This is a genomic window from Enterobacter sp. BNK-16 (genome assembly GCF_048684955.1).
Lineage (GTDB): Bacteria > Pseudomonadota > Gammaproteobacteria > Enterobacterales > Enterobacteriaceae > Enterobacter > Enterobacter bugandensis.
On record NZ_JBLQTQ010000001.1, the window covers coordinates 1997745 to 2055415 of the forward strand.

A 57671-nucleotide genomic window follows, 5' to 3' on the forward strand; every position below is an offset into this window, starting at 1 on the left:
TGAGCCCGCCGGAACGCGACCGTAGTGCACTTCGCCGGTTTCGCGATCGTAAATGCGGGTGCTCTGGCCGATGTATACGCCCATGGAGATCACGGAGCCTTCTTCCACGATCACGCCTTCAACCACTTCTGAACGCGCGCCGATGAAGCAGTTGTCTTCGATGATGGTCGGGTTAGCCTGCAGTGGCTCCAGAACGCCACCGATGCCGACGCCGCCGGACAGGTGAACGTTTTTACCGATCTGCGCGCAGGAGCCGACGGTTGCCCAGGTATCGACCATGGTGCCTTCGTCAACGTACGCACCGATGTTCACATAGGATGGCATCAGCACGGTGTTGCGTGCGATGAATGCACCCTGACGTACTGCTGCCGGTGGTACCACGCGGAAGCCTTCTTTCTGAAAACGCGCTTCGTCGTAATCCGCGAATTTCATTGGCACTTTATCGAAGTAGCGGCTTTCTGCTCCGTCGATAACCTGGTTATCGTTGATGCGGAAAGAGAGCAGCACGGCCTTCTTCAGCCATTGATGAGTGACCCACTGACCGTCGATTTTTTCTGCCACGCGCAGCGCGCCGGAATCCAGCAGGGAAATAACCTGGTTTACCGCTTCACGGGTCACGGTATCCACATTTGCCGGAGTGATCTCGGCGCGACGCTCAAAAGCGGACTCAATAACGTTCTGTAACTGCTGCATTGTTTACTCTTTCCATTTCACTAAAAAACACGTCACCCTTTATCGTTTGGATTGAGGGCTGCTGTCAACCGTTGTTGCACTTCAAGCTGCAGGTCATTATTAAGGGCACGCCGGTCTGCGGTGGCGATTATAAATAAATCTTCTACTCGCTCGCCAATGGTTGTAATTCGGGCCCCATGAAGCGAAATTCCCAGATCGGCAAAAACCTGGCCGACGCGGGCAAGCAGCCCTGGCTGGTCGAGCGCGATCAGCTCCAGGAACGATTTACGGTCGGTGTGGGTCGGCAGGAAGTTGACCTCGGTATCGACAGTAAAATGACGCAGTTTCGCCGGCTGACGGCGCGGCTGCGGTGGCTGCCAGCTGCGCTGCGTGATCGCCTGCTCCAGACCGAAGCGAATCCCTTCATGCCTGTCCGAGGACAGCGGGCTGCCGTCCGGCTCCAGCACAATAAAGGTATCCATCGCCATGCCGTCGCGGGTGGTAAAAATCTGCGCGTCGTGAACGCTCAGGTTACGCCTGTCCAGCTCGGCGCAGACGGCAGCAAACAGATAAGGCCGGTCCGGGCTCCAGATGAATATCTCCGTTCCGCCGCGCGTGGCCTGCGGGCTCAGCAGGATCATCGGTTGAGACAGATCGTGCTTCAGCAGGTGCCGCGCGTGCCAGGCAAGCTGGTTTGGGCTGTGGCGCACAAAATAGTTGGCACGGCAGCGGGCCCAAATCTGATGCAGCGCTTCTTCATCAATGTTATCCATCCGCAGCAGCGCCAGCGCCTGCAGCTGGTGATGACGCACGCGCTCGCGCATGTCCGGGGTGTTTTGCATCCCGCGTCGCAGCTGTTTTTCGGTGGCGAAGTACAGCTCGCGCAGCAGGCTTTGCTTCCAGCTGTTCCACAGGGTCTCGTTGGTGGCGCAAATATCGGCCACCGTCAGGCAGACCAGATAGCGCAGACGGTTTTCCGTTTGAACTTCTTCGGCGAACTGCTTAATAACCTCAGGGTCCTGAATATCGCGACGCTGGGCGGTGACCGACATCAGCAGGTGATGACGCACCAGCCAGGCGACCAGCTGCGTTTCGCGCGAATTGAGACCGTGCAGTTCGGCAAATTTCAGCACGTCCTGTGCGCCCAGCACCGAGTGATCGCCACCGCGGCCCTTGGCGATGTCGTGGAACAGGGCGGCAATCAGGATCAGTTCCGGATGGGTCAGGCGCGGCCACAGCTCCACGCACAGCGGGTGGCGGGAGCGCGTCTCTTCTTTGGCAAAGCTTTCCAGCTTGAGCATCACGCGGATGGTGTGTTCATCCACCGTGTAGGCGTGGAACAGATCGAACTGCATCTGCCCAACGATGTGCGACCACTGCGGCATATAGGCCCACAGCACGCTGTGGCGGTGCATCGGCAGCAGCCCGCGGCTGACGGCACCCGGATGGCGGAGCATGCTCAGGAACAGCGAGCGCGCTTCCGGGATGTAACACAAAGGCTGCGTCAGATGGCGGCGCGCGTGGCGCAGATGGCGCAGGGTGGTGGAGTAGATCCCGGTGATGGTGCTGTTGCGCACCATGGTATAGAACATCCGCAGGATCGCTTCCGGCTCGCGGATAAACAGCGTTTCGTCGCGCAGATCGATAAGCGTGCCGCGCAGCTGGAATTCATCGTCAATCGGGCGCGGCTTTTCGTCGGCAGTCAGGGCCAGAATGGCCTCGTCGAACAGCTGCAACAGCATCTGGTTCAGCTCGGTGACCCGGCGGGTGACGCGGAAGAAATCCTTCATCATCTGCTCAACCGGCTCGTTGCCTTCGCCCTGATAGTTCAGCCGCTGCGCTACGCTGAGCTGACGGTCAAACAGCAGGCGGTTATCGTAGCGGGTAACTTCCAGATGCAGGGCAAAACGGATGCGCCACAGCAGGTGCAGACACTCGTTTAGCTCGTTACGCTCGGCCTCGGTCAGGAAGCCAAAGCCGACCATCTCGTCCATCGAGGTGGCGCCAAAGTGGCGACGGGCGACCCACTGTAACGTGTGGATGTCGCGCAGGCCGCCGGGGCTGCTTTTAATATCGGGTTCAAGATTATAGCTGGTGCCGTGGTAGCGCTGGTGGCGCTGGTTTTGCTCCTCGACCTTGGCGGCGAAGAATTTCTCAGATGGCCAGAAGCCGTCGCTGAAAATATGCTTTTGCAGTTCCAGGAACAGCGCGACGTCGCCAATCAGCAGGCGGGTTTCAATCAGGTTGGTGGCGACGGTCAGGTCCGAGAGCCCCTCCAGCAGACACTCTTCCAGGGTGCGCACGCTGTGGCCCACTTCAAGCTTGACGTCCCACAGCAGAGTCAGCAGCTCGCCTATTTTCTGCGCCTGTTCTTCCGGCAGCTTTTTGCGGCTCAGGATCAGCAGGTCGATATCGGAAAGCGGATGCAGCTCCCCGCGGCCATAGCCCCCGACGGCAACCAGCGCGACGTCGCTCACCTGCCCGAAACCGTAGTCGATCCACAGACGCTGCAGGAGCTGGTCGATAAATTCGGTGCGCGCTTCGATGAGCTGCTCGGCAGAGACGCCCGCGTCGAACGCGCTGCCCAGCCAGCGGTGGAAAACATCCATATGGGCTTTTATGTGCGCGCAGGTCAGCTCGTGCGGCGGCCAGACGCCCGGGTTATCGGGCTGGTCGGGGAGGGTGGGAAGTGCTGTGTTAGCATACTGTTCGGGTAATAGATTACTCATCGTGCGCCACCCATAAGAAAAAGCTATCGCCATTAAAAAAGCCGGCATTTGCCGGCTTCTTATCACTCAATGTTCGTCAGTATCGCCGGGATGGTGTCATCCTTGCGCAACGTCATAATTTCGCAGCCGTTGTCCGTTACCACAATAGTATGCTCGTACTGGGCAGACAAGCTTCTGTCTTTGGTTTTCACCGTCCAGCCGTCTTTCATAGTGCGGATGCGGTAGTCACCGGCGTTGACCATCGGTTCGATGGTGAAGGTCATCCCTTTTTGCAGCACCACGCCGCCGTCATCGGCATCATAGTGCAGAACCTGCGGCTCTTCATGGAAGACGCGACCGATGCCGTGACCGCAGTATTCGCGCACCACGGAGAAACCTTCCGCTTCCACGAATTTCTGAATTGCGGCACCGAGAGTGCGCAGGCGGATGCCCGGCTTAACCATTTTCAGCGCCAGGTACAGGCTCTCTTGCGTCACTTTGCACAGACGCTCGCCCAGAATCGTTGGTTTACCAACGATGAACATCTTCGAGGTGTCACCGTGGTACTCGTCTTTAATGACGGTCACGTCGATGTTGACAATGTCGCCATCTTTAAGCAGTTTTTCGTCGTCCGGAATACCGTGGCAAACCACTTCATTAATAGAGATGCAGACGGATTTCGGGAAGCCGTGGTAACCGAGACAGGCGGAAACCGCGTGCTGCTCGTTAACGATATAGTCATTACAGATGCGATCCAGTTCGCCGGTGCTGACGCCCGGCTTCACGAACGGCTCGATCATTTCCAGCACTTCCGCGGCCAGACGACCGGCGACGCGCATCTTTTCAATTTCTTCAGGTGTCTTAATAGAGATAGCCATGTAATCTGTCCATCGGTGTCGATTTTTTCGACAATACTAGTCTAAGTGTCGTCAATGGTATCAGTCAGGCACGCCCCGTGCCAAATTGAGAATCATTAACAGCACACTCCGCCAACAACTGTTGGTTTCTGGTCGTGTTTTGTGGTATAAAGCGCGCCGGACTTCCGATCCATCTCAGATACACAGGCTGGACGGAAGCGACAAATCTCACTTTGTGTAACAACACACACGTATCGGCACATATTCCGGGGTGCCCTTCGGGGTCGGTAATATGGGATACGTGGAGGCATAACCCCAACTTTCAATATAGAGGTTTTAAAACATGGCAACTGTTTCCATGCGCGACATGCTCAAGGCTGGTGTTCACTTTGGTCACCAGACCCGTTACTGGAACCCGAAAATGAAGCCTTTCATCTTCGGCGCGCGTAACAAAGTTCACATCATCAACCTTGAGAAAACTGTACCAATGTTCAACGAAGCCCTGGCTGAGCTGAACAAGATCTCTTCCCGTAAAGGTAAGATTCTGTTCGTTGGTACTAAGCGCGCTGCAAGCGAAGCTGTGAAAGATGCTGCTAACAGCTGCGACCAGTTCTTCGTGAACCATCGCTGGTTGGGCGGCATGCTGACCAACTGGAAAACTGTTCGTCAGTCCATCAAGCGCCTGAAAGATCTGGAAACCCAGTCTCAGGACGGTACTTTCGACAAGCTGACTAAGAAAGAAGCGCTGATGCGCACTCGTGAACTGGACAAGCTGGAAAACAGCCTGGGCGGTATCAAAGATATGGGCGGCCTGCCAGACGCGCTGTTCGTAATCGATGCAGACCACGAGCACATCGCTATCAAAGAAGCTAACAACCTGGGTATCCCGGTATTCGCTATCGTTGATACCAACTCCGATCCGGACGGTGTTGACTTCGTTATCCCGGGTAACGACGACGCAATCCGTGCTGTTAGCCTGTACCTGAGCGCTGTAGCTGCTACCGTTCGTGAAGGCCGTTCCCAGGATCTGGCTTCTCAGGCGGAAGAAAGCTTCGTAGAAGCTGAATAATAAGGTTTTACCCCTTATTAGTACCGTGTATGAATAGGGGCCCATTATCGGCCCCTTTTTTCAATTTACACTGTTTGGCCTCCGGCCGGGCAGTTCACATCTCCCGAGGATTTAAGAATGGCTGAAATTACCGCATCCCTGGTAAAAGAGCTGCGCGAGCGTACTGGCGCAGGCATGATGGATTGCAAAAAAGCGCTGACTGAAGCGAACGGCGACATCGAGCTGGCAATCGAAAACATGCGTAAATCCGGTGCGATCAAAGCAGCTAAGAAAGCAGGCAACGTTGCTGCTGACGGCGTGATCATCACTAAAATCGACGGCACCTACGGCATCATTCTGGAAGTTAACTGCCAGACTGACTTCGTTGCTAAAGATGGCGGTTTCCAGGCATTTGCGAACAAAGTTCTGGACGCAGCTGTTGCTGGCAAAATCACTGACGTTGAAGTTCTGAAAGCACAGTTCGAAGAAGAACGTGTTGCGCTGGTTGCTAAAATCGGTGAGAACATCAACATCCGTCGCGTATCTTCCCTGGAAGGCGAAGTACTGGGTTCTTACCAGCACGGCGCACGTATCGGTGTTCTGGTTGCGGCTAAAGGCGCTGACGAAGAGCTGGTTAAACAGCTGGCAATGCACATCGCTGCAAGCAAACCAGAATTCGTTAAGCCAGAAGACGTGTCTGCTGAAGTGGTAGAAAAAGAGTACCAGGTTCAGCTGGACATCGCGATGCAGTCTGGCAAGCCAAAAGAAATCGCAGAGAAAATGGTTGAAGGCCGCATGAAGAAATTCACCGGCGAAGTTTCTCTGACTGGCCAGCCTTTCGTTATGGATCCAAGCAAGTCTGTTGCTCAGCTGCTGAAAGAGCACAACGCTGACGTAACTGGCTTCATCCGCTTCGAAGTGGGCGAAGGCATCGAGAAAGTTGAGACTGACTTCGCAGCAGAAGTTGCTGCAATGTCCAAGCAGTCTTAATGATTGAAAAGGAGCCGCCTGAGGGCGGCTTCTTTTTGTCACCCGTCACAGGAAATCAGACAGGCTCCAGTATCGCCGTGCTGATTTGCGGCATATTATGTCGCCAGAATTAACTCCCATCTTAATCGTTGACAGTCTCAGGAAAGAAACATGGCTACCAATGCAAAACCCGTGTACAAACGCATTCTGCTTAAGCTAAGTGGCGAAGCGCTGCAGGGATCGGAAGGCTTCGGTATTGACGCAAGCATCCTTGATCGCATGGCACAGGAAATCAAAGAACTGGTCGAACTGGGTATCCAGGTTGGCGTGGTCATTGGCGGTGGCAACCTTTTCCGTGGTGCTGGTCTGGCGAAAGCGGGGATGAACCGCGTTGTGGGCGACCACATGGGTATGCTGGCAACCGTGATGAATGGCCTGGCAATGCGTGATGCGCTCCATCGCGCCTACGTGAATGCCCGCCTGATGTCCGCGATTCCCCTGAATGGCGTATGCGATAATTACAGCTGGGCAGAGGCCATCAGCCTGCTGCGCAACAACCGCGTGGTGATCCTCTCCGCCGGTACGGGTAACCCGTTCTTTACCACCGATTCCGCTGCCTGCCTGCGCGGTATCGAAATTGAAGCCGACGTGGTGCTGAAAGCGACCAAAGTAGACGGCGTGTTTACTGCCGACCCGGCAAAAGATCCTTCTGCGACCATGTACGATCAGCTGAGTTACAGCGAAGTGCTGGATAAAGAGCTGAAAGTGATGGATCTTGCCGCCTTCACGCTGGCTCGCGACCACAAACTGCCGATCCGAGTCTTCAACATGAACAAGCCTGGCGCACTGCGTCGCGTGGTCATGGGCGAAAAAGAAGGCACTTTGATCACGGAATAATTTCCGTCGACGATAAATACAGGTAAGATTCCGCTTTACTTTGTAGTGGTATCTTACCTGGACGCGCCTTTGGCGTTGTCATGAATTAAACGCGACTATACTTAGCACACCTGTAGCGCTGTGCTGGCGGATAGTCTGCCTGAGACAAGTTTTCAAGGATTCGTAACGTGATTAACGACATCAGAAAAGATGCTGAAGTACGCATGGACAAATGCGTAGAAGCGTTCAAAAACCAAATCAGCAAAATCCGTACTGGCCGTGCTTCCCCAAGCCTGCTGGATGGCATCATCGTAGAATACTACGGTACGCCAACCCCTCTGCGTCAGCTCGCGAGCGTGACGGTTGAAGATACCCGTACGCTGAAAATCAACGTCTTCGATCGCTCTATGAGCCCGGCCGTTGAGAAAGCGATCATGGCTTCTGACCTGGGGCTGAATCCAAGCTCAGCGGGTGCTGACATCCGCGTTCCGCTGCCTCCGCTGACGGAAGAGCGTCGTAAAGATCTCATCAAAGTGGTTCGCGGTGAAGCTGAGCAGGGTCGTGTTTCCGTGCGTAACGTGCGTCGCGATGCGAACGATAAAGTGAAAGCACTGCTGAAAGAAAAAGAGATCAGCGAAGATGACGATCGTCGTTCTCAGGACGACATTCAGAAAATGACCGACGCTGCCATCAAGAAAATTGATGCGGCGCTGGCAGAAAAAGAAGCGGAACTGATGCAGTTCTGATTTCTGTCGTACACTGATAAACGCCGTTCAGAGGGACTTCGGGTCTTGCTGGCGGCGTTTTGCTTTTATCTGGTCTAACTTTTTTCGGGCATCTCATGAAGCATTTAACACTCCTCGGCTCAACCGGTTCCATTGGTTGCAGTACTCTCGACGTCGTCCGCCATAATCCTGAACTTTACACCGTGACAGCGCTGGTGGCCGGTAAGAATGTGCAGCGTATGGTCGAGCAGTGCCTGGAGTTTATGCCCCGCTATGCGGTGATGGATGACGAAGAGGGCGCGCGCCTGCTAAAAGCCCAACTGCGTGAGAAGGGCAGCCGAACCGAGGTGCTGAGTGGCCAGCAGGCGGCCTGCGAGATGGCGGCGCTGGATGAGGTTGACCAGGTTATGGCGGCCATTGTCGGCGCAGCCGGGCTGCTGCCGACACTTGCTGCGATCGATGCCGGTAAAGATGTTTTGCTCGCCAATAAAGAGTCGCTGGTGACCTGCGGACGTCTGTTCATGGACGCGGTAAAACAGCGCGGGGCGCGTCTTTTACCGGTCGACAGCGAGCACAACGCCATTTTTCAGAGTTTACCGCAACCTTTTCAACAGAACCTGGGGTACGCTGACCTGGAGCAGAATGGCGTTGTGTCGATTCTGCTTACCGGGTCTGGTGGCCCGTTCCGTGAAACGCCACTGTCTGAACTGTGCGCAATGACGCCGGATCAGGCGTGCCGTCATCCGAACTGGTCAATGGGGCGTAAAATCTCCGTGGATTCTGCCACCATGATGAACAAAGGTCTGGAATACATTGAAGCGCGCTGGCTGTTTAATGCGTCGGCGAAACAGATGGAAGTACTGATCCACCCGCAGTCGGTGATTCACTCGATGGTGCGCTATCAGGATGGCAGCGTGCTGGCACAGCTCGGCGAGCCGGATATGCGTACGCCTATTGCCCATTCAATGGCATGGCCGAACCGGGTGAAATCCGGCGTGAAGCCGCTTGATTTCTGTAAGCTCAGTTCTCTGACGTTCAGTGAACCAGACTACGATCGTTATCCTTGTCTGAAGCTTGCAATGAACGCCTTTGACCAGGGGCAGGCGGCGACGACGGCACTGAATGCAGCCAATGAAATTACCGTTGACGCATTTCTGAATCAGCAGATCCGTTTTACCGATATCGCGACCTTAAATTTATCGGTACTGGAAATGATGGATTTGCGCGAGCCACAAAGCGTGGAAGAGGTGCTGGCGGTGGATACAGCTGCTCGTGATATTGCGCGTAAACAGGTGACACGTCTCGCAAGCTGGTGATAAAGCAAGCACTAGTGGTCGTGCTATTTGTTAGCGTTGGGCTTCAGTGATATAGTCTGCGCCACCTGATCGCAGGAATTTGACTTTATGTGGTCAGGTAAGCCGTGGTTTGACACGGCTTTTTTATGTACAGGCTTAAGTATTCCTGAGTACCGTTAAATCCTTTCAGGGACAAAAAACGCGTTATGTTGTCTGCGAATCAACCAATAAGCGAAAACTTGCCAGCTCATGGCTGCCGTCATGTAGCAATCATTATGGATGGCAACGGGCGCTGGGCGAAAAGACAAGGGAAAATACGAGCCTTTGGGCATAAAGCGGGAGCGAAATCTGTTCGCCGCGCCGTCTCTTTTGCCGCCAATAACGGCATTGATGCGTTAACGCTCTATGCTTTTAGCAGTGAAAACTGGAATCGACCTCCGCAGGAAGTGACTGCGTTGATGGAATTGTTCGTGTGGGCGCTAGACAGCGAAGTAAAAAGCCTGCACCGCCACAACGTTCGCCTGCGCATCATTGGCGATACCAGTCGTTTTAACTCACGTTTGCAGGAGCGGATTCGTAAAGCAGAAGCGCTGACGGAAAATAATACCGGTCTGACGCTCAACGTTGCGGCGAATTACGGTGGACGTTGGGATATTATCCAGGGCGTTCGGCATCTGGCCGAACAGGTTCAGGAAGGGCTGTTGAGACCCGACCAGATTGATGAAGAGGCGCTGAGCAAGCAAATCTGCATGAATGAACTGGCACCTGTGGATTTGGTAATTAGGACAGGGGGGAACATCGCATAAGTAACTTTCTGATATGGCAAATTGCCTATGCTGAACTTTACTTTACAGATGTTCTCTGGCCCGATTTTGATGAACAAGACTTTGAAGGTGCGCTGCATGCCTTTGCCAATCGAGAGCGTCGTTTCGGCGGCACCGAGCCAGGTGGCGACAAAGCCTGATGGGGGTAGCTTTTGCTGAAGTATCGCCTGATTTCCGCTTTTGTTTTAATACCCATTGTCATTGCGGCGCTGTTTTTACTGCCCCCGGTGGGATTCGCCATTGTCACGCTGGTAGTGTGCATGCTTGCCGCATGGGAATGGGGACAGTTTAGCGGCTTTACCTCGCGCAGCCAGCGAGTATGGCTTGCGGTACTCTGTGGCTTTATCCTGGCCATAATGCTGTTTACGTTGCCTGAATATCACCATGATATTCATCAACCGCTGGTTGCCGGCTCCTTGTGGATGTCGTTGGCCTGGTGGGTTGTTGCGCTGTTACTGGTGCTTTTTTATCCAGGTTCGGCCGCAATCTGGCGTCATTCAAAAGTGCTGCGACTGATTTTTGGTTTACTCACTATTGTTCCGTTTTTCTGGGGCATGGTTGCGCTGCGCGCCTGGCACTATGACGAAAATCACTACAGCGGTGCGATCTGGCTGCTTTATGTGATGATTCTCGTCTGGGGGGCTGACTCCGGGGCCTATATGTTTGGTAAACTGTTTGGCAAACATAAGCTGGCACCAAAAGTTTCGCCGGGAAAAACCTGGCAAGGCTTCATCGGCGGCTTGTTTACGGCAGCGATCATCTCCTGGGGCTATGGCGTCTGGGCAGATCTGGCCGTGGCACCATCAATACTGCTGGTGTGCTCGATTTTTGCTGCACTTGCCTCAGTGCTCGGTGATTTAACCGAAAGTATGTTTAAGCGTGAAGCAGGGATTAAGGACAGCGGACATCTTATTCCAGGGCATGGCGGTATACTGGATCGCATTGACAGCCTGACAGCGGCTGTTCCAGTATTTGCTTGCCTGCTTTTACTGGTATTCGGGACGATTTAACGGAAGGTTTTATGCTGAGCATTCTCTGGAATCTGGCGGCGTTCATTGTTGCACTGGGTGTACTGATTACCGTGCATGAATTTGGCCATTTCTGGGTTGCTCGCCGTTGTGGTGTGCGGGTAGAGCGATTCTCCATTGGTTTTGGCAAATCACTCTGGACGCGCACCGACCGTCACGGCACGGAATTTGTCATCGCCCTTATCCCGCTTGGCGGCTACGTCAAAATGCTCGACGAACGTGTTGAGCCTGTCGCTCCCGAACTGCGACACAGTGCGTTTAACAACAAAACCGTTGGACAACGCGCCGCCATCATCGCTGCCGGACCGGTAGCCAACTTCATCTTTGCGATTTTCGCTTACTGGCTGGTGTTTATCATCGGCGTCCCTGGCGTGCGTCCGGTAGTGGGGGATATTGCCCCTGACTCCATCGCGGCGAGTGCGCAAATTACCTCCGGGATGGAACTTAAAGCGATTGATGGCATCGAAACCCCTGATTGGGATGCCGTGCGACTGCAGCTGGTAGCCAAAATTGGCGATCCGCAGACAACTATCAGCGTATCGCCGTTTGGGTCAGACGCGCGTCAGGACAAAGTACTGGATTTACGCCACTGGCGTTTCGAGCCAGACAAAGAGGATCCCGTCGCTGCGCTGGGCATTCGTCCCCGCGGCGCGCAGATTGAGCCGGTATTAGCCGAAGTACAGGCAAATTCGGCGGCGAGCAAAGCGGGTTTGCAAGCTGGCGACAGGATCGTTAAAGTCGATGGTCAACCATTAACAGAGTGGATGACCTTTGTTACTCTGGTGCGCGATAATCCGGGGACGTCCCTCGCGCTGGAAGTTGAAAGGCAAGGCAGTCCGCTTTCGCTGACGCTGATCCCGGATACGAAGTCGGTCGGCAAAAAGGCAGAAGGGTTTGCAGGCGTTGTGCCAAAAGTGATCCCGCTGCCAGATGAGTACAAGACAATACGCCAGTATGGGCCGTTCAGCGCCATTCTTGAAGCCACGGATAAAACATGGCAACTGATGAAGCTGACGGTCAACATGTTGGGGAAATTGATAACCGGTGATGTGAAACTGAACAACCTCAGTGGGCCAATCTCGATTGCTCAGGGGGCTGGGATGTCAGCGGAGTTCGGGGTGATTTACTATCTCATGTTCCTCGCGCTTATTAGCGTGAACCTTGGGATTATCAACCTGTTCCCGCTTCCCGTTTTAGACGGGGGTCATCTGCTGTTTTTAGCGATTGAAAAGCTAAAAGGCGGGCCGGTATCCGAGCGAGTTCAAGACTTTAGTTATCGCATTGGCTCGATTTTGCTGGTGCTGTTAATGGGGCTTGCACTTTTCAATGATTTCTCTCGGTTGTAAGAGAGTTAGTTAGGAAGAACGCATAATAACGATGGCGATGAAAAAGTTGCTCATAGCGTCGCTGCTGTTTAGCAGCGCCACCGTATACGGTGCTGACGGGTTCGTAGTGAAAGATATTCATTTCGAAGGCCTTCAGCGTGTCGCCGTTGGTGCGGCCCTCCTCAGTATGCCTGTGCGCCCCGGCGATACGGTTAATGATGAAGATATCAGTAACACCATCCGTGCTCTGTTTGCCACCGGCAACTTCGAGGACGTCCGCGTCCTGCGCGATGGTGATACGCTGCTGGTACAGGTAAAAGAACGTCCAACGATCGCCAGTATCACTTTCTCCGGCAACAAGTCGGTGAAAGATGACATGCTCAAGCAAAACCTTGAAGCATCGGGTGTTCGTGTGGGTGAATCTCTGGACCGCACAACCCTTTCAGACATTGAAAAAGGTCTGGAAGACTTCTACTACAGCGTCGGTAAATACAGCGCCAGCGTGAAAGCGGTTGTCACTCCGCTCCCGCGTAACCGTGTTGACCTGAAGCTGGTCTTCCAGGAAGGTGTTTCTGCGAAGATCCAGCAGATCAACATCGTGGGTAACCACGCGTTCAGCACAGACGAACTGATCTCGACCTTCCAGCTGCGCGATGAAGTGCCGTGGTGGAACGTGGTTGGCGATCGTAAATACCAGAAACAGAAGCTGGCGGGCGACCTTGAAACCCTGCGCAGCTACTATCTGGATCGCGGTTATGCCCGCTTCAACATCGACTCGACTCAGGTCAGTCTGACTCCGGACAAGAAAGGTATCTACATTACGGTTAACATTACTGAAGGCGATCAGTACAAGCTTTCTGGTGTTGAAGTGAGTGGTAACCTGGCGGGGCATTCTGCTGAGATCGAATCGCTGACCAAAATTCAGCCGGGCGATCTGTACAGCGGATCCAAAGTCACCAAAATGGAAGACAGCATTAAGAAGCTGCTCGGCCGCTATGGTTATGCCTATCCGCGCGTACAAACTCAGCCGGAAATCAACGATGCGGATAAAACCGTTAAGCTGCACGTTAACGTTGATGCGGGTAACCGTTTCTACGTGCGTAAGATCCGCTTCGTCGGTAATGACACCTCTAAAGACTCCGTTCTGCGTCGTGAAATGCGTCAGATGGAAGGGGCGTGGCTGGGCAGCGACCTGGTCGACCAGGGTAAAGAGCGTCTGAACCGTCTGGGCTATTTTGAAACCGTAGATACTGAAACTCAGCGTGTACCGGGCAGCCCGGATCAGGTTGATGTCGTTTATAAAGTGAAAGAGCGTAACACCGGTAGCTTTAACTTCGGCGTGGGCTACGGCACGGAAAGCGGCGTGAGTTTCCAGGTAGGCGTCCAGCAGGATAACTGGCTGGGTACGGGTTACTCTGTTGGTATTAACGGTACCAAAAACGACTACCAGACCTACTCTGAGTTCTCCGTTACCAACCCATACTTCACCGTTGACGGTGTGAGCCTGGGCGGTCGTATCTTCTATAACGACTTTAAAGCGGATGATGCAGATCTGTCTTCCTACACCAACAAAAGTTACGGTGTGGACGGAACGCTTGGCTTCCCGGTTAACGAATACAACACCCTGCGAGCGGGCTTAGGTTACGTGCATAACGACCTGTCCAACATGCAGCCGCAGGTGGCGATGTGGCGTTATCTGGATTCCATCGGCCAGTCGGCGAGTACCTCCAGCGATGACAACGGTTTTGCTGCAGATGACTTCACCTTCAACTATGGCTGGACCTACAACCGTCTTGACCGCGGTTTCTTCCCAACGGAAGGCTCTCGCGTTAACCTGAACGGTAAGGTGACCATTCCTGGTTCCGATAACGAGTTCTACAAGGTGACGCTGGATACCGCGTCCTACTTCCCGATTGATGACGATCACAAGTGGGTGGTGCTGGGTCGTACCCGTTGGGGCTATGGTGACGGTATCGGCAGTAAAGAGTTGCCGTTCTATGAGAACTTCTACGCGGGTGGTTCAAGCACCGTGCGTGGCTTCCAGTCTAACAACATTGGTCCGAAAGCGGTTTATTACGGCGGTAATGATGAAGATAACTGCGCAAGCCGTGATCCAAAACAAGTATGTAGCTCTGATGATGCGGTAGGCGGTAACGCCATGGCCGTGGCCAGCCTGGAGTTCATCACCCCAACGCCATTTATCAGTGATAAATACGCGAACTCCGTACGTACGTCCTTCTTCTGGGATGCGGGTACGGTGTGGGATACCAACTGGGAGAATACTGCCCAGATGCGCGCGGCTGGCGTTCCAGACTATAGCGATCCGGGCAATATTCGCATGTCTGCCGGTATCGCATTACAATGGATGTCACCGCTGGGGCCGTTGGTCTTCTCCTACGCCCAGCCGTTTAAGAAATACGATGGAGACAAAGCGGAGCAATTCCAGTTTAACATTGGTAAAACCTGGTAATAATCCGCTGCAATGGAATGCGTTGGCAGTGTAGCGCTGACAACCGGCGATCGGTAAAACGGTCGCCTTGCCACGCAAAGAACGGTACCTTCTGGTGCCAATGGGATGGTAAGGAGTTAATTGTGAAAAAGTGGTTATTAGCTGCAGGTCTCGGTTTAGCGATGGCAACTTCTGCTCAGGCAGCAGACAAAATCGCAATCGTCAACATGGGTAATTTGTTCCAGCAAGTCGCTCAGAAAACAGGTGTTTCTGCGACTCTGGAAAACGAATTCAAAGGCCGTGCGAGCGAACTGCAGCGTATGGAAGGCGATCTTCAGTCCAAAATGCAGCGTCTGCAGCGTGATGGTTCTACCATGAAAGCAAGCGATCGCAGCAAACTGGAAAAAGACGTTATGGCTCAGCGCCAGACCTTCTCCCAGAAAGCGCAGGCTTTCGAGCAGGATCGTCAGCGTCGTTCTAACGAAGAGCGTGGCAAGCTGGTGACTCGCATTCAGACTGCTGTTAAAGCAGTTGCTGCCGATCAGAGCATCGATCTGGTTGTTGATGCGAACGCCGTTGCTTTCAACAGCAGCGATGTTAAAGACATCACCGCTGATGTTCTGAAACAGGTTAAATAAGTAATGCCTTCAATTCGACTGGCTGATTTAGCTCAGCAGTTGGATGCAGAATTACACGGTGATGGCGATATCGTCATCACCGCTGTTGCGTCCATGCAATCTGCTAAAGCTGGCACGATTACCTTCATGGTAAGCCCTAAGTACCGTGAACAACTGGCTCAATGCCAGGCGTCAGCTGTTGTTCTGACGCAGGACGATCTTCCTTTTGCCACTGGAAGCGCGCTGGTAGTGAAAAATCCCTACCTGACGTATGCACGCATGGCTCAAATTCTTGATACCACGCCGCAGCCGGCGCAGAACATTGCTGCCAGTGCAGCGATTGATCCGACGGCTAAGCTGGGTAACAACGTGGCCGTTGGCGCGAATGCGGTTATTGAATCTGGCGTTGAGCTGGGCGATAACGTCGTCATTGGCCCCGGATGCTTCGTTGGGAAAAATACGAAAATCGGCGCTGGCACCCGTTTATGGGCCAATGTGTCCGTTTATCATGAAGTTGAAATCGGCGAAAATTGCCTCGTCCAGTCCAGTACCGTGATTGGTTCTGATGGCTTTGGTTACGCGAACGATCGCGGTAACTGGGTTAAAATCCCGCAGCTTGGTCGCGTTATTATTGGCGATCGCGTGGAGATCGGGGCCTGTACCACGATCGATCGTGGTGCACTCGACGACACGATCATTGGCAATGGTGTTATCATCGATAACCAGTGCCAGATTGCGCATAACGTTGTGATTGGCGACAATACCGCGGTTGCGGGGGGCGTCATCATGGCGGGCAGCCTGAAAATTGGTCGTTACTGCATGATTGGCGGCGCGAGCGTGATTAATGGCCATATGGAAATATGCGACAAGGTGACGGTGACGGGTATGGGTATGGTAATGCGTCCTATCACTGAACCTGGCGTCTATTCCTCCGGTATTCCGCTGCAACCCAACAAGGTATGGCGTAAAACAGCAGCTCTGGTGATGAACATTGATGATATGAGCAAGCGACTCAAGTCTCTTGAGCGTAAGATCGATCAACAAGACTAAACGTCACCCGTTTAACGCTATCTTTCCCGGCCTGTCGGCTTTCTAATAAACCGGCAGGCCGTGTTATTATTGTTATCAGTACATTTTGACAGGAAGAGTATTTTGACTACTGACACTCATACTCTGCATATTGAAGAGATTTTAGAACTTCTGCCGCACCGCTACCCGTTTTTGCTGGTAGACCGTGTGCTGGATTTTGAAGAAGGTCGTTTTCTGCGCGCAGTGAAAAATGTTTCCGTGAACGAGCCGTTCTTCCAGGGACACTTCCCGGGTAAGCCTATCTTCCCGGGTGTGTTGATTCTGGAAGCGATGGCTCAGGCTACCGGTATTCTGGCGTTTAAAAGCGTCGGTAAGCTGGAGCCGGGTGAACTGTATTACTTCGCAGGTATTGATGAAGCGCGCTTTAAGCGCCCTGTCGTACCTGGTGATCAGATGATCATGGAAGTCACTTTTGAAAAAACGCGTCGTGGCCTGACTCGCTTCAAAGGCGTAGCGCTGGTTGACGGCAAAGTTGTTTGCGAAGCGACGATGATGTGTGCTCGTAGCCGGGAGTCCTGATACGTGATTGATAAATCCGCCTTTATTCATCCTACCGCTATTGTGGAAACCGGTGCCATTATTGGCGCAAACGTCCACATTGGCCCGTTCTGTATTGTTGGACCCCATGTCGAAATTGGTGAGGGTACAGTACTGAAATCTCACGTTGTCGTGAATGGTCACACGACCATTGGCTGCAATAACGAGATCTATCAGTTCGCTTCCATCGGCGAAGTTAACCAGGATCTGAAATATGCTGGTGAGTCGACCCGTCTGGAAATTGGCGATCGTAACCGTATTCGCGAAAGCGTCACCATTCATCGTGGAACAGTGCAGGGTGGTGGGTTGACGAAGGTGGGCAGCGACAACCTGTTCATGGTAAATGCGCACATTGCGCACGACTGTGCCGTGGGCGATCGCTGTATTCTTGCCAACAACGCAACGCTGGCAGGACACGTATCGGTTGATGACTTCGCAATTATTGGCGGCATGACCGCAGTCCATCAGTTCTGCATCATTGGTGCACACGTGATGGTCGGCGGATGCTCCGGTGTGGCGCAGGACGTCCCGCCGTATGTGATTGCGCAGGGCAACCATGCCACGCCGTTTGGCGTGAACATCGAAGGCCTCAAGCGTCGTGGCTTTAGCCGCGAAGCGATTACTGCGATCCGCAACGCGTACAAGCTGCTGTACCGTAGCGGTAAAACGCTGGAAGAGGCGAAGCCGGAAATTGCCGAGCTGGCGAATAAGCATCCTGAAGTGAACGCGTTCATGGAATTCTTTGACCGTTCCACGAGGGGTCTGATTCGTTAATGGTCGACAGTCGTCCGCTTACGATAGCCCTGGTCGCCGGAGAAACCTCCGGCGATATTCTTGGTGCAGGTCTCATCCGGGCGCTTAAGGCGCGCGTACCCAATGCTCGCTTTGTTGGCGTGGCAGGCCCGCTGATGCAGGCCGAAGGCTGTGAAGCCTGGTATGAAATGGAAGAGCTGGCCGTGATGGGCATCGTCGAGGTGCTGGGGCGCCTGCGACGCCTGCTGCATATTCGTGCCGATCTCACCCGCCGCTTTACCGAACTCAAACCCGATGTGTTTGTCGGTATTGATGCACCTGATTTCAACATTACCCTCGAAGGTAATCTGAAAAAGCAGGGCATCAAAACCATTCACTATGTCAGTCCGTCCGTCTGGGCGTGGCGACAGAAACGCGTTTTCAAAATCGGACGGTCCACCAACCTGGTGCTGGCTTTCCTGCCTTTCGAAAAAGCGTTTTATGACAGATTTAATGTTCCGTGCCGTTTTATCGGTCATACCATGGCGGATGCGATGCCGCTGGACCCGGATAAAAACGCGGCGCGCGACGCGCTGGGCATCCCGCATGATGTGCACTGTCTGGCGCTGCTGCCGGGCAGCCGTGGCGCAGAGGTCGAGATGCTGAGCGCTGATTTCCTGAAGACCGCGCAGATTCTTCGCCAGACCTGGCCCGATCTTGAAGTGGTCGTGCCGCTGGTGAATGCCAAACGCCGCGAGCAGTTTGAGCGTATCAAAGCCGACGTTGCCCCGGATCTTCACGTTCGTCTTCTCGACGGGAAAGGGCGGGAAGCCATGTATGCAAGCGATGCCGCACTGCTGGCTTCCGGCACGGCAGCGCTGGAGTGTATGCTGGCGAAGTGCCCGATGGTGGTCGGTTATCGCATGAAGCCGTTTACCTTCTGGCTGGCAAAACGTCTGGTGAAAACGGATTATGTCTCCCTGCCAAACCTGCTTGCCGGGCGCGAGCTGGTTAAAGAGCTATTGCAGGATGAGTGCCAGCCGCAGGCGCTTGCGGATGCCCTGCTGCCGCTGCTGGCCAACGGCAAGACCAGCCACCAGATGCACGATACTTTCCGTGAACTGCATCAGCAGATCCGCTGTAATGCTGATGAGCAGGCGGCTGATGCAGTGCTGGAGTTAGCAAAATGATGGAATTTATTTATCCCCACACGCACCTCGTTGCCGGAGTGGATGAAGTCGGGCGCGGCCCGTTGGTCGGTGCCGTGGTGACCGCGGCGGTGATCCTCGATCCAACGCGCCCGATTATGGGTCTGAACGACTCAAAAAAACTCAGTGAGAAGCGCCGTCTGGCGCTGTTCGATGAAATTAAAGAGAAGGCGCTGGCGTGGAGCGTAGGGCGCGCAGAGCCGAATGAAATCGACGATCTGAATATTCTGCACGCCACGATGCTGGCAATGCAGCGAGCCGTTGCTGGCCTGAAGGTTGTGCCTGAATATGTGCTGATCGACGGTAACCGTTGCCCTGCGCTGCCGATGCCTTCGATGGCCGTCGTTAAAGGCGATAGCCGCGTCGCAGAAATCAGCGCGGCGTCAATCATTGCCAAAGTGACGCGCGACGCCGAAATGGCCGCGCTGGACCTCACTTATCCCGCGTATGGTTTCGCCCAGCATAAGGGATATCCAACGGCTTTCCATCTGGAAAAGCTGGCTGAACATGGCGCAACTGAACATCATCGGCGCAGCTTTGGCCCGGTGAAGCGCGCGCTGGGACTGGTGTCCTGAATCAAGACGCAAGCAATTAAGTAACGCGGGATCTGAAGATGGCTGAACCACGTTTCGTACACCTGCGGGTGCATAGCGACTACTCCATGATCGATGGGCTGGCAAAGACCGGGCCGCTGGTAAAAAAGGCGGCCTCGCTTGGCATGCCTGCGCTGGCGATCACCGATTTTACCAACCTGTGCGGCCTGGTGAAGTTCTACGGGACGGCGCATGGCGCGGGGATGAAGCCTATCGTCGGTGCGGATTTCCATGTGCAGAGCGATCTCATCGGCGATGAACTGACGCAAATCTCCGTGTTGGCGATGAACAATACGGGTTACCAAAACCTCACTCTGCTTATCTCAAAAGCCTATCAGCGCGGTTATGGGGCTCTGGGTCCGTGGATTGACAGGGAATGGTTGGCTGAGCTGAACGATGGGCTGCTGCTGATCTCCGGCGGCCGCATGGGCGATGTCGGTAAATCACTGCTGCGCGGTAACAGCGCGCTGGTGGATCAGTGCGTCTCGTTCTATGAAGAGTACTTCCCGAATCGTTACTATCTGGAGCTGATTCGCACCGGCCGCCAGGATGAAGAGAACTATCTGCACGCTGCTGTCGCGCTGGCAGAAGAGCGCGGCTTGCCCGTGGTGGCAACGAATGACGTGCGTTTCCTGGAGTCCGGCGATTTTGACGCGCATGAAATTCGCGTCGCTATCCACGATGGCTTCACCCTCGACGATCCAAAGCGTCCGCGAAACTACTCATCGCAGCAGTATATGCGCAGCGAAGAGGAGATGTGCGAGCTCTTCTCCGACATTCCGGAAGCGCTGGAAAACAGCGTAGAGATTGCCAAGCGCTGTAACGTGACCGTGCGCCTCGGCGAATACTTCCTGCCGCAGTTCCCGACCGGGGACATGACCACGGAAGATTTCCTGGTCATGAAATCGAAAGAAGGTCTGGAAGAGCGTCTCGAATTCCTGTTCCCGGATGAAGAAGAGCGTAAAAAACGTCGTCCGGAGTATGACGAACGCCTGGATATTGAACTCCAGGTGATTAACCAGATGGGCTTCCCGGGCTACTTCCTGATCGTAATGGAGTTTATCCAGTGGTCGAAGGATAACGGCGTGCCGGTAGGTCCGGGCCGTGGCTCGGGTGCGGGCTCACTGGTGGCGTATGCGCTGAAAATTACCGACCTCGATCCGCTGGAATTTGATCTGCTGTTCGAACGTTTCCTTAACCCGGAACGTGTCTCCATGCCCGACTTCGACGTCGACTTCTGCATGGAAAAACGCGACCAGGTGATTGAGCACGTGGCCGATATGTACGGTCGTGATGCGGTTTCGCAGATCATTACCTTCGGTACCATGGCGGCGAAAGCGGTTATCCGCGACGTGGGCCGCGTGCTGGGTCATCCGTACGGTTTTGTCGATCGTATTTCAAAGCTGGTGCCGCCCGATCCGGGCATGACGCTGGCAAAAGCCTTTGAAGCTGAACCTCAACTGCCGGAAATCTACGAAGCTGATGAAGAGGTAAAAGCGCTGATCGACATGGCGCGTAAGCTTGAAGGCGTGACGCGTAACGCCGGTAAGCATGCGGGGGGCGTGGTTATCGCCCCGACCAAAATCACCGACTTTGCGCCGCTCTACTGCGACGAAGCGGGCCAGCACCCGGTCACCCAGTTCGATAAAAACGACGTGGAATACGCCGGGCTGGTGAAGTTCGACTTCCTCGGCCTGCGTACGTTGACCATCATCAACTGGGCGCTGGAGATGATCAACGCCCGCCGCGAGAAGAACGGCGAGCCGCCGCTGGATATCGCGGCCATCCCGCTGGATGACAAGAAAAGTTTCGACATGCTGCAGCGCTCGGAGACGACAGCCGTCTTCCAGCTTGAATCCCGCGGCATGAAAGATCTGATTAAACGCCTGCAGCCCGACTGCTTCGAAGATATGATCGCGCTGGTGGCCCTGTTCCGTCCGGGCCCGCTGCAGTCAGGGATGGTGGATAACTTTATCGACCGTAAACACGGGCGCGAAGAGATTTCCTACCCGGACGTGCAGTGGCAGCATGAAAGCTTGAAGCCTGTGCTGGAGCCGACCTACGGCATCATCCTGTATCAGGAACAGGTCATGCAGATCGCCCAGGTACTTTCCGGCTATACCCTTGGCGGCGCGGACATGCTGCGTCGTGCGATGGGTAAGAAAAAGCCGGAAGAGATGGCCAAGCAGCGCTCCATCTTTGAAGATGGGGCGAAGAAAAACGGCGTCGATGGCGAACTGGCGATGAAAATCTTCGACCTGGTGGAGAAATTCGCCGGGTACGGATTTAACAAATCTCACTCCGCCGCCTATGCTTTGGTTTCGTATCAAACGCTGTGGCTCAAGGCCCACTATCCCGCTGAGTTTATGGCGGCGGTAATGACCGCCGATATGGACAACACCGAGAAGGTGGTTGGCCTGGTGGACGAGTGCTGGCGCATGGGGCTGAAGATCCTGCCGCCGGATATTAACTCGGGTCTGTACCATTTCCACGTTAACGATGACGGGGAGATCGTCTACGGGATCGGCGCGATCAAAGGCGTGGGTGAGGGGCCGATCGAGGCGATCATCGAAGCGCGTAATAACGGCGGCTACTTCCGTGAGCTGTTCGATCTGTGCGCCCGTACCGATACCAAAAAACTGAACCGCCGCGTGCTGGAAAAACTGATCATGTCCGGTGCGTTTGACAGGCTGGGGCCGCACCGCGCCGCGCTGATGAACTCGCTCGGCGATGCGTTGAAGGCGGCCGATCAGCATGCAAAAGCGGAAGCTATTGGCCAGGCGGATATGTTCGGCGTGCTGGCGGAAGAGCCAGAGCAGATCGAGCAGTCCTATTCCAACTGCCAGCCGTGGCCAGAACAGGTGGTGCTGGATGGAGAGCGGGAAACGTTAGGTCTGTACCTGACGGGGCACCCGATCAACCAGTATCTTAAAGAAATTGAGCGCTATGTCGGCGGCCACAGGCTTAAAGACATGCATCCGACAGAACGTGGTAAAATCACCACGGCTGCGGGGCTCGTGATTGCTGCAAGGGTAATGGTCACCAAGCGCGGCAATCGTATCGGCATCTGTACCCTGGATGACCGTTCCGGGCGTCTGGAGGTGATGTTGTTCACCGACGCGCTGGATAAATACCAGCAATTGCTGGAAAAAGACCGCATACTTATCGTCAGCGGACAGGTCAGCTTTGATGACTTCAGCGGGGGGCTTAAAATGACCGCCCGCGAAGTGATGGACATTGACGAAGCCCGGGAAAAATATGCTCGCGGGCTTGCTATCTCGCTGACGGACAGGCAAATTGATGACCAGCTTTTAAACCGACTCCGTCAGTCTCTGGAACCCCACCGCTCGGGGACCATTCCAGTACATCTCTACTATCAGAGGGCGGATGCACGTGCGCGGTTGCGCTTTGGCGCAACGTGGCGTGTCTCTCCGAGCGATCGTTTACTGAACGATCTCCGTGGCCTCATTGGTTCGGAGCAGGTGGAACTGGAGTTTGACTAATACAGGAATACTATGAGTCTGAATTTCCTTGATTTCGAACAGCCGATTGCTGAGCTGGAAGCGAAAATCGATTCTCTGACAGCGGTAAGCCGTCAGGATGAAAAACTGGATATTAACATCGACGAAGAAGTGCATCGTCTGCGCGAAAAAAGCGTAGAGCTGACGCGCAAAATCTTTGCCGATCTCGGCGCATGGCAGATCGCGCAGCTGGCGCGTCATCCACAGCGTCCGTACACCCTGGATTATGTCCGCCTGGCGTTTGACGAATTTGACGAACTGGCAGGCGACCGCGCATACGCTGACGATAAAGCTATCGTTGGCGGTATCGCGCGTCTGGACGGACGCCCGGTGATGATCATTGGTCACCAGAAAGGCCGTGAAACCAAAGAGAAGATCCGTCGTAACTTCGGTATGCCAGCACCAGAAGGCTACCGTAAGGCCCTGCGTCTGATGGAGATGGCTGAGCGTTTCAATATGCCAATCATCACCTTCATCGACACGCCGGGTGCATACCCAGGCGTAGGCGCGGAAGAGCGCGGCCAGTCTGAAGCTATCGCACGCAACCTGCGCGAGATGTCTCGCCTGAAGGTTCCGGTCATCTGTACCGTTATCGGTGAGGGTGGTTCTGGCGGTGCGCTGGCGATTGGCGTGGGCGATAAAGTGAATATGCTGCAGTACAGCACCTATTCCGTTATCTCCCCGGAAGGCTGTGCGTCCATTCTGTGGAAAAGCGCCGACAAAGCGCCGCTGGCCGCTGAAGCGATGGGCATCATTGCGCCGCGTCTGAAAGAGCTGAAGTTGATCGACACCGTTATCCCGGAACCGCTGGGCGGCGCGCATCGTAAGCCGGAAGTGATGGCTGCTTCCCTGAAAGCACAGCTGCTGGCCGACCTGGCCGATCTGGACGTCCTGAGCAAAGAAGACCTGCTCAACCGTCGTTACCAGCGTCTGATGACCTACGGTTACGCGTAAGCTTCACAATTATCTGAAAAGCCGCACATTGTTGCGGCTTTTTTTATACCTGCCGTTTACCTTAACTATGCTTATCTGATGTTTTTCAAGGAGGTAAACCATGAACATCATCGCCATCATGGGGCCACACGGCGTCTTTTATAAAGACGAGCCCATCAAAGAGCTGGAGCAAGCTCTTAAAGCGCGCGGATATCAGCTAATCTGGCCGCAAAACAGCGCCGATCTGCTGAAATTCATCGAACATAATCCGCGCATCTGTGGCGTGATATTCGACTGGGACGAATACGACATGGAGCTGTGCAGCGAGATCAACAGGCTGAATGAATACCTTCCGCTCTACGCCTTTATCAACACTCACTCGACCATGGACGTCAGCGCGCACGATATGCGCATGGCGCTGTGGTTCTTCGAATACTCGCTCGGCGTGGCCGAGGACATTGCGACCCGCATTCAGCAGTACACCGGTGAATACCTGGATAACATCACGCCGCCGTTTACGCGCGCGCTGTTCACCTATGTGAAAGAGGGGAAATACACCTTCTGTACGCCGGGACACATGGCCGGAACGGCCTATCAAAAAAGCCCGGTGGGGTGCCTGTTCTATGATTTCTTCGGCGGCAACACCCTGAAAGCAGACGTGTCGATTTCAGTGACAGAACTGGGTTCTCTGCTGGATCACACCGGCCCGCATCTGGAAGCCGAAGAGTATATCGCCCGCACCTTTGGCGCCGAGCAGAGCTATATGGTGACCAACGGCACCTCGACCTCGAACAAAATCGTCGGGATGTACGCCGCGCCAACCGGAAGCACGTTGCTGATTGACCGTAACTGCCATAAATCGCTGGCGCACCTGCTGATGATGAGCGACGTCGTCCCGATCTGGCTGTCACCCACGCGTAACGCGCTCGGTATCCTCGGCGGCATTCCGCGCCGGGAGTTCACGCACCAGGCCATCGAAAGTAAGGTTGCGGCAATCCCCGACGCAAGCTGGCCTGTCCACGCGGTAATCACCAACTCCACTTATGACGGTCTGCTGTATAACACGAACTGGATCAAGCAGACGCTGGACGTACCGTCGATCCACTTCGATTCCGCGTGGGTGCCATATACCAACTTCCACCCGATTTACTCGGGCAAAAGCGGGATGAGCGGCGAGCGCGTGCCGGGCAAGGTCTTTTTCGAAACGCAGTCGACGCACAAAATGCTGGCCGCGTTTTCGCAGGCTTCGTTAATCCATATTAAAGGCGAGTACGACGAGGATACGTTTAATGAAGCCTTTATGATGCACACCACCACCTCACCGAGCTATCCGCTGGTGGCCTCTATCGAGACGGCGGCGGCGATGCTGCGCGGCAATCCGGGTAAACGCCTGATTAACCGCTCGGTGGAACGGGCGCTGCATTTCCGTAAAGAGGTCCAGCGGCTGAAGGATGAGGCCGACGGCTGGTTCTTCGATATCTGGCAGCCGGAAGAGATCGACGAGGCGGAGTGCTGGCCCGTCGCGCCGGGAGAGAGCTGGCACGGCTTCCGGGATGCCGATGCGGACCACATGTTTCTCGATCCTGTTAAGGTGACGATCCTGACGCCGGGCATGGACGAACAGGGCGTGATGGGCGAGGAGGGGATCCCTGCTGCACTGGTAGCGAAGTTCCTTGACGAGCGCGGCGTGGTGGTGGAAAAAACCGGTCCTTACAATCTGCTGTTCCTGTTCAGCATCGGGATCGATAAAACACGGGCGATGGGGTTGCTCCGCGGGCTGATGGAGTTCAAGCGCGCCTATGATCTCAACCTGCGGGTGAAGAACATGCTGCCGGATCTCTACGCGGAAGATCCTGACTTTTACCGCAACATGCGCATTCAGGATCTGGCCCAGGGGATCCACCGACTGATCCGCCAGCACGATCTGCCGCGCCTGATGCTCCAGGCGTTTGACGTCCTGCCTGATATGAAGCTGACGCCGCACAAGGCCTGGCAGCGGCAGGTGAAAGGCGAAGTCGAAACCGTTGAACTGGAAAATCTGGTCGGGCGGGTATCGGCCAACATGATCCTGCCGTATCCGCCGGGCGTGCCGCTGCTGATGCCGGGTGAGATGATCACCGAGGAGAGCCGGGCGGTGCTCGATTTTCTGCTGATGCTCTGTTCGGTAGGACGTCACTATCCAGGCTTTGAAACGGATATCCACGGCGCGAAACGCGATGAAAACGGCGTGTACTGGGTGCGAGTCCTAAAATAAAGGTGACCGCTTGCCAGGTGTGGGTTTTCGGTTGTAACGTTCAGGCATCATAAAAAGGAGAAGCTATGCTGGGTTTAAAAGCGGTTCACCATATTGCGATCATCGCCACCGATTACGCGAAAAGTAAGGCCTTCTACTGCGACATTCTTGGCTTTACGCTCATGAGCGAGGCCTACCGCGAGGAGCGTGACTCCTGGAAGGGCGATCTCGCGCTAAACGGGCAGTATGTGATTGAGCTGTTCTCTTTTCCTTTCCCGCCTTCGCGTCCGTCCCGCCCGGAAGCCTGCGGCCTGCGTCATCTGGCTTTCAGCGTTGATGACCTTGATAGCGCAGTAAAACACCTGGAAGCGCACGGCGTGACGTGCGAGGCGATTCGCGTCGATCCGTTTACCGATAAGCGTTTCACCTTTTTCAACGACCCGGACGGCCTGCCGCTGGAGCTTTACCAGCAGTAATGTTTGTCCTGTGTGATAATGCCCGCTCAGTTCGGGCATTTTTTATGTGTAATTTCCTATGACCTTACCTGCTATCGCACAAGCCGTTTCACCGTACCGCCAGCTGCTGGTGGGGTTTAGCGGTGGCCTGGATTCCACCGTGTTGCTACATCGCCTTAAGCTCTGGCGCGACCGGGACCCTGGCGTCCAGCTTCGGGCTATACATATCCATCACGGACTAAGCCGTCATGCAGAGGAGTGGGTGGCGCACTGTGAAGCCTTGTGTGAGGCGTGGGCTATCCCGCTCATCGTTGAGCGCGTCACGCTTGCTGATGAAGGATTGGGTATTGAGGCGCAGGCGCGTAAAGCCCGCTATACCGCTTTTGCCGGCGTATTGCTGCCCGGCGAAGCGTTGGTCACGGCGCAGCATCTGGACGATCAGTGCGAAACCTTTTTGCTGGCACTTAAGCGGGGCAGCGGACCCGCGGGGCTTTCCGCCATGCCGGCACGTTCTGATTTTGCCGGAACGCAATTATTGCGTCCGTTGCTTGGCGAGACCCGCGCGTCGCTGGAAGCCTGGGCGCGGGAACATCAGCTGAGCTGGATCGAAGATGAGAGCAACCAGGACGACAGCTACGATCGTAACTTCCTGCGTCTGCGCGTCCTCACGCTTTTAAGCGAGCGCTGGCCGCATTTCGCCGACGCGACGGCAAGAAGCGCCATGCTGTGTGCCGAACAGGAAAGCCTGCTGGATGAGTTACTCAGCGAGGATCTGTCTGACCTCATTTCAGAAGACGGAGCGCTGGCAATTGCGCCTCTGGAGGCGATAAGCCCGGCGCGTCGGGCCGCGCTGTTACGTCGCTGGCTCGCCACTCATCATGCTGCGATGCCGTCGCGGGCAATGCTGAGCCGTATCTGGGACGAAGTCGCGCAGGCGCGGGAAGATGCTTCCCCCTGCGTACACCTGAGTGGATATGAGGTCAGACGCTATAAAGGCAAACTCTGGTGGGTAAAATACTCCCCCTCGCTGACCGATGTGGTGCTTCACTGGACCTCACCAGAGGCACCGCTGATATTGCCCCGGGACGCGGGGAGTGTCTCTCTGATGCCGACTGGTCATGTGCGTCTGCCAAAGCCCGGAGAACCCGTCAGCGTGCGCTTTAAGGCTGGCGGCTTGCTGCATATCGTCGGACGCAACGGGGGACGGAAGCTGAAAAAGATATGGCAGGAGTACAACGTGCCGCCGTGGCTGCGCGACACCACGCCGCTGCTGTTCTACGGTGAAACGTTGATTGCTGCTGCAGGGGTGTTCATCACGGAAGAGGGGTGGACAGAAGAGGGTGCCAGCTTTGAGTGGCGGAAAGCGTAACGGGCAGCCCGGCTGCCCGTTAATGTCATCAGGATTCGCTCACCACGACGGTGCCGATTTGCGGATGGCTGAAGCTGGCTATTTTGTCCAGACGCAGCTCGCGCGTCGCACCGGCATCTTCCACGACCAGGTATTCCACATTCTTGCGAGAAAGCAGATCGCTGGCCTTCGCCTTCAACACTTCGCCATCTTTTAGCTCCAGCGTCAGTATTAAATGATGCTGGCAGGCGAGTTCGAGGTTGTCATAGTCATCACAATTGATGGGTTGATAAGTATCATTCATCGACATAATCGCTCACCAGTAAATTCGCCGCAGCATACGCTGCTTTTTCCCTGACCGACTCTGAAAGGCTCTCATCAGAGGCCACTTCATTAAGCACCTTCAATACACAGCCCAACGCGTCCGGGACATACCCCAGATCTCCGCTGGCGATTTCCGCATACCGTTTGCGAATTAACTCACAATAATTATTCACATCCCCTCCCGCCAGCGCACTGACTTACTGTGAGATATCATTAAGCCTACGAAGATAAACTCGGTTTAGCAAGGTGACTATACCATACTCATTTAAGCAATATCAGCGCCTTGATAGCGGTGTATTTATTACTCCGTAACAGCCTTTTGCCTCCGTTTTCGCTACAATGTGCGGCTGATTCGAATGGAGTTCTCTCATGGCGCTGAAAGCGACAATTTATAAAGCAGTGGTCAACGTGGCCGATCTTGATCGCAACCAGTTTCTGGACGCGTCGCTTACGCTGGCACGCCACCCCTCCGAAACACAGGAGCGTATGATGCTGCGCCTGCTGGCGTGGATTAAGTATGCTGATGAACGTCTGCAGTTTACCCGTGGGTTGAGCGCGGAAGACGAGCCTGAAGCCTGGCTGCGCAACGACCATCTGGGGATCGATTTATGGATTGAACTCGGTCTGCCGGACGAGCGCAGGATTAAAAAGGCGTGTACTCAGTCTGCGGAAGTGGCGTTATTCGCCTATAACCAGCGCGCGGCGGAGATTTGGTGGCAGCAAAATAAGAATAAATGCGCGCAGTTTAAAAACCTCACCGTCTGGTATCTGGATGACGAGCAGCTGGCGCAGCTGAGCGAGTTCGCCAGCCGGACGATGACGCTGCAGGCAACGATTCAGGACGGAGCCATCTGGCTTTCTGATTCTCAGAATAATCTGGAAATTCATCTGACAGCCTGGCAGCCTGCGCCATGATCGTCTTGTCCCGAAGCGTCAGTATCCCTGATAGCGAGCTGGAGATCGCCGCCATCCGTGCTCAGGGCGCGGGCGGGCAGCACGTCAACAAGGCGTCGACGGCTATCCATTTGCGTTTTGACATTCGGGCCTCAAGCCTGCCAGAGTATTATAAAGAAAGTCTGCTTGCCGCCAGCCATCACTTGATCACCAGCGATGGCGTGATTGTGATCAAAGCCCAGGAGTACCGCAGCCAGGAATTAAACCGGGAAGCGGCGCTAGCCAGGCTGGTGGCGGTCATCAAAGAGTTAACGGCAGTACAAAAAAGCCGCCGGGCAACGCGTCCAACCCGCGCATCGAAAGAGCGTCGGCTGTCCTCGAAAGCCCAAAAATCCACAGTGAAAGCATTACGCGGTAAAGTTCGTCGCCCGATGGAGTGACGAAAGGGAACACAATTTTCATAAGGAATTCATTGTGAAAAAAGCATTATTTTCAGCGCTGGCAGTGAGTACATTGTTTGCGCTTTTCGGGTGTAACAACCGTTCAGAAACGCAGGTTTTGCAGCCAGCGCAGAATGAAGAGTTAAAGCCAATGCAGCAGAGCTGGCGCGGCGTATTGCCTTGCGCGGACTGCGAAGGCATTGAAACGTCACTGTTCCTGCAAAAAGACGGTACCTGGGTGATGAACCAGCGCTACCAGGGCGCGAAAGAACCCTCTTCATTTGCCACCTACGGGACATGGGCGCGTACGGCGGAGAAGCTGGTCCTGACGGATACCTCCGGTGACAAAACCTGGTTCCGCCCTAAAGGTGAGAACATGGAAATGCTCGACCGGGAAGGCAATCCGATTGAATCCCAGCTCAACTACACGCTGACGCCGGTGAAAGCGGCGCTGCCAGCCACGCCAATGGCGATGCGGGGGATGTATTTCTATATGGCGGATGCGGCGATCTTTACCGACTGCGCTACCGGTAAGAAAGTCAGCGTGGCAAACAATGCGCAGCTTGAACGTGATTACGCCGTGGCGCGCGGCAATGACAGCAAGCCGGTATTGCTGACGGTTGATGGCCACTTTACGCTGGAGCCAAACCCGGATAGCGGGGAGATGGTGAAAACGCTGGTGGCAGATAAAGACGCGAAGTTTGTCGCAGGTAAAGACTGTAACAGTAAATAAATTGACGTTGAGCCATTAAAAAACCCCGCCAGAGCGGGGTTTTTTGTTTAGCCTTTGATGGCTTTCACCAGGTAATCAAGAATATCGCTGGTCTTGATCATCTGTTTTTCGCCGCTGCGACGGTATTTGTATTCAATCTCATCGCTGTCGAGGTTACGGTCGCCGATGACGACGGTGTGCGGGATACCGATCAGTTCCATATCGGCAAACATCACGCCCGGACGCTCTTTACGGTCATCCATCAGCACTTCGATACCCTGAGCGCGCAGCTCGGCGTACAGCTTCTCGGCCAGCTCCTGCACGCGGTAAGACTTGTGCATGTTCATTGGCAGAATGGCCACCTGGAACGGCGCGATGTTGTCCGGCCAGACGATGCCGCGCTCGTCGTAGTTCTGCTCGATGGCCGCAGCCACCACGCGCGTTACCCCGATACCGTAGCAGCCCATGGTCAGGATCTGGTTACGGCCATCTTCACCCTGAACGGCGGCGTTCAGCGCGCGCGAGTATTTATCACCCAGCTGGAAGATGTGGCCCACTTCGATACCGCGCTTGATCATCAGCGTACCCTGGCCGTCCGGGCTTGGGTCGCCTGCAACCACGTTACGGATGTCTGCCACTTCTGGCGTCGCTACGTCGCGATCCCAGTTGATGCCGAAGTAATGTTTACCGTCGATGTTAGCACCCGCGGAGAAGTCGCTCATTGCAGCAACCGTGCGGTCAATAACGACAGGAACCGGCATATTCACCGGACCGAGAGAGCCTGGGCCAGCATTCACGACGGCGCGGATTTCCGCTTCCGTGGCGAACGTCAGCGGGCTGGCGACCTGCGGCAGCTTTTCGGCTTTCACTTCGTTCAGTTCATGATCGCCACGCACCAGCAGGGCAACCAGCGGGTAAGCGCTGCCTTCGGTGGATTTCACCAGCAGCGTTTTCACGGTTTTTTCGACTGGCAGACTGAACTGCTCAACCAGCTCGGCGATGGTTTTCGCATTTGGCGTATCAAACAGCGTCATCTCTTGCGTTGCCGCGCCGCGAGGTTCTTTTGGCGCCAGCGCTTCTGCAAATTCGATGTTCGCCGCGTAGTCTGAAGAGTCAGAGAAGATCACATCGTCTTCACCGCTCTGCGCCAGAACCTGGAACTCATGGGACGCGCTACCGCCGATGGAGCCGGTATCAGCCTGCACAGCGCGGAAATCCAGACCCATGCGGGAGAAGATTTTGCTGTAAGCCTCGTACATTTTGTCGTAGGTCTCTTGCAGCGATTCCTGTGACGTATGGAAAGAGTAGGCATCTTTCATCAGGAATTCGCGAGAGCGCATCACGCCGAAACGTGGGCGCACTTCGTCACGGAACTTGGTCTGGATCTGGAAGAAGTTCAGCGGCAGCTGTTTGTAAGAGCTCAGCTCATTACGAATCAGATCGGTAATGACTTCTTCATGCGTTGGACCGAGAACGAATGGACGCTCGCCGCGATCGACGAAGCGCAGCAGTTCTGGGCCATATTGCTCCCAACGACCGCTCTCCTGCCACAGGTCAGCGGGCTGAACCACGGGCATGGACACCTCGATAGCACCGGCGTTGTTCATCTCTTCACGCACGATGTTTTCGACTTTTTTCAGGACGCGCACGCCGGTCGGCAGCCAGGTGTATAACCCGGAGGCCAGCTTGCGGATCATCCCGGCGCGCAGCATCAGCTGATGGCTGATTACTTCGGCGTCGGCAGGTGTCTCCTTCAGAGTGGAGAGCAGATATTGGCTAGTACGCATGTTGTTACGGTTCCATTTCGACGATTGGAACAGGCTGAAACGCCAGCCTGACACAAAAAAAGTGGTTTAGTTTACCAGTGTGGCAAAGATGCCAAAAGAGAGGAGAACAAAATTACCTGGGTTCAAGGGCAAACACTTCGAAACCTGCCCCAGTGACGCGCCAGCGCACGTTAAAATCCAGCAGCCAGACGGCGTACGTCTTTCCTGCTTCCTCTTCTTTACGGTAGGCCGGACGGGGGTCCTGTGCCAGAACTTCAGTGATGAAATGCCGTAAGCGAGGATAGCGTTTCTCCAGCTGACTCAGCTGTAAGGCTATCTCAGGCGTAAACGAGACTGGCATATCCGCCTGCGGTGCGTCCTGAGCGTAGCTTGCGCGCGCATCCGGGAGGGATTCGGCGAAAGGCAAATAGGGTTTAATGTCGATAACCGGCGTGCCGTCAACCAGGTCCAGGCTGCCCAGCTCAAGGATGACCTGATCCTTCTGGCAACGTATGCCTTTCAGTTCAACCAGCGACATCCCGATCGGATTGGGGCGGAAGGTCGAACGAGTCGCAAACACGCCCATTCTCGCATTTCCGCCCAGGCGCGGGGGACGCACGGTGGGACGCCAGCCGCCTTCCATTGTCTGGTGAAAAACAAATACCACCCATAAGTGACTGAAAGACTCAAGCCCGCGTACCGCATCGGCCTGGTTATAAGGTGCCTGAAGATGAAGCTCGCCGCTGCCGCTGGTGACCAGACCGGGCTGGCGGGGCACGGCGAACTTCTCTTTATACGGAGAGCGGATAACGCCTATTTGCTCAAACTGAAATGCACTCATTTCGCCGTAATGTTCAGCGCAGAACCGATGCAAACCGCCTGACGGTAGCAGCCCGGCGTGCCGCTGGTGACTTCGCAGCTGTGCAGCAGGACCGCGTTAGCTTTCATTTTTGCGGCGTTAATCTGCATGCGTTTACGCGCAGTCGGGATATTCGGTGGAGAGTCCTGATTGGTTGCCTGACAGGATTCACCGCTCACTTCACCCAGTTCACGGAACGGTTTGCCGACCAGTTCGTCAGCCTTGGTGATAATGCGAACCGGCGCAGGGCGAACCACTTTCGGTTTTGCAGGCTCTGTTTTTGGCGGGGTTGCCGTGCTTTGAACGGGTTCAACAGGAGATCTGCTTAGCATAGAACAGCCGCTCAGCATGAGTGCTAAAAGACAGATCGGTAAAGCACGCATAATAATTCCTCAATGGATAATCAAAACGTCAGATATTGAATCAGGTGACTGCACAAATGACAAGACGGGCATAAGCCCGTCCTGATGATATTACACTGAGGTGAGATTACCAGCCTTTAACAGCGCCGCCGTTAAACACTTTGTTGGCTTCCTGGTAAACTTCGTCTGACTGATAGGCCTGGACGAACTTCTTCACGTTTTCCGCGTCTTTGTTATCTTCGCGAGTCACGATCAGGTTAACGTACGGAGAGTCTTTATCTTCAACGAAGATACCGTCTTTCGCTGGCGTCAGGCCAATCTGGCTGGCGTAAGTGGTGTTGATAACGGCCAGGGCAATCTGCGCATCGTCCAGAGAACGCGGCAGCTGCGGTGCTTCCAGTTCAACAATTTTCAGATTTTTCGGGTTGTCGGTGACATCCAGAACGGTTGGCAGCAGGCCAACGCCGTCTTTCAGTTTGATCAGGCCCACTTTCTGCAGCAGCAGCAGGGAGCGTCCGAGGTTGGTTGGATCGTTAGGCACGGCTACCTGAGAACCCGGCTGCAGTTCGTCCAGCGATTTAATTTTCTTGGAGTAGCCTGCAATCGGGTAGACGAAGGTGTTACCGACACCTACCAGCTTATAGCCGCGATCTTTGATCTGCTGATCCAGGTATGGCTTATGCTGGAAGGCGTTGGCGTCGATATCGCCTTTGCTCAGCGCTTCGTTCGGCAGAACGTAATCGTTGAAGGTTACGAGCTCAACGTCCAGACCGTATTTTTCTTTCGCCACTTTCTGAGCAACTTCAGCAACCTGCTGTTCTGCACCTACGATAACGCCCACTTTAATATGGTTTGGATCTTTTTCGTCCTGACCGCAACCCACCAGTGCCAGAGATCCAATCAGCGCGCCTACTGCTGCAAAGGTCTTTAATTTAAACGCCATGTTTTATCCTTAACTCATCGAGTTTGTGTTGTGTGTAACGTTATTTGTGAGTAACAGCCCGGACGATGCGATCGCCAGAGAACTGGATTAAGTAAACCAGAACAACCAGCAATACCAGAACGGTATTCATCACGGTAGCGTTATATCCAATATAGCCGTACTGATAACCAATCTGTCCTAAACCGCCAGCGCCAACTGCACCGCCCATCGCGGAATACCCTACCAGAGTAATAAGCGTAATCGTTGCCGCGTTCACCAGGCCCGGCAGTGCTTCAGGCAGCAGAACCTTGCGGACGATCTGCATAGGTGTTGCCCCCATTGCACGAGAAGCTTCAATCAAACCGGTTGGGATCTCCAGCAGGGCGTTCTCCACCATACGGGCGATAAACGGCGCAGCGCCTACGGTCAGCGGAACGATAGCCGCCTGCAGACCAATCGATGTGCCGACGATCACGCGGGTAAACGGAATCATCCACACCAGCAGAATAATAAACGGGATGGAACGGAAGATATTCACCAGCGCGGAGAGCGTACGGTAGAGCTTCGCGTTCTCAATGATTTGACCCGGACGCGTCACGTACAGCAGTACGCCTACCGGCAGGCCAATCACAAAACCAAAGAAACCCGATACAAAGGTCATTGCCAGCGTTTCCCAAACGCCGCGAACCAGTAGCCACATCATCGGCTCAGACATAACCCAGTACCTCTACTTTTACATGATGTTCTTGCAGCCAGGCAATTGCGGCCTGGGTTTCTTCTTGAGTGCCGTGCATTTCCGTCAGCATGATGCCGAATTTCACGCCACCGGCGTAATCCATCTGCGCGCTAATAATGTTGTTGTTCACGTTAAAGCGACGCGCGGTTTCGGAAAGCAGAGGGGCATCAACGGACTGACCGGTGAATTCCATACGCAACATCGGGACGCTGTCCGCCGTTGCCTCGGTTTTCAAACGCTCCAGATAATCTTCTGGAATATCCAGATGCAGCGTGGACTGAATAAACTGCTGCGCCAGCGGCGTTTTCGGATGGGAAAACACTTCGCTTACCGTGTCCTGCTCGATCAGTTCACCGTTGCTAATGACCGCCACGCAGTCGCAGATGCGTTTCACCACGTCCATCTCGTGCGTAATAAGGAGGATCGTCAGGCCCAGGCGACGGTTAATGTCCTTCAGCAGTTCCAGAATAGAACGTGTGGTGGCTGGATCCAGTGCGCTGGTAGCTTCGTCGCACAGCAGTACTTTTGGGTTGCTGGCCAGCGCGCGGGCAATAGCAACACGCTGCTTCTGCCCACCGGACAGATTTGCCGGGTAGCTATCATGCTTATCACCCAGACCCACGAGGTCGAGCAGTTCGGTAACGCGACGCTTCACTTCTTCTTTCGGCGTGTTATCCAGCTCCAGCGGTAAGGCGACGTTGCCGAACACCGTGCGGGAAGACAGCAGGTTAAAGTGCTGGAAGATCATGCCAATTTGACGGCGCGCTTTGGTGAGTTCTTTTTCTGAAAGGGCGGTAAGTTCCTGGCCGCCAACTTCTACGCTGCCCTGAGTTGGGCGCTCAAGCAGGTTAACACAACGGATCAGCGTGCTTTTACCCGCACCCGATGCGCCAATGACGCCATAAATTTGACCAGCAGGAACATGCAGGCTGACGTTGTTCAGCGCCTGAATGGTTCGGTTCCCCTGCTGGAACACTTTGGTGATATTGGAAAGTTTAATCATTAGATTATTTTTATCGTATGTAAGTTAGCCGTGGCATTTTCTTCTGCCAGATACGGGTGATGACCGTAAACAAAACGGATGTTAAGGCATCCAGACGTCTAAATCAATCCAACTCTGTACGATGAGCACTTTATTGCGCTGCGATTCATGAGATACTAGCTCAACAGGCCTTTTTCAGGAGCAAACCGGTGGCAAAATCAGTACCCGCAATTTTTCTCGACCGTGATGGCACTATTAATGTGGATCACGGTTATGTGCATGAGATCGATGAATTCGAATTTATCGACGGCGTTATAGAGGCAATGCGCCAGCTAAAAGAGATGGGCTATGCGCTGGTGGTCGTAACGAACCAGTCCGGCATCGCGCGTGGTAAGTTCACCGAAGCGCAGTTTGAGACGCTGACGGAGTGGATGGACTGGTCGCTGGCCGATCGCGGGGTCGATCTTGATGGCATTTACTACTGCCCGCACCACCCGCAGGGAACGGTAGAAGAGTATCGTCAGACCTGCGACTGTCGTAAACCGCATCCGGGCATGTTTAACTCAGCGCAGGAGTTCTTGCACATTGATATGGCTGCTTCTTATATGGTGGGCGATAAGCTGGAAGATATGCAGGCGGCCTCAGCGGCGGGAGTGGGTACCAAAATATTAGTGCGTACCGGTAAGCCCGTAACACCAGAAGCAGAAAGTGCAGCGGATTGGGTGATTAATAGTCTGGCAGAGCTGCCAAAAGAGATAAAAAAGCATCAGAAATAGCCTTTTTGGCGAAAAGGTGAGCGGTCGAAATAAAAATGCATATTTCCGCTTGTCATTCCTCGGCAGCTCCCTATAATGCGCCTCCATCGACACGGCGGATGTGAATCACTTCACAGTTAACCCGGTCGGTTGAAGAGAAAAAATCCTGAAATAACGGGTTGACTCTGAAAGAGGAAAGCGTAATATACGCCACCTCGCAACGGTGAGCTGAAAGCCGCGTTGCAACTGCTCTTTAACAATTTATCAGACAATCTGTGTGGGCACTCAAAGTGACATGGATTCTTAACGTCCTCGGACGAAAAATGAATACCAAGTCTCTGAGTGAACATACGTAATTCATTACGAAGTTTAATTCACGAGCATCAAACTTAAATTGAAGAGTTTGATCATGGCTCAGATTGAACGCTGGCGGCAGGCCTAACACATGCAAGTCGAACGGTAGCACAGAGAGCTTGCTCTCGGGTGACGAGTGGCGGACGGGTGAGTAATGTCTGGGAAACTGCCTGATGGAGGGGGATAACTACTGGAAACGGTAGCTAATACCGCATAACGTCGCAAGACCAAAGAGGGGGACCTTCGGGCCTCTTGCCATCAGATGTGCCCAGATGGGATTAGCTAGTAGGTGGGGTAACGGCTCACCTAGGCGACGATCCCTAGCTGGTCTGAGAGGATGACCAGCCACACTGGAACTGAGACACGGTCCAGACTCCTACGGGAGGCAGCAGTGGGGAATATTGCACAATGGGCGCAAGCCTGATGCAGCCATGCCGCGTGTATGAAGAAGGCCTTCGGGTTGTAAAGTACTTTCAGCGGGGAGGAAGGTGTTGAGGTTAATAACCTCAGCAATTGACGTTACCCGCAGAAGAAGCACCGGCTAACTCCGTGCCAGCAGCCGCGGTAATACGGAGGGTGCAAGCGTTAATCGGAATTACTGGGCGTAAAGCGCACGCAGGCGGTCTGTCAAGTCGGATGTGAAATCCCCGGGCTCAACCTGGGAACTGCATTCGAAACTGGCAGGCTAGAGTCTTGTAGAGGGGGGTAGAATTCCAGGTGTAGCGGTGAAATGCGTAGAGATCTGGAGGAATACCGGTGGCGAAGGCGGCCCCCTGGACAAAGACTGACGCTCAGGTGCGAAAGCGTGGGGAGCAAACAGGATTAGATACCCTGGTAGTCCACGCCGTAAACGATGTCGACTTGGAGGTTGTGCCCTTGAGGCGTGGCTTCCGGAGCTAACGCGTTAAGTCGACCGCCTGGGGAGTACGGCCGCAAGGTTAAAACTCAAATGAATTGACGGGGGCCCGCACAAGCGGTGGAGCATGTGGTTTAATTCGATGCAACGCGAAGAACCTTACCTACTCTTGACATCCAGAGAACTTAGCAGAGATGCTTTGGTGCCTTCGGGAACTCTGAGACAGGTGCTGCATGGCTGTCGTCAGCTCGTGTTGTGAAATGTTGGGTTAAGTCCCGCAACGAGCGCAACCCTTATCCTTTGTTGCCAGCGGTTAGGCCGGGAACTCAAAGGAGACTGCCAGTGATAAACTGGAGGAAGGTGGGGATGACGTCAAGTCATCATGGCCCTTACGAGTAGGGCTACACACGTGCTACAATGGCGCATACAAAGAGAAGCGACCTCGCGAGAGCAAGCGGACCTCATAAAGTGCGTCGTAGTCCGGATTGGAGTCTGCAACTCGACTCCATGAAGTCGGAATCGCTAGTAATCGTGGATCAGAATGCCACGGTGAATACGTTCCCGGGCCTTGTACACACCGCCCGTCACACCATGGGAGTGGGTTGCAAAAGAAGTAGGTAGCTTAACCTTCGGGAGGGCGCTTACCACTTTGTGATTCATGACTGGGGTGAAGTCGTAACAAGGTAACCGTAGGGGAACCTGCGGTTGGATCACCTCCTTACCTTAAAGAACCTGCCTTTGTAGTGCTCACACAGATTGTCTGATGAAAAACAGCAGTAAAAATCTCTGCAGGCTTGTAGCTCAGGTGGTTAGAGCGCACCCCTGATAAGGGTGAGGTCGGTGGTTCAAGTCCACTCAGGCCTACCAAACTCCTTTTAAAGGATGAGCGGTACAGAGATTGCAAAACGATGGGGCTATAGCTCAGCTGGGAGAGCGCCTGCTTTGCACGCAGGAGGTCTGCGGTTCGATCCCGCATAGCTCCACCATCTTTTACTGCGAACACAAGAAAACTTCAGAGTGAACCTGAAAAGGTGCACTGCGAAGTTTTGCTCTTTAAAAATCTGGATCAAGCTGAAAATTGAAACGACACATCTTTAAGATGTGTTCGAGTCTCTCAAATTTTCGCAATCAGAAGTGAAACATCTTCGGGTTGTGAGGTTAAGCGACTAAGCGTACACGGTGGATGCCCTGGCAGTCAGAGGCGATGAAGGACGTGCTAATCTGCGAAAAGCGACGGCGAGGTGATATGAACCTTTGACCCGTCGATGTCCGAATGGGGAAACCCAGTGTGATTCGTCACACTATCGTTAACTGAATACATAGGTTAACGAGGCGAACCGGGGGAACTGAAACATCTAAGTACCCCGAGGAAAAGAAATCAACCGAGATTCCCCCAGTAGCGGCGAGCGAACGGGGAGCAGCCCGGAGTCTGAATCAGCTTGTGTGTTAGTGGAAGCGTCTGGAAAGTCGCACGGTACAGGGTGACAGTCCCGTACACGAAAATGCACAGGTTGTGAACTCGAAGAGTAGGGCGGGACACGTGGTATCCTGTCTGAATATGGGGGGACCATCCTCCAAGGCTAAATACTCCTGACTGACCGATAGTGAACCAGTACCGTGAGGGAAAGGCGAAAAGAACCCCGGCGAGGGGAGTGAAAAAGAACCTGAAACCGTGTACGTACAAGCAGTGGGAGCACCTTCGGGTGTGACTGCGTACCTTTTGTATAATGGGTCAGCGACTTATATTCTGTAGCAAGGTTAACCGTATAGGGGAGCCGCAGGGAAACCGAGTCTTAACTGGGCGTTAAGTTGCAGGGTATAGACCCGAAACCCGGTGATCTAGCCATGGGCAGGTTGAAGGTTGGGTAACACTAACTGGAGGACCGAACCGACTAATGTTGAAAAATTAGCGGATGACCTGTGGCTGGGGGTGAAAGGCCAATCAAACCGGGAGATAGCTGGTTCTCCCCGAAAGCTATTTAGGTAGCGCCTCGTGAACTCATCTTCGGGGGTAGAGCACTGTTTCGGCTAGGGGGCCATCCCGGCTTACCAACCCGATGCAAACTACGAATACCGAAGAATGTTATCACGGGAGACACACGGCGGGTGCTAACGTCCGTCGTGAAGAGGGAAACAACCCAGACCGCCAGCTAAGGTCCCAAAGTCATGGTTAAGTGGGAAACGATGTGGGAAGGCACAGACAGCCAGGATGTTGGCTTAGAAGCAGCCATCATTTAAAGAAAGCGTAATAGCTCACTGGTCGAGTCGGCCTGCGCGGAAGATGTAACGGGGCTAAACCATGCACCGAAGCTGCGGCAGCGACACTATGTGTTGTTGGGTAGGGGAGCGTTCTGTAAGCCGTTGAAGGTGTGCTGTGAGGCATGCTGGAGGTATCAGAAGTGCGAATGCTGACATAAGTAACGATAAAGCGGGTGAAAAGCCCGCTCGCCGGAAGACCAAGGGTTCCTGTCCAACGTTAATCGGGGCAGGGTGAGTCGACCCCTAAGGCGAGGCCGAAAGGCGTAGTCGATGGGAAACAGGTTAATATTCCTGTACTTGGTGTTACTGCGAAGGGGGGACGGAGAAGGCTATGTCAGCCGGGCGACGGTTGTCCCGGTTTAAGCGTGTAGGTGTGTGTTCCAGGCAAATCCGGTTCACTTTAACACTGAGGCGTGATGACGAGGCACTACGGTGCTGAAGTGATAAATGCCCTGCTTCCAGGAAAAGCCTCTAAGCATCAGGTAACACGAAATCGTACCCCAAACCGACACAGGTGGTCAGGTAGAGAATACCAAGGCGCTTGAGAGAACTCGGGTGAAGGAACTAGGCAAAATGGTGCCGTAACTTCGGGAGAAGGCACGCTGATATGTAGGTGAAGTCCCTGCGGACGGAGCTGAAATCAGTCGAAGATACCAGCTGGCTGCAACTGTTTATTAAAAACACAGCACTGTGCAAACACGAAAGTGGACGTATACGGTGTGACGCCTGCCCGGTGCCGGAAGGTTAATTGATGGGGTTAGCGGCAACGCGAAGCTCTTGATCGAAGCCCCGGTAAACGGCGGCCGTAACTATAACGGTCCTAAGGTAGCGAAATTCCTTGTCGGGTAAGTTCCGACCTGCACGAATGGCGTAATGATGGCCAGGCTGTCTCCACCCGAGACTCAGTGAAATTGAACTCGCTGTGAAGATGCAGTGTACCCGCGGCAAGACGGAAAGACCCCGTGAACCTTTACTATAGCTTGACACTGAACACTGGTCCTTGATGTGTAGGATAGGTGGGAGGCTTTGAAGCGTGGACGCCAGTCTGCGTGGAGCCGTCCTTGAAATACCACCCTTTAATGGCTGGTGTTCTAACGTGGACCCGTGATCCGGGTTGCGGACAGTGTCTGGTGGGTAGTTTGACTGGGGCGGTCTCCTCCCAAAGAGTAACGGAGGAGCACGAAGGTTAGCTAATCCTGGTCGGACATCAGGAGGTTAGTGCAATGGCATAAGCTAGCTTGACTGCGAGAGTGACGGCTCGAGCAGGTGCGAAAGCAGGTCATAGTGATCCGGTGGTTCTGAATGGAAGGGCCATCGCTCAACGGATAAAAGGTACTCCGGGGATAACAGGCTGATACCGCCCAAGAGTTCATATCGACGGCGGTGTTTGGCACCTCGATGTCGGCTCATCACATCCTGGGGCTGAAGTAGGTCCCAAGGGTATGGCTGTTCGCCATTTAAAGTGGTACGCGAGCTGGGTTTAGAACGTCGTGAGACAGTTCGGTCCCTATCTGCCGTGGGCGCTGGAGAATTGAGGGGGGCTGCTCCTAGTACGAGAGGACCGGAGTGGACGCATCACTGGTGTTCGGGTTGTCATGCCAATGGCACTGCCCGGTAGCTAAATGCGGAAGAGATAAGTGCTGAAAGCATCTAAGCACGAAACTTGCCCCGAGATGAGTTCTCCCTGACTCCTTGAGAGTCCTGAAGGAACGTTGAAGACGACGACGTTGATAGGCCGGGTGTGTAAGCGCAGCGATGCGTTGAGCTAACCGGTACTAATGAACCGTGAGGCTTAACCTTACAACGCCGAAGATGTTTTGGCGGTGAGAGACAGATTTTCAGCCTGATACAGATTAACAGAATTTGCCTGGCGGCTTTAGCGCGGTGGTCCCACCTGACCCCATGCCGAACTCAGAAGTGAAACGCCGTAGCGCCGATGGTAGTGTGGGGTCTCCCCATGTGAGAGTAGGGAACTGCCAGGCATCAAATTAAGTAGTAAGCCGGTGCATAAATCCGGTGGTTACAAGCAGTCTTCGGTGGAGCGGTAGTTCAGTCGGTTAGAATACCTGCCTGTCACGCAGGGGGTCGCGGGTTCGAGTCCCGTCCGTTCCGCCACTTATTAAAAGCCCTGAGTTAACGCTCAGGGCTTTTTTCATATCTGACGATTAATTATTGCGAAATTAGCAAAAATCCTCTGCGTTTTACGATCTTTTTCTCTATAACAGCGCAAGCGATAATCCTCCTCAGTTTACGAACATAACGATTGAGGAATATTATGACTCTCCCTGCATTTGGTCTGGGCACTTTCCGCCTGAAAGACGACGTTGTTATCGCATCAGTTAAAACCGCTCTTGAACTTGGCTATCGTGCAATTGATACGGCACAGATCTATGAAAACGAAGCTGCCGTTGGACAGGCTCTTGAAGAGAGCGGTGTACCGCGTAATGAACTGTTCATCACCACCAAAATCTGGATCGAAAACCTCAGCAAAGACAAGCTGATCCCAAGCCTGAAAGAGAGCCTGAAGAAACTGCGTACCGACTATGTCGATCTGACGCTGATCCACTGGCCGTCACCGAACGATGCCGTTTCTGTGGAAGAGTTCATGCAGGCGCTGTTGGAAGCGAAAAAGCAGGGCCTGACCCGCGAAATTGGTATTTCCAACTTCACCATCGCGCTGATGGAAAAGGCGATTGCCGCTGTTGGCGCTGAGAATATTGCGACCAACCAGATTGAGCTGTCTCCATACCTGCAAAACCGCAAAGTCGTAGATTGGGCAAAACAGCACGGTATCCATATTACCTCTTACATGACGCTGGCCTACGGTAAGGCTCTGAAAGACGAGGTAATTATCCGTATCGCTGAGAAGCATAACGCCACTGCTGCGCAGGTTATTCTGGCATGGGCAATGGGTGAAGGCTATGCCGTGATCCCATCATCAACCAAGCGTGAAAACCTGGCCAGCAACCTGCTAGCGCTGGATCTTCATCTGGATGATGATGATAAAAAAGCGATCGCAGCACTGGAGTGCAACGACCGCCTGGTGAGCCCGGAAGGTTTAGCCCCTGACTGGGATTAATAAGACCCTCCCTCTGTAACCCGAACCCTCACACAGCTCCTCCGGGAGCTGTTTTTATATGCTCGCTCAGGAAGTCGATAAAGGCGCGTATGCGCGTGCTTACCGCTCTATCGCTGTAATACACCGCGCTGAAAGGCATCTCTACCGGCAAACGTTTATCGGCCATTAGCTCTACCAGTTCACCCCGCGCTATCTCTTTATCAATCATATAGTCTGACAAGCAGGCGATCCCATTCCCTTCCAGGCAAAGCTGCTTCAGCGTTTCTCCGCTGTTAGACGATAACCCGCAGGTAATTTCATGAAGCTGGCCATCATGACAGGCAACAGGCCAGGTGTTCAGCGACACCGGCTCCGTAAAGCCCAGGCACAGATGCTGCTTCAGTTCTTCAACCGTCTCCGGTTTACCATGTTCAGCAATATACTGTGGCGACGCGATAATTTTACGGTAGCTGGCAAACAGCGGGCGGGCCCGCAGGCTGGAATCCGTCAGGGTTCCCGCCCGAATAGCCACATCCACTTTCCGCTCGATGAGGTTAATAAACGTCTCGGACGAGACCAGAGAGAGCGTCATCTCCGGATAGCGTTCACGGAAAGGTTTGATTAACGGCATCAGAAAATGAAGCACAACCGGCGTGGCAGCATCAATGCGCAGCAACCCGCGCGGCGTGCTGCGGGTTTCCATAATCTCCGTCTCCGCTGCGGCCATCTCCTGCAGCACCGACTGCACGCGACGGAAATAACGTTCCCCTTCTTCCGTCAGGCTGAGCTGCCGCGTCGTTCGGTTGAGCAGACTCACCCCAAGCTTCATCTCCAGCTTTTTCACCGAACGGCTAATGGCCGAGTTAGCCTGTCCCAGCTGCTCGGCTGCGCGGCTAAAGCTGCCGCTTTCGACGACGGCGACAAAGATTGTCAGCTCTTCAGACGTTGCTTTCATTGTTGCACCACCTGCAAAATTCTATTGATATTTTGACCATTTTTGTTATTTAAGCACTGGCGCATACTGCCTGTCATCTTAATCCTGATGATACGGAGTATTTTATGCCACTGGCGCTACTTGCCCTGACGATCAGTGCCTTTGCAATTGGCACGACCGAATTTGTTATCGTGGGACTGGTTCCCACCATCGCTAACCAGCTTGCCATCTCGCTGCCCTCAGCCGGGTTGCTGGTGTCCATCTACGCCCTGGGCGTTGCCGTCGGCGCGCCGGTGCTGACGGCCCTGACCGGACGTTTTCCGCGTAAGCAGCTGTTAGTCGCGCTGATGGTGCTGTTTACCGCCGGGAACGTTCTGGCCTGGCAGGCACCGGACTACACCACGCTGGTGATTGCCCGCCTGCTGACCGGTCTGGCACACGGCGTGTTCTTCTCGATTGGTTCCACCATTGCAACCAGCCTGGTCCCCAAAGAGAAAGCGGCTTCAGCGATCGCGATCATGTTCGGTGGGTTGACCGTCGCACTGGTCACAGGCGTACCGTTGGGAACGTTTATCGGACAGCATTTCGGCTGGCGTGAAACGTTCCTGGCCGTCTCCTTACTGGGCGTTATCGCTCTGGTGACTAGCCTGCTGCTGGTACCGTCGAATATTCCAGGCCGGGCGAGCGCCAGCCTGCGCGATCAGCTGAAAGTGCTTACCCATCCGCGTTTGCTTATCATCTATGCGGTTACGGCTCTGGGCTATGGCGGCGTATTCACTGCCTTCACCTTCCTGGCACCGATGATGCAGGACCTGGCGGGCTTCTCCCCGAATGCCGTGAGCTGGATTTTGCTGGGATACGGTATTTCTGTGGCCATTGGCAATATCTGGGGCGGCAAGCTCGCGGATAAGCATGGTGCGGTACCGGCGCTGAAATTTATCTTCGCCGCCCTGGTGGTTCTGCTGATGATTTTCCAGTTCACGGCTTCAATGCAATACGCCGCGCTGGTCACGGTACTGGTGATGGGGATCTTCGCCTTCGGTAATGTACCAGGGCTTCAGGTTTACGTTGTCCAGAAAGCCGAGCTCTATACGCCGAATGCGGTGGATGTGGCATCCGGTCTGAATATTGCCGCTTTTAATATTGGTATCGCACTGGGCTCCATTATTGGCGGACAAACCGTCGAACACTTCGGATTAACCCAGACCCCATGGATTGGTGCGGTGATTGTCCTGGTCGCCTTCCTGCTGATTGGCCTGAGTGGACGCCTCGATAAGCCAGCCCGCGTAGCGCTGGGATAACATCAGTAAGTGCTTGCTTACAAAACTGGAAAGCGGTTTCTCAGAAATTGCGTTGAAAGTGTGACCTAAAGTCCCTATAACATTAGAACCAGTCCGTTTTCAGGGCTGGTTCATGTTACAGGGGCTGTTTCCAAAAGTGCGAAAAAATACCTATGCCATGCGTTATGTTGCCGGAATGCCCGCGGAGAGGATCTTACCTCCGGGGTCGTTTGCGAGCATAAGCCAGGCATTACCCGCCGGCACACCGTTAAGCAGCGATGATAAAATCCGGGTTCTGGTCTGGAATATCTTCAAGCAGCAGCGCGCGGAGTGGTTATCGGTACTCAAAAATTTTGGAAAAGATGCCCACCTGGTTCTGCTCCAGGAGGCGCAAACTACCCCTGAACTGGTACGGTTTGCCACCACGAATTACCTTGCCGCCGACCAGGTGCCGGCATTTGTTCTGCCGCAGCATCCCTCTGGCGTAATGACGCTTTCTGCTGCCCATCCGGTCTACTGTTGCCCGCTCCGCGAGCGCGAACCTATCCTGCGTCTGGCGAAATCAGCGCTAGTGACGGTCTATCCGCTGCCGGATACCCGTATGCTGATGGTCGTCAATATCCACGCGGTAAACTTTAGCCTCGGCGTGGATGTGTATAGTAAGCAGTTACTTCCTATTGGCGATCAGATTGCGCATCACAGCGGGCCCATCATCATGGCAGGCGATTTTAATGCCTGGAGCCGTCCGCGCATGAATGCGCTGTATCGCTTTGCGCGCGAAATGTCGCTGCGTGAAGTTCGCTTCAGTGATGACCAGCGTAAAAAAGCTTTTGGTCGTCCTCTCGACTTTGTCTTCTATCGCGGTTTGAGCGTGCACGACGCCTCCGTTCTGGTGACGCGCGCTTCGGATCACAACCCTCTACTCGTTGAATTCAGTCCCGGCAAACCTGATAAATAATGGTGTGTCAGGTCTGCCGTGGGGCAGGCCGCGCGGGTGCTGCCCTTTTATTTTTAACCAACAAAGGACAGTACGATGACAACAACACACTCCCATCATGACAACGTAGAAAAACAGTTTGGTTCTCAGGCAAGTGCTTATCTGAGCAGCGCCGTGCATGCTTCAGGTCGCGATCTGGTGCGTCTCGGTGAACGTCTGGCGGCATTCCCGCAGGCGCATGTGCTGGACCTGGGATGTGGGGCAGGGCACGCCAGCTTTACGGCTTCGCAGCAGGTAGCCCACGTTACCGCATATGATTTATCGAGCCAGATGCTGGACGTCGTTGCTGAGGCGGCGAAAGCGAAAGGGCTGAACAATATTGATACGCGGCAGGGCTATGCGGAGTCTTTACCGTTTGATGACGCGTCGTTTGATGTCGCGATCAGCCGGTATTCCGCACACCACTGGCATGACGTCGGCCAGGCATTGCGCGAAGTCAGACGTGTTCTGAAGCCGGGTGGCACCTTCATCATTATGGACGTGATGTCTCCCGGACATCCGGTGCGTAATATCTGGCTGCAGACGGTCGAAGCGCTGCGCGACACCTCGCACGTGCAAAATTACTCCAGTGGCGAGTGGCTTACGATGATCACCGAAGCTGGCTTGATTTCACGCTCATTGATAACCGATCGTTTGCCGCTGGAATACAGCTCGTGGATCGCGCGTATGCGCACCCCGGAAGCATTAAGCCAGGCAATTAGGCTTTACCAGGAGAGTGCGTCCGCAGAGGTGAAGGCGTACTTTGAATTGCAGGCGGATGGCTCATTTACGAGCGATACCATCATGGCTGAAGCGCAAAAAGCGGGATAAACAAAAAAGGCACCGAGGGGAATCGGTGCCTTTTTATCTTTCGATCGTGTTATCAGGAGTCTGGCGTGGCGCTGTTCTTCACAAACAGCGTCAGCTGGTCGCCCGGTTTCAGATTGTCAGTATCATTATTCCAGCGCATCACATCTTTGATGTTCACGCCGTGTCGTTTTGCGATACTGGACAGTGAATCGCCTTTGCGCACGCGATAGGTGATGCTATCGCTGTTGCTGGCGAGACGCTGTGCGCTGCTACCTGCACCCACGGTCAAAGTCTGACCCACCTTCAGCCCAGAGCTGCGCAGATTATTCCACTGCTGCAGATCTTTCGCCGTCACGCCAAGACGTGAGGCAATGCCTGAAAGGGTATCCCCTGAACGCACCTTATAGCTGCGGCTGCTAACGGATGAAGCATCGGCAATCAGCGTTGACTGAACGGCGGCAATTTCACCCGATGCTAAAGACTCACGTAACTGCGCCGCATGTTTCTGCGGAACCATCACATACTGCGGGCCGCTTGCCCCCAGCGTCGAGCCTTTAACGCCTGCATTAAAGGTTTTCAATTTACTTACCGACATACCCGTCATATCAGCAACTTGTTGAATATCAACCGGATTGCTGAGGCGAACGCGCGCCAGTGCACGACTTTCGTCTGGTGTTGGCAGTTGTACACCGTAACGCTTGCTGTTCTTGAGAATATCGCTCAAGGCCAGCATCTTCGGTACGTAAATCTTCGTTTCCTGTGGCAGTGAGAGCGACCAAAAATCGGTGGATTTACCCCGTGCTTTATTCGCTTTCATTGCCTTCAGTACACGACCTTCGCCACTATTATACGCTGCGACCGTTAACAGCCAGTCGCCGTCAAACATCTTGTTCAGACGTTGCATCATGTCGAGAGCGGCTGTCGTTGAAGCGACAACATCGCGACGCGCATCATAGTTGCGGGTCTGTTTCAGACCATAGTTTCGCCCGGTGCTCGGAATGATCTGCCAAATGCCTGCGGCATTGGCGCCAGACGTCGCGTGTGGGTCAAAAGCGCTCTCCACTATGGGTAGGAGTACCAGCTCCATAGGCATGTTACGTTTTTTAACTTGCCCGGCTATCCAGTACATATACGGCTCTGCCCGTAACGTTACATCGTGGAGATAGCTCTTATTTCTTAAATACTTCTGTTTCTGTTCGCGAATCCGGCTGTTTTCCGGAATTCCCATCTTTAGCTCGTCGCCAATAGAGGTCCACAAGTCTTGCTCCTGCGCGAAAGATGTCCCATCGTCCATCCAGCGCGCCGAACTTGTAAACTTCCCTGCTTCCCCTTGACCAGCTGCAGAAAGGCTCTGTGCGTGCTGTTGTACGTTGCTGCCGTTCTGCGACTGGCAACCTACAAGCAGGACAGAGGCGAGTAATATCGCTTTTGCCTTCATGTGTGTGTCAATAGTTGCTTAAAAGACGAGCGATGATAACGGCGAAATTTTGAAAAGGCAACCCGCATTTATCTGAAGTTATCTTTCTTTGACCTTAACCAAGCAAATCGCTGTTCAGGTTGTTGCAAATTTGTTTCTTGGTTAATTTTATTAATTAAATCAATATCATCTGTTCGTAAAAATAAATTAATCTGACGCTCATTTTTCAGAATTACGGGCAGTGTATTTTGGTTTTTTGCACGTAACTCCTTCACTTTGTGATAATAATCCTGAATCGCCCGATCCTCAGGTAAGAGGCTTGCAGCAAACTTCATATTTCCTAATGTATACTCATGGGCGCAACAAATAAGGGTGTCATCCGGTAACGCATTAATCTTTTGTAAAGACTGATACATCTGTTCCGGCGTGCCTTCAAACAGTCTTCCGCAGCCGCCAGAGAACAAGGTGTCGCCACAAAAAAGATAAGGTTTGCTGTAGAAACACAGATGTCCCAAAGTGTGACCCGGTGTAGCAAATACGGAAAACTCCCACTCGTGGATGAGGATATTTTCGCCTTCTTCGACTACTTGCGTCGTTCCCTTATTTTGTGTCTCAGCCGGTCCGTACACCACAAGATGCGGAAATTGGGCCCGCAGTTCCTGCACGCCGCCAGTATGATCGTTATGATGATGCGTCAACAGAATGGCGTCAGGCTGCCAGCCGTTATCATTTATGGCGCGCAGTACAGGGGCGGATTCGCCGGGATCGACAATGACGCATCGACGATCGTCATCGACCAAAACCCAGATGTAATTGTCCTCAAAAGCGGGAATACTGATAAGATTCATACATTACCTCTTATAGCGTGGCGGGTGTTTTGATGAAACCGGCAAGGATACCTCAGACTGTCGCAGCACCGGAACGTTGGGCGGAATTGCCCTGGGGTGAATACTATCGCGAGGCACTGGAGCAGCAGCTGAAGCCCTGGCTCGCGAAAATGTATGGCTTTCACCTGCTTAAGATTGGCAATCTCAGCGCGGAAATCAATACCGAAAGCTGCGCTATCTCACATCAGGTTAACGTCTCTCTCGGCGGATCGCCGGTTCAGGTGAAGGCAGACCCGTTGCATCTGCCGTTTGCAGAGAAATCCGTTGATGCATGCCTTCTTGCACACGCGTTGCCCTGGTGCAGCGATCCTCACCGTATGCTGCGTGAAGCCGATCGCGTTCTGATTGATGACGGCTGGCTGATCCTCAGCGGATTCAATCCGCTGAGCCTGATGGGGCTGCGCAAGCTGGTACCCGTGCTGCGCCGAACGCCACCCTATAACAGCCGAATGTTCACCATGATGCGCCAGCTCGACTGGCTTTCACTGCTGAACTTTGAAGTGCTCTGCTACGGCGGTTTTCAGGTACTGCCGTGGGCGCGGAAGGGGGGAGTGTTGTTAAGCACGCATTTGCCCGCCTTAGGCTGCATGCAGTTTATCGTCGCGCGTAAGCGAACCATCCCCCTTACGCTTAACCCGATGAAGCAGAGCAAATCGAAAACGCCTATCCGGCAGACCGTTGGCGCAACGCGGCAGTACAGAAAGCCCTGATCAGGATTCAGGCTGGTAGCCTGCATCCTCATGGGCCGGGTTTAAAGCCGCCGCGCGCGCCAGTTCGTCGCAGCGTTCGTTCTCAGGGTGACCAGCATGCCCTTTTACCCATTCCCATTTTATTTGGTGCTGACCTAATGCCGCATCCAGCCGCTTCCAGAGATCGACATTTTTAACCGGCTTTTTATCCGCAGTTTTCCAGCCGCGTTTTTTCCAGTTGTGGATCCACTGGGTGATACCCTGGCGCACGTACTGGCTATCGGTACTGAGCACCACGTCGCAGTGTTCTTTTAAGGCTTCCAGCGCCACAATGGCCGCCATCAACTCCATACGGTTGTTGGTGGTCAGGAAATAGCCTTCGCTAAAAGTTTTTTCATGCTGGCGATAGCGCATAATCGCGCCGTAGCCGCCGGGCCCTGGGTTGCCGAGACAAGATCCATCGGTGAAAATTTCTACCTGTTTACGCATCTCTGGTAGACTTCCTGTATTTGAAACGTTCAGTTAAACGATAAGTCTGACATAAATGACCGCTATGAGCACTGCAATTACTCGCCAGATTGTCCTCGATACCGAAACCACCGGTATGAACCAGATCGGCGCGCACTACGAAGGGCATAAGATCATTGAGATCGGTGCCGTTGAAGTGGTGAACCGTCGTCTCACGGGGAACAACTTCCACGTGTATCTCAAACCCGATCGGCTGGTGGATCCAGAGGCGTTCGGCGTTCACGGTATTGCCGATGAGTTCTTGCTGGATAAACCGACCTTTGGAGAGGTGGCAGACGAGTTTCTGGAGTACATCAAAGGCGCCGAACTCATCATCCATAACGCCTCGTTCGATATCGGCTTTATGGACTATGAGTTTAGTAAGCTCCATCGCGATATTCCGAAAACAAACACCTTTTGCAAAGTGACCGATAGCCTGGCGCTGGCGAGGAAGATGTTTCCCGGCAAGCGTAACAGCCTCGATGCGCTCTGTTCACGTTACGAAATAGACAACACCAAGCGAACGCTGCACGGGGCATTGCTCGATGCCCAGATCCTGGCCGACGTCTATCTGGCAATGACCGGCGGACAGACGTCGATGAAGTTCAGCATGGAAAATGAGTCACAGCAGACGCAGGGCGAAGCGGGCATTCAGCGCGTTGTCCGTCAGGCAAGCCGCTTGCGGGTTGTTTTAGCCAGTGATGAAGAGCTACTTAACCATGAATCCCGTCTCGACCTGGTGCAGAAGAAGGGCGGAAGCTGTATGTGGCGCGCCTGAAAAAACGCCACAATGCCTGTAAAATCATCGGTTGGGTGAATTTTGCAGCAAACGATTCAAAACGTGAGAAAAAGCGTTGACGAGATCGGAGGCACACCGTAATATGCGCCTCGTTCCCCAAGCGGGAACAGTGGAGCGGTAGTTCAGTCGGTTAGAATACCTGCCTGTCACGCAGGGGGTCGCGGGTTCGAGTCCCGTCCGTTCCGCCACTATTCAGGCCCACGTTATTTATAACGTGGGCCTTTTTCATATCTGTACTTTTTCGTCTGCGCGTTCGATCTTCGCGACTTTCCTTTGCGAGGCGCGAGAGCAGAGGGCAATGCCAAACAGAATCAGTACCGTGCTGACCAGATGATACGAATGCAACGTAACGTGCAGGAACATCACGCTGAACAGACCGCCGCTCAGCGGAATAAGGTGGGAATAAATCTCCCCGCGGGTTGCACCGATAGCCGCAATGCCTTTATTCCACAGCAGGTAAGAGAGCCAGGAAGGAAAGACCACCAGGTATATCAGCCCGCTTAAAAAGCCCGGTGCGGTATAGGCCGTCCACTCAGGTAAGCCGGTCTTTATCAACGATATCGCCAGTACCGGTAACAACACCAGGGCACCGAGGACCGCGCTCACGGCCACAAAGGCATTCCCACCGACGCTTTTCGGCTTCATCCGCAAGAAAGCACAATAAACGGCCCAGCTGGCGGCAGAGCCCATGGTCCAGATATCGCCGCGATTCAGATTTTTAAGCGTATCCAGATGCAGCAGATCGCCCTGCATGACCAGCCAGACGACGCCCAATGAACTGAGAACAACGCCAGCAATATTCTGTACTGATATTTTCTCTTTAAAGACCAGCTTATTTATCAATAAAACCAGGGCAGGCGTCGTAGATAAATAAATAGCTGCATTAAGAGATGAAGTATATTGCAGGCCGATATACAGCGTGAGTGGGAACATAACCTGTCCGCACAGCGCAAGAAATATGATCGTACCTTTCGCCTTTTTCATCATCGGCCACTGGACGCGAATCTGTCTGATATAAAGCATCGATAAAAGAAGAGCCGTAATTATCCAGCGTGCGGCGGATAATATAATCGGGTCTGCATGCGCCACCAGTAAATGACCGACGACATAATTACCCCCCCAAAAACAGGCCGCGAGACTGAGTAAAAAATAGGGCATAGAGGCTCCTGATAATAAACATTTTGTCTGCCTTTAGAGTACTGCCGGTGCAGAATTAAATGCTAATATAATATTTTCATCTCACGGTATTGGCTGAAACTATGAAGTTTACTCTCAGGCAACTTGAGTTCTACATTGCGTTAGCGGAAACATTACAAATTTCCAAAGCGGCCAGCCGTTGTCATATATCGCAATCTTCCATGACGGTCTCTATGCGCAACCTGGAGGAGGCGGTGAATGCCCCTCTCTTTATCCGTCATGCAAAAGGGATCCAGTTAACTCCCGTCGGCGAGCGATTTCTCAATCATGCCCGCAAGATCCTCCACGATAGCCGCGCGGCGGTGGAGGATCTCCATCAGCAGCCTGAGGCGATTAACGGCGTCGTGCGCATCGGCATTGCCGAAACCCTTTCCGCTTATCTGCTGCCCAATCTCTGGGGCGATATCGCGCAGCGTTTTCCGCTGCTGGAGACGGCATTTAATGAGGCGCCCGCATCGCAGCTGCTTCAGGCTTTGCGTCAGGGAGATCTCGATTTCTGTCTTTTGCTGACCTCCAATATCAGCCACGATAGTACGCTTGAGGTCGAAACGTGGATCCGTTCGCCGCGCCGGTTATGGACCGCCATCGGCCATCCTCTTCTCAGCGTGCCGGAGCTTCGGTTAAAGGATGTGGAAAAGGCGCCATTCCTGTTGCTGGTGACGGACGACTATCCCGATGTGATATCCGACTACTGGCAAAGCAGGGGCTGCCATCCTGACATTCATTTTCGTACCAACTCCTTTGAGGCGATTCGAAGTCTGGTCGCGCAGGGAAAGGGGGTGACGATTTTATCCGATCTGGTCTATCGTCCGTGGGCGCTCGGCGGTCAGCGCGTGATCCGGCGCACCATTGACGACTGCATTACCTATATGGATGTGGGCATCGTCAAAAACGTCGGGCAGCCGCTTTCGCCGGCCTGTTTGCGGTTGATGGATTTTTTACGACAACAAACGGCACGTCTGGGCGAAGCGCGCTGAACTGCGTCCCTGAGATTTCCGTTATCCGCCAGATATTTCCTGATTTTCCTGAGGGCCTTCTTGCCCGCAGGTCGTGTATTCCGCTGCTGGGGATGAAGACAATAAGCGCCTTGCTTATTTTCTTTACCGAAACGGAATTGTGCTATGTCTGGTATCACCGCGAGCGGTATTCGTTCCCTGCTCGCCTCCCGTCCACTCTTGTTGGTTCTCTGCTGTGCCACCGCTTTGCCGGCATACGCTGAAGAGTCGATGACCGTTGAGGGGTATTATCGCGATCCCGCGTCATTTATCGCTCCGGCTCATACTCCAGCACAACAATTGCCTGCCAGCGACGGTGCGGGCGCGCTAAAAAACATCCCGGGTTTTTCCGTACTGCGCAGCGGCGGGAGTAACGGCGATCCGGTGTTGCGCGGGATGTTCGGTTCCCGACTGACGTTGCTTGCAGACGGCGTCAGCACTCAGGGGGGCTGCGGCTCGCGCATGGATACCCCAACGGCCTATATCACTCCGCAAAGTTACGACACGATAACCGTCATCAAAGGCCCACAAAGCGTGCTCTGGGGGCCAATGGGGTCCGCCGGAACATTGCTTTTTGAACGCCAGCCGGACTATTTCAGCGTACCTGAGCTAAAAGGCAGCGCTGAGCTGCTGCGGGGCGCGAACGGACGCGCGGATCAAAACCTTAATCTTGCGTTTGGCGACCCGCGCGGCTACGTCCGCCTGGACGGTAATCATTCGGAGGCGGATGACTACCGGGATGGTCATGGCAACCGCGTGCCGGGCCTGTGGCGCAGATGGAACAGCGGCGTCACGGTTGGGCTCACGCCTGATGAGGACTCGCTGGCGGAGCTAAGCGTGGGAGCCAGCGACGGTAAAGCCCGCTATGCGGGTCGGCTGATGGATGGTAGCCGTTTTGCCCGTAAAAGCGCGGCGCTAAAACTGGAGAAATATCACCTGAGCGAGCACGTCAGCAAACTTAGCTGGCAGCTCTATGCCAATGATACTGACCACATCATGGATAACTACAGCCTGCGTCAGCCCGTTGGACCGAAGCGTAAGTCTGAAGTTGGCGGCATGGTGATGGGCAGCCGCCTTGCCGGCGTGTGGGAAGATGAAACCACCACGCTTACCGCCGGCGCGGACGTAATGCGTAAAAGTCACCGTAAAAAAAGCGCTGGATCGTGGCGTGACGATGCCCGTTTTACCCAGGCGGGTCTGTTTAGCGAATGGCGCCAGTCCGTCACGGCGGACGATACGGTTATCGTGGGTGCGAGACTGGATAGCATTCGCGCGGACGATCGGCGCAGCGCGCAAAATAGCTCCCGGCACGACCTCCTGCCCGGCGCGTTCACGCGCTATGAGTATCGCGTACCTGACGCACCCGTCATGCTTTATAGCGGCATCGGTTATACCGAACGTTTTCCTGATTACTGGGAGCTATTTTCCGGCAAGGCTGGAGAACAAAGCTTTCGTCAGCTGAAAACAGAAAAGACCCTGCAATGGGATAGCGGCGTGCAGTTACACGGCGACAAGGTTAGCGCCTGGGCATCGGCCTATGTCGGGCGAACTACCGATTACATTTTGTTTGATTATAGCCGCACGCCGTCGCAGGCCAGCAACATCAATGCCGCCGTAATGGGCGCGGAGACGGGCGCAAGCTGGAGCCTGACGCCCAACTGGGCACTGACGGGAAGCCTGAGCTACGCCTGGGGCGAGAATCGTAGCGATAAACAGCCGCTGCCGCAGATGCCGCCGCTCGAAGGGCGGCTGGCGCTGGACTATACCGGGCAACAGTGGCGCACCGGATTACTGTGGCGTGTGGTTGCGCCGCAGCATCGCGTGGCGCAAAAAAAAGGTAACGTCACCGGCCAGGATCTCGGCCCGAGTGCGGGGTTTGGTGTGCTTTCGTGGAGCGCGGGCTACACATTTAACGACCATTTTGAGTCCCGCGTGGGTATTGAGAATCTGTTCAATAAATACTACAGCGAGCACCTCAACCTGGCGGGCGCCAGCCAGTTCGGATACGCCGCAAATCAGCAAATCCCTGAACCGGGGCGCGTCTGGTGGCTGGCGATGACATACCATTTCTGATCCTGAGCGTCATTGCTGAGAGCGACCGTTGAGGCGTACGTTTGCCTCTACCGCCTGTTTACAGGCGGTTTTTTTATGTCATATAGCAATATCGAACATTTGCGTTTTCGCCAGCAGGCAATAGAGCTGGCAGTCGCTGTTTACCCCCAGTTTTTCCATCGCGCGCAGTTTATGGGCGCTGACGGTTTTATTACTCAAATGCAGCTGTCTGGCGATCTCTGTCAGACTCATCCCTTTGCAGAGCATACGCAACACATCAATTTCACGGGGCGAGAGCTCTTGCTCCGTTTGTGCGCCGGTCTGGAACAGGGAATGCATCAGCTCGCGCTCAATATAAACTTCCCCATTGATCACTGACGTCAGCGTTCTGCTCAGGGTTTTCTCACAGGTGTCCCGACTAATATAGGCTTTGGCGCCTGCCTCCAGCGACATGCGGATAAGCTGCGTGTTTTTGTAGGGCGAAAGCACAATGATTTTAAGCTGCGGATATTTACGGCTGAGCCATTTAATCAGCAATACGCCGTCCATTCCGTTGAGAGGGTTAACGGTTTGGCTGGTGGCAAGAGAAAAGCCAAGGAACAGAATGTCGACAGGCTGTTGGGATAGCAGTGAAAGCAGCTCAGATGGCGTTGCGGTATCGCCCTGAATGCAAAACTCGGGGCGGGGTGAGCCGTCGCTGAAAAGAGAGGGCATATTGGTGATCATGGATAAGACGCCACGACGGATAATGGTGTGCTCATCGGCAATAGCGATACGGACTTTCATGGTTTCTCCTTCGAAAATGTGGGCGACGGTAGGGATAACGCCGCCGGATGACCAGAAAGATACAGATCCTATGCAGAGCATTCTTTAGTACTTGTCAGATAATTCCTTCAGTGCGGTATCGAGTTGCTGCAGATTGGCTTCCATGCGCGCGCAGAAACGCGATGTCAGCGCAGGCAGGGCTTCAGCCGTTATGACCCCAGCCGCCAGCATCTCCGGCAACACTTCAATCGCCTGACAGGTGCGGGTGGCGTTGCGCATGGCAAAGAGGCTCCAGGAGGCCTTCAGACGATGCGCGAGCTGGCTTAGCGTTTGCGGTGACGGGGTGTTTTCCCGTAGCTGTCGAATATCAAGGGTAATGGCTTCGCGCATTTGCTGGCGCATCAGGGTCATGATCTCCGGTTGACCGTTGGCCAGACGCCGGAGTTCGCTGAGGTCAGGCCCCTGATTGCGAAGGCTGTATTGCTGCGCCAGCGCCTGATGCAGGGCATTGAGGGAGAGCGGTTTTCGCAATAACGCGTCCATCCCGGCATGTTTTGCCCGATCGTCCTCACTCTGCAGCGCGCTGGCGGTGTAACCGAGAATAGCGGCGGGCGCGGTGATACTGCCGGCAATATCGCGCAGGAGTATTAACGATGTAAGTTGATAGCCGTCCATGAGGGCCATCTGGCAGTCGGTTATCAGAATATCCACCGGCTCGTTTTCCAGGCGCGCAAGCGCTTCGCCAGCGCTGGCGCAAGGAATAACCTCCTGACCCAGCTCCTGCAGCTGGAGCGCTAACACCGTCAGGTTTGCCGGAAAATCGTCAACGATCATAATGCGATGCGGTGGCAGCGGGGTTATTAAAGGTGTCTCATCGGCCGTTGCCGCCGGGCTGGCGACATGAAGCGGTATGCTCACCGTCACCTGCGTACCGCTCCCCGCTTCGCTGGCTATCGTCAGCACGCCTCCCATCAGCTCGACTAACTGGTAACAGATCGCCAGCCCTAGCCCGCTGCTTTGCGGCGTGCTGCTGTCAGTCTGA

The 57671-nt window shown here is 54.2% G+C and carries 49 protein-coding genes, 4 tRNA genes, 3 rRNA genes and 1 pseudogene (2 of these 57 cut by a window edge); 39 read left to right on the forward strand and 18 right to left on the reverse strand.

The features are described 5' to 3' along the window. From dapD to map, 3 genes are all read right to left on the reverse strand, one after another. Positions 1 to 693, reverse strand: the 5' portion of a protein-coding gene (gene dapD, locus ACMGGH_RS09570; RefSeq protein WP_008501915.1) for a 2,3,4,5-tetrahydropyridine-2,6-dicarboxylate N-succinyltransferase. The gene continues 132 nt to the left of window position 1, outside the view; 693 of the gene's 825 nt are visible here — the first part of the coding sequence; its start codon is at positions 691 to 693; its stop codon lies beyond the left edge, outside the window. A gap of 32 nt (positions 694 to 725) precedes the next feature. Next, positions 726 to 3401: a bifunctional uridylyltransferase/uridylyl-removing protein GlnD gene (gene glnD / locus ACMGGH_RS09575; protein ID WP_088204401.1), complete on the reverse strand. Its 2676-nt coding sequence runs from the start codon at positions 3399 to 3401 to the stop codon at positions 726 to 728. A gap of 62 nt (positions 3402 to 3463) precedes the next feature. Further along, positions 3464 to 4258 carry a type I methionyl aminopeptidase gene (map, locus tag ACMGGH_RS09580; RefSeq protein WP_028015578.1) on the reverse strand — a complete coding sequence of 265 codons (795 nt, stop codon included), beginning with the start codon at positions 4256 to 4258 and terminating at the stop codon, positions 3464 to 3466. Positions 4259 to 4580: 322 nt separating this feature from the next. Between map and rpsB the strand changes: the two genes are divergently transcribed. From rpsB to tilS, 20 genes and pseudogenes are all read left to right on the forward strand, one after another. Next, on the forward strand, positions 4581 to 5306 hold the full coding sequence (rpsB, locus tag ACMGGH_RS09585) for a 30S ribosomal protein S2 (RefSeq protein ID WP_003856207.1): 726 nt from the start codon (positions 4581 to 4583) through the stop codon (positions 5304 to 5306). Positions 5307 to 5423: 117 nt separating this feature from the next. Then, a complete protein-coding gene (gene tsf / locus ACMGGH_RS09590; RefSeq protein ID WP_028015579.1) occupies positions 5424 to 6275 on the forward strand; it encodes a translation elongation factor Ts in 852 nt (283 codons plus the stop codon). 150 nt (positions 6276 to 6425) lie between these two features. Next, positions 6426 to 7151, forward strand: a complete 726-nt coding sequence (gene pyrH / locus ACMGGH_RS09595) for a UMP kinase (protein ID WP_008501910.1) — start codon at positions 6426 to 6428, stop codon at positions 7149 to 7151. A gap of 167 nt (positions 7152 to 7318) precedes the next feature. Beyond that, positions 7319 to 7876 (forward strand): ribosome recycling factor, encoded by a 558-nt coding sequence (frr, locus tag ACMGGH_RS09600; RefSeq protein WP_003856180.1) that lies wholly within the window; start codon positions 7319 to 7321, stop codon positions 7874 to 7876. Between the two features lie 95 nt (positions 7877 to 7971). Then, positions 7972 to 9171: a 1-deoxy-D-xylulose-5-phosphate reductoisomerase gene (gene ispC / locus ACMGGH_RS09605; protein WP_232948586.1), complete on the forward strand. Its 1200-nt coding sequence runs from the start codon at positions 7972 to 7974 to the stop codon at positions 9169 to 9171. A 185-nt stretch (positions 9172 to 9356) separates the two neighbouring features. Beyond that, positions 9357 to 10114, forward strand: a pseudogene (gene ispU / locus ACMGGH_RS09610) ((2E,6E)-farnesyl-diphosphate-specific ditrans,polycis-undecaprenyl-diphosphate synthase). Between the two features lie 12 nt (positions 10115 to 10126). Continuing rightward, complete coding sequence (gene cdsA, locus ACMGGH_RS09615; RefSeq protein ID WP_041911193.1) at positions 10127 to 10984, forward strand: phosphatidate cytidylyltransferase; 858 nt, start codon at positions 10127 to 10129, stop codon at positions 10982 to 10984. 11 nt (positions 10985 to 10995) lie between these two features. Then, on the forward strand, positions 10996 to 12348 hold the full coding sequence (gene rseP, locus ACMGGH_RS09620) for a sigma E protease regulator RseP (protein ID WP_041911192.1): 1353 nt from the start codon (positions 10996 to 10998) through the stop codon (positions 12346 to 12348). Positions 12349 to 12379: 31 nt separating this feature from the next. Next, positions 12380 to 14797 (forward strand): outer membrane protein assembly factor BamA, encoded by a 2418-nt coding sequence (gene bamA / locus ACMGGH_RS09625; protein WP_028015584.1) that lies wholly within the window; start codon positions 12380 to 12382, stop codon positions 14795 to 14797. Positions 14798 to 14919: 122 nt separating this feature from the next. Further along, entirely contained in the window at positions 14920 to 15414 is a 495-nt protein-coding gene (gene skp, locus ACMGGH_RS09630) for a molecular chaperone Skp (protein ID WP_014882635.1), read from the forward strand. Between the two features lie 3 nt (positions 15415 to 15417). Next, positions 15418 to 16443: a UDP-3-O-(3-hydroxymyristoyl)glucosamine N-acyltransferase gene (gene lpxD / locus ACMGGH_RS09635; protein WP_041911190.1), complete on the forward strand. Its 1026-nt coding sequence runs from the start codon at positions 15418 to 15420 to the stop codon at positions 16441 to 16443. A gap of 102 nt (positions 16444 to 16545) precedes the next feature. Beyond that, entirely contained in the window at positions 16546 to 17001 is a 456-nt protein-coding gene (fabZ, locus tag ACMGGH_RS09640) for a 3-hydroxyacyl-ACP dehydratase FabZ (RefSeq protein ID WP_010426706.1), read from the forward strand. 3 nt (positions 17002 to 17004) lie between these two features. Next, entirely contained in the window at positions 17005 to 17793 is a 789-nt protein-coding gene (gene lpxA / locus ACMGGH_RS09645; protein ID WP_041911189.1) for an acyl-ACP--UDP-N-acetylglucosamine O-acyltransferase, read from the forward strand. Then, on the forward strand, positions 17793 to 18941 hold the full coding sequence (lpxB, locus tag ACMGGH_RS09650) for a lipid-A-disaccharide synthase (protein WP_049137786.1): 1149 nt from the start codon (positions 17793 to 17795) through the stop codon (positions 18939 to 18941). Before lpxA ends, lpxB begins: the two co-directional genes overlap by 1 nt. After that, the gene (rnhB, locus tag ACMGGH_RS09655; RefSeq protein WP_049137787.1) at positions 18938 to 19534 is read left to right on the forward strand and encodes a ribonuclease HII; all 597 of its coding nucleotides are present in this window, start codon (positions 18938 to 18940) and stop codon (positions 19532 to 19534) included. The genes lpxB and rnhB overlap by 4 nt, the downstream gene beginning before the upstream one ends. Positions 19535 to 19572: 38 nt before the next feature. Then, a complete protein-coding gene (gene dnaE / locus ACMGGH_RS09660) occupies positions 19573 to 23055 on the forward strand; it encodes a DNA polymerase III subunit alpha (protein WP_232948585.1) in 3483 nt (1160 codons plus the stop codon). A gap of 12 nt (positions 23056 to 23067) precedes the next feature. Next, positions 23068 to 24027: an acetyl-CoA carboxylase carboxyl transferase subunit alpha gene (gene accA / locus ACMGGH_RS09665; RefSeq protein WP_013095666.1), complete on the forward strand. Its 960-nt coding sequence runs from the start codon at positions 23068 to 23070 to the stop codon at positions 24025 to 24027. Between the two features lie 100 nt (positions 24028 to 24127). Further along, a complete protein-coding gene (locus ACMGGH_RS09670) occupies positions 24128 to 26260 on the forward strand; it encodes a lysine decarboxylase LdcC (protein WP_028015590.1) in 2133 nt (710 codons plus the stop codon). 65 nt (positions 26261 to 26325) lie between these two features. Continuing rightward, on the forward strand, positions 26326 to 26715 hold the full coding sequence (locus ACMGGH_RS09675; protein ID WP_028015591.1) for a VOC family protein: 390 nt from the start codon (positions 26326 to 26328) through the stop codon (positions 26713 to 26715). Positions 26716 to 26773: 58 nt separating this feature from the next. Continuing rightward, positions 26774 to 28063, forward strand: coding sequence for a tRNA lysidine(34) synthetase TilS (gene tilS / locus ACMGGH_RS09680; RefSeq protein ID WP_232948584.1), 1290 nt, complete (start codon positions 26774 to 26776; stop codon positions 28061 to 28063). 28 nt (positions 28064 to 28091) lie between these two features. Here the strand turns inward: tilS and rof are convergent, their stop codons facing one another. After that, the gene (gene rof / locus ACMGGH_RS09685) at positions 28092 to 28352 is read right to left on the reverse strand and encodes a Rho-binding antiterminator (protein WP_028015593.1); all 261 of its coding nucleotides are present in this window, start codon (positions 28350 to 28352) and stop codon (positions 28092 to 28094) included. Further along, a complete protein-coding gene (locus ACMGGH_RS09690; RefSeq protein ID WP_008501889.1) occupies positions 28339 to 28539 on the reverse strand; it encodes a YaeP family protein in 201 nt (66 codons plus the stop codon). The genes rof and ACMGGH_RS09690 overlap by 14 nt, the downstream gene beginning before the upstream one ends. Positions 28540 to 28735: 196 nt before the next feature. Here ACMGGH_RS09690 and ACMGGH_RS09695 point away from each other — a divergent pair, with 196 nt between their 5' ends. The 3 genes from ACMGGH_RS09695 to nlpE are packed head-to-tail and all read left to right on the forward strand — an operon-like array spanning position 28736 to position 30433. Further along, positions 28736 to 29281, forward strand: coding sequence for a YaeQ family protein (locus tag ACMGGH_RS09695; protein WP_232948583.1), 546 nt, complete (start codon positions 28736 to 28738; stop codon positions 29279 to 29281). Beyond that, complete coding sequence (gene arfB, locus ACMGGH_RS09700; protein WP_028015595.1) at positions 29278 to 29700, forward strand: alternative ribosome rescue aminoacyl-tRNA hydrolase ArfB; 423 nt, start codon at positions 29278 to 29280, stop codon at positions 29698 to 29700. Before ACMGGH_RS09695 ends, arfB begins: the two co-directional genes overlap by 4 nt. A 34-nt stretch (positions 29701 to 29734) precedes the next feature. Beyond that, positions 29735 to 30433, forward strand: coding sequence for an envelope stress response activation lipoprotein NlpE (nlpE, locus tag ACMGGH_RS09705; protein ID WP_048960338.1), 699 nt, complete (start codon positions 29735 to 29737; stop codon positions 30431 to 30433). Between the two features lie 47 nt (positions 30434 to 30480). Here the strand turns inward: nlpE and proS are convergent, their stop codons facing one another. The 6 genes from proS to metN form a co-directional block, all read right to left on the reverse strand. Beyond that, positions 30481 to 32199, reverse strand: coding sequence for a proline--tRNA ligase (proS, locus tag ACMGGH_RS09710; RefSeq protein ID WP_420299115.1), 1719 nt, complete (start codon positions 32197 to 32199; stop codon positions 30481 to 30483). A gap of 112 nt (positions 32200 to 32311) precedes the next feature. After that, positions 32312 to 33019: a tRNA (N6-threonylcarbamoyladenosine(37)-N6)-methyltransferase TrmO gene (tsaA, locus tag ACMGGH_RS09715; RefSeq protein ID WP_232948582.1), complete on the reverse strand. Its 708-nt coding sequence runs from the start codon at positions 33017 to 33019 to the stop codon at positions 32312 to 32314. Continuing rightward, positions 33016 to 33420, reverse strand: a complete 405-nt coding sequence (gene rcsF / locus ACMGGH_RS09720) for an Rcs stress response system protein RcsF (protein ID WP_008501883.1) — start codon at positions 33418 to 33420, stop codon at positions 33016 to 33018. Before rcsF ends, tsaA begins: the two co-directional genes overlap by 4 nt. Before the next feature lie 106 nt (positions 33421 to 33526). Then, complete coding sequence (gene metQ / locus ACMGGH_RS09725) at positions 33527 to 34342, reverse strand: methionine ABC transporter substrate-binding lipoprotein MetQ (protein ID WP_193051726.1); 816 nt, start codon at positions 34340 to 34342, stop codon at positions 33527 to 33529. A 40-nt stretch (positions 34343 to 34382) separates the two neighbouring features. Further along, the gene (locus tag ACMGGH_RS09730) at positions 34383 to 35036 is read right to left on the reverse strand and encodes a methionine ABC transporter permease MetI (RefSeq protein WP_003856130.1); all 654 of its coding nucleotides are present in this window, start codon (positions 35034 to 35036) and stop codon (positions 34383 to 34385) included. Continuing rightward, positions 35029 to 36060, reverse strand: coding sequence for a methionine ABC transporter ATP-binding protein MetN (metN, locus tag ACMGGH_RS09735; RefSeq protein WP_193030290.1), 1032 nt, complete (start codon positions 36058 to 36060; stop codon positions 35029 to 35031). The genes ACMGGH_RS09730 and metN overlap by 8 nt, the downstream gene beginning before the upstream one ends. A gap of 188 nt (positions 36061 to 36248) precedes the next feature. On the opposite strand from metN, the gene gmhB reads away from it, so the two are divergent. From gmhB to dkgB, 8 genes are all read left to right on the forward strand, one after another. Next, positions 36249 to 36815, forward strand: coding sequence for a D-glycero-beta-D-manno-heptose 1,7-bisphosphate 7-phosphatase (gmhB, locus tag ACMGGH_RS09740; protein ID WP_193066670.1), 567 nt, complete (start codon positions 36249 to 36251; stop codon positions 36813 to 36815). A gap of 370 nt (positions 36816 to 37185) precedes the next feature. Then, positions 37186 to 38725, forward strand: a 16S ribosomal RNA gene (locus tag ACMGGH_RS09745). Positions 38726 to 38794: 69 nt separating this feature from the next. Then, positions 38795 to 38871 (forward strand) — tRNA-Ile (locus tag ACMGGH_RS09750). Positions 38872 to 38914: 43 nt separating this feature from the next. Then, positions 38915 to 38990 (forward strand) — tRNA-Ala (locus ACMGGH_RS09755). Positions 38991 to 39160: 170 nt separating this feature from the next. Further along, a 23S ribosomal RNA gene (locus ACMGGH_RS09760) occupies positions 39161 to 42063 on the forward strand. Between the two features lie 66 nt (positions 42064 to 42129). Beyond that, positions 42130 to 42245, forward strand: a 5S ribosomal RNA gene (rrf, locus tag ACMGGH_RS09765). The 16S, 23S and 5S rRNA genes sit together here with 3 tRNA genes alongside, the layout of an rRNA operon. A gap of 56 nt (positions 42246 to 42301) precedes the next feature. Further along, positions 42302 to 42378 (forward strand) — tRNA-Asp (locus ACMGGH_RS09770). A gap of 160 nt (positions 42379 to 42538) precedes the next feature. Further along, positions 42539 to 43342, forward strand: a complete 804-nt coding sequence (gene dkgB / locus ACMGGH_RS09775; RefSeq protein ID WP_232948710.1) for a 2,5-didehydrogluconate reductase DkgB — start codon at positions 42539 to 42541, stop codon at positions 43340 to 43342. 28 nt (positions 43343 to 43370) lie between these two features. On the opposite strand, the gene yafC is transcribed toward dkgB, so the two are convergent. After that, entirely contained in the window at positions 43371 to 44276 is a 906-nt protein-coding gene (yafC, locus tag ACMGGH_RS09780; protein WP_028015603.1) for a DNA-binding transcriptional regulator YafC, read from the reverse strand. 104 nt (positions 44277 to 44380) lie between these two features. On the opposite strand from yafC, the gene ACMGGH_RS09785 reads away from it, so the two are divergent. The 3 genes from ACMGGH_RS09785 (at position 44381) to ACMGGH_RS09795 (ending at position 47342) form a co-directional block, all read left to right on the forward strand. Then, positions 44381 to 45556 carry an MFS transporter gene (locus ACMGGH_RS09785; protein WP_028015604.1) on the forward strand — a complete coding sequence of 392 codons (1176 nt, stop codon included), beginning with the start codon at positions 44381 to 44383 and terminating at the stop codon, positions 45554 to 45556. 136 nt (positions 45557 to 45692) lie between these two features. Beyond that, the gene (locus ACMGGH_RS09790; RefSeq protein WP_028015605.1) at positions 45693 to 46493 is read left to right on the forward strand and encodes an endonuclease/exonuclease/phosphatase family protein; all 801 of its coding nucleotides are present in this window, start codon (positions 45693 to 45695) and stop codon (positions 46491 to 46493) included. 75 nt (positions 46494 to 46568) lie between these two features. Then, a complete protein-coding gene (locus ACMGGH_RS09795; protein WP_232948711.1) occupies positions 46569 to 47342 on the forward strand; it encodes a class I SAM-dependent methyltransferase in 774 nt (257 codons plus the stop codon). 52 nt (positions 47343 to 47394) lie between these two features. Here ACMGGH_RS09795 and mltD read toward each other — a convergent pair whose 3' ends face one another. Then, entirely contained in the window at positions 47395 to 48759 is a 1365-nt protein-coding gene (mltD, locus tag ACMGGH_RS09800) for a murein transglycosylase D (RefSeq protein WP_028015607.1), read from the reverse strand. A gap of 68 nt (positions 48760 to 48827) precedes the next feature. Next, complete coding sequence (gene gloB / locus ACMGGH_RS09805) at positions 48828 to 49586, reverse strand: hydroxyacylglutathione hydrolase (protein ID WP_028015608.1); 759 nt, start codon at positions 49584 to 49586, stop codon at positions 48828 to 48830. A gap of 32 nt (positions 49587 to 49618) precedes the next feature. Between gloB and ACMGGH_RS09810 the strand changes: the two genes are divergently transcribed. Next, entirely contained in the window at positions 49619 to 50335 is a 717-nt protein-coding gene (locus ACMGGH_RS09810; protein ID WP_028015609.1) for a class I SAM-dependent methyltransferase, read from the forward strand. Here ACMGGH_RS09810 and rnhA read toward each other — a convergent pair whose 3' ends face one another. After that, a complete protein-coding gene (gene rnhA, locus ACMGGH_RS09815; protein WP_028015610.1) occupies positions 50336 to 50803 on the reverse strand; it encodes a ribonuclease HI in 468 nt (155 codons plus the stop codon). It abuts the gene before it with no gap. 64 nt (positions 50804 to 50867) lie between these two features. Between rnhA and dnaQ the strand changes: the two genes are divergently transcribed. Beyond that, positions 50868 to 51599 carry a DNA polymerase III subunit epsilon gene (dnaQ, locus tag ACMGGH_RS09820; protein ID WP_028015611.1) on the forward strand — a complete coding sequence of 244 codons (732 nt, stop codon included), beginning with the start codon at positions 50868 to 50870 and terminating at the stop codon, positions 51597 to 51599. 132 nt (positions 51600 to 51731) lie between these two features. Beyond that, positions 51732 to 51808 (forward strand) — tRNA-Asp (locus ACMGGH_RS09825). 37 nt (positions 51809 to 51845) lie between these two features. On the opposite strand, the gene ACMGGH_RS09830 is transcribed toward ACMGGH_RS09825, so the two are convergent. After that, positions 51846 to 52778: a DMT family transporter gene (locus ACMGGH_RS09830; RefSeq protein ID WP_150142909.1), complete on the reverse strand. Its 933-nt coding sequence runs from the start codon at positions 52776 to 52778 to the stop codon at positions 51846 to 51848. Between the two features lie 101 nt (positions 52779 to 52879). On the opposite strand from ACMGGH_RS09830, the gene ACMGGH_RS09835 reads away from it, so the two are divergent. Both ACMGGH_RS09835 and ACMGGH_RS09840 read left to right on the forward strand, forming a co-directional pair. Beyond that, on the forward strand, positions 52880 to 53794 hold the full coding sequence (locus tag ACMGGH_RS09835) for a LysR family transcriptional regulator (protein WP_028015613.1): 915 nt from the start codon (positions 52880 to 52882) through the stop codon (positions 53792 to 53794). Positions 53795 to 53938: 144 nt separating this feature from the next. Further along, on the forward strand, positions 53939 to 55885 hold the full coding sequence (locus ACMGGH_RS09840) for a TonB-dependent copper receptor (RefSeq protein WP_232948712.1): 1947 nt from the start codon (positions 53939 to 53941) through the stop codon (positions 55883 to 55885). A gap of 78 nt (positions 55886 to 55963) precedes the next feature. Here the strand turns inward: ACMGGH_RS09840 and ACMGGH_RS09845 are convergent, their stop codons facing one another. Then, positions 55964 to 56650 carry a LuxR C-terminal-related transcriptional regulator gene (locus tag ACMGGH_RS09845; protein ID WP_041911170.1) on the reverse strand — a complete coding sequence of 229 codons (687 nt, stop codon included), beginning with the start codon at positions 56648 to 56650 and terminating at the stop codon, positions 55964 to 55966. A gap of 84 nt (positions 56651 to 56734) precedes the next feature. Beyond that, a protein-coding gene (locus ACMGGH_RS09850) for an ATP-binding protein (RefSeq protein ID WP_232948713.1) crosses the window boundary here: on the reverse strand, positions 56735 to 57671 show its final stretch. 2396 nt of this gene lie beyond the right edge of the window; 937 of the gene's 3333 nt are visible here — the last part of the coding sequence; the start codon falls outside the window, past its right edge; the stop codon is at positions 56735 to 56737.

Coding starts and splice junctions, on each gene's coding strand:
- glnD (WP_088204401.1), bottom strand. CDS start 3,401: ATGAGTAATCTATTACCCGAACAGTATGCTAACACAGCACTTCCCACC.
- map (WP_028015578.1), bottom strand. CDS start 4,258: ATGGCTATCTCTATTAAGACACCTGAAGAAATTGAAAAGATGCGCGTC.
- rpsB (WP_003856207.1), top strand. CDS start 4,581: ATGGCAACTGTTTCCATGCGCGACATGCTCAAGGCTGGTGTTCACTTT.
- tsf (WP_028015579.1), top strand. CDS start 5,424: ATGGCTGAAATTACCGCATCCCTGGTAAAAGAGCTGCGCGAGCGTACT.
- pyrH (WP_008501910.1), top strand. CDS start 6,426: ATGGCTACCAATGCAAAACCCGTGTACAAACGCATTCTGCTTAAGCTA.
- ispC (WP_232948586.1), top strand. CDS start 7,972: ATGAAGCATTTAACACTCCTCGGCTCAACCGGTTCCATTGGTTGCAGT.
- rseP (WP_041911192.1), top strand. CDS start 10,996: ATGCTGAGCATTCTCTGGAATCTGGCGGCGTTCATTGTTGCACTGGGT.
- bamA (WP_028015584.1), top strand. CDS start 12,380: ATGGCGATGAAAAAGTTGCTCATAGCGTCGCTGCTGTTTAGCAGCGCC.
- lpxD (WP_041911190.1), top strand. CDS start 15,418: ATGCCTTCAATTCGACTGGCTGATTTAGCTCAGCAGTTGGATGCAGAA.
- lpxB (WP_049137786.1), top strand. CDS start 17,793: ATGGTCGACAGTCGTCCGCTTACGATAGCCCTGGTCGCCGGAGAAACC.
- rnhB (WP_049137787.1), top strand. CDS start 18,938: ATGATGGAATTTATTTATCCCCACACGCACCTCGTTGCCGGAGTGGAT.
- dnaE (WP_232948585.1), top strand. CDS start 19,573: ATGGCTGAACCACGTTTCGTACACCTGCGGGTGCATAGCGACTACTCC.
- accA (WP_013095666.1), top strand. CDS start 23,068: ATGAGTCTGAATTTCCTTGATTTCGAACAGCCGATTGCTGAGCTGGAA.
- ACMGGH_RS09670 (WP_028015590.1), top strand. CDS start 24,128: ATGAACATCATCGCCATCATGGGGCCACACGGCGTCTTTTATAAAGAC.
- ACMGGH_RS09675 (WP_028015591.1), top strand. CDS start 26,326: ATGCTGGGTTTAAAAGCGGTTCACCATATTGCGATCATCGCCACCGAT.
- tilS (WP_232948584.1), top strand. CDS start 26,774: ATGACCTTACCTGCTATCGCACAAGCCGTTTCACCGTACCGCCAGCTG.
- rof (WP_028015593.1), bottom strand. CDS start 28,352: ATGTCGATGAATGATACTTATCAACCCATCAATTGTGATGACTATGAC.
- ACMGGH_RS09695 (WP_232948583.1), top strand. CDS start 28,736: ATGGCGCTGAAAGCGACAATTTATAAAGCAGTGGTCAACGTGGCCGAT.
- arfB (WP_028015595.1), top strand. CDS start 29,278: ATGATCGTCTTGTCCCGAAGCGTCAGTATCCCTGATAGCGAGCTGGAG.
- proS (WP_420299115.1), bottom strand. CDS start 32,199: ATGCGTACTAGCCAATATCTGCTCTCCACTCTGAAGGAGACACCTGCC.
- tsaA (WP_232948582.1), bottom strand. CDS start 33,019: ATGAGTGCATTTCAGTTTGAGCAAATAGGCGTTATCCGCTCTCCGTAT.
- rcsF (WP_008501883.1), bottom strand. CDS start 33,420: ATGCGTGCTTTACCGATCTGTCTTTTAGCACTCATGCTGAGCGGCTGT.
- metQ (WP_193051726.1), bottom strand. CDS start 34,342: ATGGCGTTTAAATTAAAGACCTTTGCAGCAGTAGGCGCGCTGATTGGA.
- ACMGGH_RS09730 (WP_003856130.1), bottom strand. CDS start 35,036: ATGTCTGAGCCGATGATGTGGCTACTGGTTCGCGGCGTTTGGGAAACG.
- metN (WP_193030290.1), bottom strand. CDS start 36,060: ATGATTAAACTTTCCAATATCACCAAAGTGTTCCAGCAGGGGAACCGA.
- dkgB (WP_232948710.1), top strand. CDS start 42,539: ATGACTCTCCCTGCATTTGGTCTGGGCACTTTCCGCCTGAAAGACGAC.
- yafC (WP_028015603.1), bottom strand. CDS start 44,276: ATGAAAGCAACGTCTGAAGAGCTGACAATCTTTGTCGCCGTCGTCGAA.
- ACMGGH_RS09785 (WP_028015604.1), top strand. CDS start 44,381: ATGCCACTGGCGCTACTTGCCCTGACGATCAGTGCCTTTGCAATTGGC.
- ACMGGH_RS09795 (WP_232948711.1), top strand. CDS start 46,569: ATGACAACAACACACTCCCATCATGACAACGTAGAAAAACAGTTTGGT.
- mltD (WP_028015607.1), bottom strand. CDS start 48,759: ATGAAGGCAAAAGCGATATTACTCGCCTCTGTCCTGCTTGTAGGTTGC.
- gloB (WP_028015608.1), bottom strand. CDS start 49,586: ATGAATCTTATCAGTATTCCCGCTTTTGAGGACAATTACATCTGGGTT.
- ACMGGH_RS09810 (WP_028015609.1), top strand. CDS start 49,619: ATGAAACCGGCAAGGATACCTCAGACTGTCGCAGCACCGGAACGTTGG.
- rnhA (WP_028015610.1), bottom strand. CDS start 50,803: ATGCGTAAACAGGTAGAAATTTTCACCGATGGATCTTGTCTCGGCAAC.
- dnaQ (WP_028015611.1), top strand. CDS start 50,868: ATGAGCACTGCAATTACTCGCCAGATTGTCCTCGATACCGAAACCACC.
- ACMGGH_RS09830 (WP_150142909.1), bottom strand. CDS start 52,778: ATGCCCTATTTTTTACTCAGTCTCGCGGCCTGTTTTTGGGGGGGTAAT.
- ACMGGH_RS09835 (WP_028015613.1), top strand. CDS start 52,880: ATGAAGTTTACTCTCAGGCAACTTGAGTTCTACATTGCGTTAGCGGAA.
- ACMGGH_RS09840 (WP_232948712.1), top strand. CDS start 53,939: ATGTCTGGTATCACCGCGAGCGGTATTCGTTCCCTGCTCGCCTCCCGT.
- ACMGGH_RS09845 (WP_041911170.1), bottom strand. CDS start 56,650: ATGAAAGTCCGTATCGCTATTGCCGATGAGCACACCATTATCCGTCGT.